The following is a 56730-nucleotide window of genomic DNA, read 5'->3' as shown; positions in this document are numbered from 1 at the left end:
CACAGCTGAGCCACATGGGTGGCTCAGCCGGCGAGCGAAGAGTGAGAGGTGCCCGACCACCTCCCGAAGGGGATGAGCCCCATGCTCGTTCAGCTGAACCGCCAGAGCGGACCCCGCGACTTCACCGCCACCGCGATCGACCTGCCGATCAACCCGGCCGGCCTCCCCGCGACCAGGGGCACGCTGCCGGTGGTGGCCGTGTTCGGGCCGGCCGGCCGCGTCGCCGGCCTCGCCGGCCACCTGCCGTCCGGCTGGTCCATCCGGCGCCCGGCCGACATCGACGACCTGGCCCCGGAGGAACTGGTGCTGTTCGCCGCGGCCACGGTCCGCGAGGTGGCCACGGCCCGCCGCGTCCTGCCGTCACGGACGACGATCGTCGCGCTGGTCGATCAGGACGCACCGGCCGAACTGGTCGCGGCGGTGCTGACGGCGGGCGCCGACGCCTGCGTACGGGGCGGGCAGCCGGCCATCCTGGCCAGCCACCTGGTGGCCTGCCGGCGCCGGCAGACGGCCGACCGCTGGGCCCGGCTGAACGTGCGGGAACGCCATTGAGCCGCTGGGCCGTCACCGCGTTCCGGCGGGCTGGGTCAGGCCGTGGGGGTGGCTGACGGTGTCGCGGCTGGGGCGAGCACCTTGCACGTCTCCATGGCCTTCTTGACCGTGGCGTTGCTCGGGTCGAGGGTTGCCGGGTCGGCGACGCCGTTGTCCTTCAGGCAGTTCTGGTAAGCGGCGTTCCGGCCGTTGCTTCCCTGGTCGTTGTTTCCCTGGCCGTTGTTTCCCTGGCCGCCGCCGGGGCGGCCGGTCGGGCGGACCGAGGCGCACGCCTCCTGCGCCTTCTGCCACGTCGCGTCGTCGACGCCGTCGGGCTTCTGATTGAAGCCGCCGCCGCGGAAACCGCCGGCGCCCGCGCTGCCGGAAGGCCGGGGGAAGCCACTGACATCCGGGCGGGGGAAGCCGGAAGCGCCCTCGCGCGGGCCGCCCGAGGGCATCGCGATGGTCACGCCGTTCTTCGACATGCATTCGATGTACGCGGTGAACGCCGTGTTCCCACCCCGCGCGTTCTGCCCGTTCGCCGACGCGTCGCCGGAGTCTCCGCCACCGCAGGCCGCGGTGAGGGCCACCGCCGCCGAAGCCACGACCAGCGCCGCCGCGCGGCGGGTCGCCTTCGAACCGAATGTCGGCACGATTCCTCTTTTCCTCGGCCATAAGGTCGCCAACACCCAAGCCGGTCCACCTCGCCGAAACGTCGATCCCAGCTCGGAGTTGCCTCGGAGGACCTGTCATTCACCTGTGCGCCGCCGGACGGTTCCGAGGCAACTCCGAGGTGGGACCGAGCGATCGGCGAGGACCGTTCGGAACACTTCCGGGCCATGGGTGAAGCACTGGCCGGTCGTCGGCGCTGGATCGGGGTCGCCGCGGCTGTCGTCGTGCTCGCGCTGACCGGGTACGGAGTCGTCCGGGCGCTGAGCGCCGACGCCGAACAGACGCCGAAGGCGGCCGCCACGGTGGCGGCCGATCGCGGCGCGGTGACCACCGAGGTCGCGACCACCGGGACGGTGCAGCCGGCACAGACACGAAGTCTCTCGTTCGCGGTGTCGGGCACTGTGGAAAGCGTGCCGGTGCGCGCCGGCACCACGGTCACCGCCGGGCAGGTTCTGGCGAAGGTCGACGACACCGACGCGGCCGAGGCCGTCTCCGACGCGAGGGACGCGCTCGACGACGCCGCGAACCAGCTGACGAAGGCCCGGGAGAGCGCGGCCGCGGCGACAAGCACGCGGGGCACGACGACTTGCGGCACGGACGTCGCCGCCGCGTACCGCACCGGAACCGCGACCCCGGCGCCCACCGCGACCACCCCCTCGCCGACGGCGACCGCGACCGGCTCGCCGAGCGCGACCCCGACCCGTACGGCCAGTCCCCAGCCGACCGCCTCCCGGACCACCGCGCCCACCACCGCGCCCACCAGGACGGCATCCCCCGGGCGAACCGGCGGCGCGCCGGCCGACGGCGGGAACGGCGGCGGCAACCCGGGCGGCGGGAAGGGCGGCGCCAACCCGGGCGGCGGGAACGGCGGGGGCAACCCGGGCGTCGGAAACGGGGGCGGCGCCACGAGCGGCACAAACTGCCGCAATTCGGGCGGCGGCGACACGGGTCAGCAGGGCGGGAGCCAGAGTGGAGCCCCGGTCGGCCAGCAGGGAGGTGGCTCCGACGCCATCCTCAGCGCCCAGCAACGCGTCACCCAGGCGACCACCACGCTCGAGAACGCCGAGGACGCCCTCGAAGGCGCGACCATCACCGCCCCCATCGCCGGCCGGATCATCAGCGTCGGCGGCAAGGTCGGCAGCCAGGTCAGCTCCGGCTCCACCTTCATCACCCTGGCCGACGTCTACGACATGCAGATCAGTGCCGGCTTCCCCGAGGCCGACGCCGACCGGCTCGCGGTCAAGCAGAAGGCCGTGATCACCCTGGCCGACCGGCCGGGCAAGGAGTTCAAGGCCACCGTCGTGCAGGTCGATCCGGTCGGCACCAGCGACGGCACGATGGTCCGGTACGGCGTCGTGCTCGCCTTCGACGACTCCCCGGAGGATCTGCTCGTCGGCCAGAGCGCCTCCGTCAAGGTCACCACCGGCGCCGAGGACGAGGTGCTGCGCGTTCCGAGCACCGCCGTTCACGACGTCGAGGGCACCCAGGGCACTGTGCTCAAGGGCGGCACCCGGGTCAAGGTGACCGTCGGCCTTCGCGGCGACCGGTACACCGAGGTCAGCGGCGGCCTGTCCGAGGGCGACGAGGTGGCGCGATCCTGGTGACGACGGGGAAAAGACAGCAGGCTCATAGGGAATTCAAAGACAGCGTTGATATCCCTTCCCAGTGCTGACTGAAACCCCGGCCCCGGCGCGTGTCGCCCGGGTGCTCGTCGTCGACGACGAGCCGAACATCTCCGCGCTGCTCAGCGCCACTCTGCGCCTGGTCGAGTTCGATGTGCGGGTGGCCGATTCGGGCCACAAGGCGCTGGTGGCGATCCAGGAGTTCGAGCCCGACCTGGTCGTGCTCGACGTGATGCTGCCCGACCTGGACGGCTTCGACGTGGCCCGGCGGCTGCGGGCCACCGGCTCACGGGTGCCGGTGCTCTTCCTGACCGCCCGGGACGCCGTCGAGGACCGCGTCCTGGGGCTGTCGGCCGGCGCCGACGACTACGTGACCAAGCCGTTCAGCCTGGAGGAGGTCGTGCTGCGCATCCGGGCCATCCTGCGCCGCAGCCAGCCCGGCCTCGAGGGCCCGGCCGAGCCCGGGGTGCTGCGCTACGCCGACCTGGAGATGAACGAGGACGCGCACGAGGTCCGCCGCGCGGGCCGGCTCATCGACCTCTCGCCGACCGAGTTCAACCTGCTCAAGTACCTGCTGATCAACGCCGGCCGGGTGGTCAGCAAGGCGCAGATCCTGGACCGGGTCTGGAAGTACGACTTCGGTGGGGACGGGCGGATCGTCGAGTCGTACGTGTACTACCTGCGCCGCAAGATCGACAAGACCGATCCGCCGCTGATCCACACGGTCCGCGGTGTGGGGTACGCGCTTCGTCTGCCCCGCGGCGAAGAATGAGATTGAGGCGCTGGGGGCACTGGACCCTGCGTTCGCGGCTGGTTCTGGTCGTCGGCGCGCTCGCCGCGGTCGCGCTGGTGCTCGCCAACGTCGCCGGGGTGCTGCTCATCCGGTCGTACCTGCACCAGCGGATCGACGATCAACTGCGCGGGATGACCCGGCCGTACGCGTCGGCGCCGCGCCCGGACGCCGGCTTCTTCCCCCGTAATCGCGTGCTGCGACTCGGCCCCGACCAGGTCGTCTACGTCTACGACGCCGACGGCACCCTCGACACGTCGCTCAGCTCGAGCGCCGACGCCAATCGGCCGGCCGTCGAGGCGTACGGCAAAGTCGTGGAAAGGCAGGCCGGTCGCCCCTTCACCGTCCCGGCCCGCGACGGCAGCGCCGACTGGCGGCTGATCGCGGTCGCCAACGCGGACACCGGCGGTGCGGCGGTGATGGGTCTGTCCCTGTCGGAGGTGCAGCAGACCACCGAGACGCTCGTGCTCATCGACGCCGGCGTCAGTCTGCTCGTGCTGGCCCTGCTCGGCCTCGGCGCGGCTTTCGTCGTCCGCCTCGGCCTGCGCCCGCTGACCGACATGGAACGCCTGGCCACCGACATCTCGGCCGGCAACCTGTCGGGCCGGGTCGCCGACACCGACCCGCACACCGAGCCCGGCCGGCTCGGTTCGGCGCTCAACTCGATGCTCAACCGGATCGAGGGCGAGGTCGACGCGCGTACGGCCTCCGAACGCAAGTTGCGGCAGTTCGTGGCCGACGCCTCGCACGAGCTGCGGACCCCGCTGACCTCGATCCGCGGGTTCGCCGAACTCTACCGGCGCGGCGGCGCCCTGCCCGGGCCGGCGCTGGACGAGACGATGAGCCGCATCGAGTCGGAGGCCGGCCGGATGGGCGTGCTGGTCGAGGACATGCTGATGCTGGCCCGGCTCGACCAGCGGCGTACGCCCAAGCGGAAGCCGGTCGACCTGCTGGAGATCGCCGCCGACACGATCCGCGACGCCCACGCCCGCGTGCCGGACCGCCCCGTGCGGCTGGCCGGTCTCGAGGACGACGACGACACGTTCGAGCCGGCCACCGTCCTCGGCGACGAGCACGGCCTGCGGCAGGTCGCCACCAACCTCGTGGCCAACGCGCTGCAGCACACACCGGGACAGGCCAGGGTCACGGTCCGGGTGGGGAGGGTGCCGGCTCGGCCGCCGGCTGACGGCAGTGTGCTTTCCGGGCCGATCGGGTACGAGGCCACGCCCCTCGCCGTGCTCGAAGTGACCGACGACGGGCCCGGCGTCCCGGCCGCGCACGCCGCCCGCGTCTTCGAGCGCCTCTACCGGGCGGACTCGAGCCGTACCCGGGGAAAGGGCGGGGGATCGGGCCTGGGCCTGTCCATCGTGGCCGCCATCGTCCACGGGCACGGAGGATGGGTCGAGTTGGAGGCCCCGAGCGAGGGCGGCGCGACCTTCCGGGTGTTGTTGCCCACCCGGCTTTAAGCTGGCTCCGAGGTTGCTCGCAAGCTCCTCCGAGGCCGCTTCGCCACAGTGTCCGGCATGCCAGCGCGCTTCAACCTGCGACGTCCCTCGGTGGCGGTAAACGCCGTCCTCGTCGTCGCCCTCGCCGCCGGAGGCTTCCGGGCGTACCAGACGCTCTCCGGACCGGACTCCACCCCGGCCGCCAACGCGTCGGCCCGCACGGTGGCGGTGCAGCAGGGCACGGTCACCAAGACCGTGACCGCGGACGGCACGCTCGAAAGCGGCAGCACCGCCAGCGCCAGCTTCGTCACCGGCGGCACCGTGACCGCGATCAACGTGAAGGTCGGTGACAAGGTGACCAAGGGCCAGATCCTGGCCAAGGTCGACCCGGCCGCCGCCCGGCGGACCCTGGCCGCGGCCAACGCCGACCTCGACGCCGCGCGGGACGCGCTCGACCGGGCCGAGGACGCCGGCTCCGACACCTCGTCGGCCGCCAACGAGGTCGAGCAGGCCCAGCTCGCCGTCGACGAGGCCGAGGCCGGTGTCACCGGCACGGTCCTCAAGGCGCCGATGGCGGGTACGGTCACCGCCGTCAACGGCACGCTCGGCAGCTCCTCCTCCGGCACCGGCTCGTCGTCGTCCCCGTCCTCCGGTACCGGCTCGTCGTCGTCCCCGTCCTCCGGCGGCGGCCCACAGGGCGGCGGCGCCTCGTCCTCGTCGTCGAGCTCGTCGTCCTCCGCCGGCTTCATCGACCTCGCCGACCTGACCAAGCTCCAGGTCACCGCGTCGTTCGCCGAGGCCGACGCGACCGAGCTCAAGGAGAAGCAGGCGGCCGAGGTCACCTGGAACGCGCTGAACAACACCACCGCCACGGCCAAGGTGGCCGCCATCGACCCGTCGGCCACGACCTCCAACAACGTGGTGACGTACGGCGTGACCCTGACCCTGGACAAGGTGCCGGCCGGCGCCAAGGCGGGCCAGACCGTCTCGGTCGCGGTCACCACCGGCAGCGTCGCCAACGCGGTCTACGTCAACTCGGCCGCCGTCACCACCGTCGGCAACCGGCACACGGTCACCGTGGTCAGCGACGGCGCCGCCGAGACCCGGCCGGTCGAGATCGGCCTGGAGGGCGACAGCGCCACCCAGATCACCTCCGGGCTCACCGCGGGCGAGCAGGTCCAGCTCAAGACCACTTCCACCACGGGCGGCACCGGCACCATCGGCGGCGGTGGCTTCCCGGGCGGTGGCGGGCAGGGCGGCTTCCCCGGCGGCGGTGGCGGCAACTTCGGTGGCGGCGGCAACTTCGGCGGAGGCGGACGATGAGCCGCCCCGTCCTGGACGTCCGCGACCTCAAGAAGATCTACGGGCAGGGCGAGGCCACCGTGCACGCGCTGCGCGGGGTGTCGGTGACCGTTGAGCGCGGCGACTACGTGGCCATCATGGGCTCGTCCGGCTCCGGCAAGTCGACCCTGATGAACATCCTCGGCGCCCTCGACGTCCCGACCTCCGGCACCTACCTGCTGGACGGCGTGGACGTCAGCCGGCTGGGCGACCGGCAGCTGGCCCTGGCCCGGAACCGGCTCATCGGCTTCATCTTCCAGGCGTTCAACCTGATCCCCCGCACGTCCGCCGTGGCGAATGTCGAGCTTCCCTTGGCGTACGCCGGGGTCAAGCCGAAGGAACGCCGAAAGCGGGCCATGGCGGCGCTGGACGTCGTGGGGCTGGCCGACCGGGCCCGGCACGAGCCGAATCAGCTCTCCGGTGGCCAGCAGCAGCGCGTGGCGGTGGCCCGGGCGCTGGTCACCGAGCCGGCCCTGCTGCTGGCCGACGAGCCGACCGGAAACCTGGACAGTCGCTCCACCGAGGACGTGCTCACCGTGTTCGACCAGCTCAGCTCGTCCGGGCGCACGATCGTCCTGATCACCCATGAGCCCGAGGTCGGCGACCGGGCGAAACGCCTGATCCGCCTGGTCGACGGCGACATCGTCACCGACGTACGGCAGTCGCCCATCAACCAGCCGCCGGTCGGCGTCCTTGCCGGGGGAAGGCACTCGTTGTGAGTTTTCACGAGGTCGTACGGTTCGCGCTGCGCGGGCTGTCGGCGAACAAGCTGCGCTCGGCGCTGACCATGCTCGGCATCCTGATCGGTGTGGCGGCGGTGATCCTGCTGGTCGCGGTCGGCAACGGCTCGGCCCAGGCGATCAGCGACCGGATCGAGGCGCTCGGCACCAACACCATCACCGTGATGAGCACCGGCCGGGGCGGGTCGAGCAGCACCGCGCTGACCAAGGACATGGCCGACGCCCTGGTCGACCCGGTGCTGGCGCCCGACGTGAAGTCGGTGTCGCCGGTGGTCAGCTCGTCGGCGACGGTCACCTACGAGGGCACCGATCACGACGTGAGCTCGTTCGTGGGCACCACCCCGGGCTGGTTCACCGCCTCGAACACGCCGGTCGGCCCGGGCGCCGCCTTCACGGCCGACGACGAGGCGCAGGGCCGCCGGGTCGTGGTGATCGGGCAGACCGTGGCCGAGGAACTGTTCCCCGGCACCGACCCGATCGACAAGCAGGTCACCGTCGGCGGCGCGCTGTTCACCGTGGTCGGCGTGCTGGCGGAGAAGAGCTCGACCGGCTTCCAGGACGCCAACGACACGGCGGTGGCGCCGCTGACCGCCGTACGGCAGGTCCTGACGGGTTATGGGTCCTTGAATTCGATCCTGGTCGAGGCGGCCGATCCGGGCAAGGTCGACGCCGTGCAGTCGGAGGTGTCGACGATCCTGAACCAGAAGCTGAACGTGACGTCGTCGACGACGCCCTATCGCATTCAGAACGCGTCCCAGCTGCTGGCGACCCAGACCGAGACGGCCGACACGTTCACCACGCTGCTCGGCGCCGTGGCCGCGATCAGCCTGCTCGTCGGCGGCATCGGCATCACCAACATCATGCTGGTCACGGTCACCGAGCGGACCCGCGAGATCGGCATCCGCAAGGCGCTGGGCGCCCCGCGCCGGGTCATCCTGACCCAGTTCCTGATCGAGGCGACGCTGCTGAGCGTCATCGGCGGCGCCCTGGGCGTGGCCGCGGCGCTGATCGGCAGCAGCTTCGAGATCGTCGGGGTCAAACCGGTGATCGTGCCCAGCTCCGTGGGGCTCGCCCTGGGCGTCTCCATCGCGATCGGACTGTTCTTCGGCGGCCTGCCGGCCGGCCGCGCCGCCCGGCTGCGTCCCATCGACGCGCTGCGCTACGAGTGAGGACCCGCTGTCATGACCATGAACGACGAGACCGCCGTGCTCTCCCTTCCGGAGAACCGCGACGACGATGACGGCTTCGCCACCGAACTGGCCAAGGCGGCGCCGAAGCGCTGGTGGAACAAAGGCACGATCGTGCTGGGCGCGGTGGTGCTGCTGGTCGGCGGCTTCGTGGGCGGCCTCCAGGCCCAGAAGCAGTGGGGCACCGCGGACACGCCAGGCGGCGGCAACCGGGCGGCGGCGTTCGGCGGCGGCCAGAACCGCGCCGGCTACGGCGCCGCGGGCGGCTTCCCCGGCGGCGGCCAGGGCTTCCCCGGCGCCCCGGGCAACGGCGCCCCGGGCAGCGGGAACTCCTCCTCCACCTCGGCCGCCTCTACCTCGGCCGCGACGACCGGCACGGTGAAACTGGTCAACGGCACCACGATCTACGTCGAGACGGCCGACGGGACGGTGGTGACCGTCAAGACCGACGGCAGGACGAAGGTCTCCACGGCCACGCCGGGCAAGGTCGCCGACGTCAAGGCCGGCCAGTCGGTTACCGTCCAGGGCGCGGCCGGCACCGACGGCGCGGTGACCGCCACCTCGGTCACGGCCTCGCCGAAGTGAACATGAAAAATATGTCCTGAGCAGTATGTATGTGACATTGTCAATACGTGCGAACCCATTGATGAGTCCCCTCCGTATTCCTAGGCTGAGTGCCAGCTGGGAGCGGAGGGGGTGGGCCTGTGCTGCCCGAGGGAACCGCCCTGCGAGGGCGCGATGAGCTCCTTGCCACGATCGAGAGCCGCCTCGCCGCGGGCGGCGGGGTCGCCCTGCACGGCCCGGCCGGCATCGGCAAGACGGCCCTGCTCGACGCGGTCGCGAACGCGGCGGCCGCCCGAGGCGAGCTCGTGGTCCGGTTGCGGCCCGTACGGACCGAGCATTCCCTGCCGTACGCCGGAATCTCCGACCTGGTCACCCAGCTCCCGGAGGAGGCGGCCGCCGGCCTGCCACCCGCCCAGCGCGCCGCCCTGGCCGCCCTGCGCCAGGGCCTGCCCCCGCGAGCGGGCGCCCCCGCCCTGGCCCGCCGCCTGGTCCTGCCGCTGCTGCTGGCCCGCGCCGCCCGCCGCCGGCCCGTCCTGCTCATCCTCGACGACTGCCAGTGGCTCGACGCCGAGTCGGCCGAGCTGATCGCGTTCGCCATGCGCCGCCGCCCCGGCCCCCGCGTGCGCGCGATAGCCGCCCAGCGCCGCCCAGACGCCCCATCACCCAGACCAGAACCCGCACACCCCGGCATCAGACCCGCCCCGCCGGCGCAAGAACGCCCGAACACATCGCCCGCACGGTTGAGCCGTACCCACCCCGACATTTCGCCGGCAGCCCTGACCCGTGAACGCCGAGACATTTTGTCAGGAGCCCTGGCCCGCGAACGCCCGGACATTTCGCCGGGAGCCCTGGCTTACGAAGAGCCGGACATTTTGGCGGCAGCCCCGGCCTATGAGCAGCCGGACATTTCGTCGCCAGCCCTGGCTCATGAGCAGCCGGACAGTTCGCCGGGAACCCTGGCTCATGAGCAGCCGGACAGTTCGCCGGGAACCCTGGCTCATGAGCAGCCGGACAGTTCGCCGGCAGCCCTGGCTCATGAGCAGCCGGACAGTTCGCCGGCAGCCCTGGCTCATGAACGGCCGGACAGTTCGCCGGGAGCCCCGGCCTGTGAACACCGGGACATTTCGTCGGCAGTCCTGACTCGCGAACATCCGGACATATCGACCGAATGTTCGGACCGTGAGCACTCGGGCAATTCGCCCGCAGGGTCGGTGCGAGAAGGTCCCGACATTTCCTCCCAACGACCGGGCCGTGGGCGCTCGGACATTTCGCCGGCAAGGTTGAGCCGAGAGCGCCCGGACATTTTGCCCTCCCAGGTGGGGCGTGACCACCTCGATCTTTCGCCTGGGGAGCTGGAGCGGGAGCGCGCGGGCACTTCGCCTTCGACGGCGGGGCGGAAACGCCCGGCTGTTTCGCCGGCGAGGCTGGGCCGGGAGAACCCCGGCAATCCGCCCGCGCTGGGCGGGCGCGAGCAGCAAGACGACTTGCCTGCGCGGCCCGAGCATGAGCGGCTGGCCGCTCGGGCCTCGGCGCGGGGAGTCGGCACTTCCGCCCTGCGCCCCGGGGAGGCTGGCACTTCGGCTCTACTGCGGTCGGAGGACGGGAGTTCGGCTCTCCTGCCTGGGGAGGCCGGCAATTCCGCCCTGCTGCCCGAGGAGGCTGGCACTTCGGCTCTGCTGCGTGGGAAGGCCGGCAATTCCGCCCTGCTGCCCGAGGAGGCTGAGAGTTCGGCTCTGCTGCCCGGGGAGGCCGATAGTTCCGCTCTGCTGCGTGGGGAAGCTGGCAGTTCCGCTCTGCCGCTCGGGGGTGGTGGTGCTTTGGTCGTGCCGGTGGGGGGAGCTGGAACTTCCGTGGTGCCGGGCGGGGGTGTGCGGCGGCTTGAAGGTGGTGGGCAGCGGCATCGGGCGGCGCGGCTCTGTCCGGCGCCCGTGCTGGAACTGGGGGTGCCGCCTCTGTCGGCTGACGATCTCACTGAGCTGCTTGAAGCTCGGGGGCTGCCCTGCCGGATCGCCAGCCGGATGCATGAGGCCAGTGCGGGGAATCCGTTTCTCGCGCTGACGCTCGGGGGTGCGGTGGCGCCGGGGCCGGCCTGGCGGCCGGCTCCTCTGCCCGAGGCGGCCCGGGAGATGCTGGGGGAGCGGCTGGCCGCGCTCGGGCCGGAAGTTCGGCGGACGCTTCTCACCGCCGCGCTGGCGGTCGAGTCTACTGTCACCGTGCTGCTTCGGGCGGGGCGGGACGACGCCGTACGGGATCTGCGGCATGCCGCCGGGGCCGGTGTGGTCCGGCTCGACGGGGAGGTTGTGCGGTTCACGCCGCCGCTGCTGGCCACCGTGCTCACCGAGGAGGCGGGTGCGGGGGAGCGGGTCGAGGTGCACACCGCTCTGGCCGCCGGGGCCGTGGATCCGGTCGAGGCGCTGCGGCACCGGGCGCTGCGCAGCGGACGGCCGGATGCCGCCGTCGCCCGCTCGCTGGCCGCCGCGGCCGACCGGTGTGCCGAACGTGGTGCCGGGCGCACCGCCGCCGAGCTCTACCTGCTGGCCGCCGACCGGTGCCCGCACACGCACTCCGCTCTGCGGCTGGACTGGCTGGTCGCCGCCGCTCGGACCGCCCTCACCTCGGGCGCCGCCGCGCTGGCCGGGCGGGCGGCCGAGGCGGTCCTCGCGGGCGGGGCGCCGGCCGGTCACCGGGTGCGGGCCCGGGTCGTGCTGCTCGACCTGGCCGGGCAGGGGCTGGCCGACATGGGGGAGACGTTCGCCGCCGCGCTGGCCGAGGCCGGTGACGATCCGGCCCTGCTGGCGCCGGTGCGGCTGCGGCTGACCTGGGCCGCCTTCCTCACCGGGGATCCGGACGCGGCCGAGGCCGAGGCGGGGCGGACCGTGGCCGCCGCCCGCGACGCCGGTGATCCGACCACCGAGGCGATGGCGTTGAGCATTCTCGCCCAGATCCAGCGGTTGCGCGGCGAGCCCGGCTGGCCGCGCACGCTGCGGCAGGCGCTCGCCCTGCCCGCCGCCCCGGCGCCGGACTGGCTGCACTACGGGCCGCGGTACATGGCGGCCCGGTTCGCGATGGTGGACGACCGGCTGGACGAGGCCCGCGACGAACTTCTGAAACTGCTCGTCGTGGCCGAGCAGGACCGCATCGGCGAGGCGCGGGTCGAGGTGCTGCGCAGCCTGTCCGAGGTGGCCACCCGGGCCGGGCGCTGCCGGGAGGCGCTGCGGTACGCGCACCGGGCGGTCCGCGCCGCGCAGCGGGCCGGGCTCAGCCCGGGGCCGACCTGGCACACGGCGGCGGTGGCCGAACTGGCCGGCGGCAGCCTGGCCGCGGCCACCGGCTTCGCCCGCCGGGGTGTGCGCGCGTCCGAACAGGAGGGTGACACCCTCTACCTGCGACGCAATCTGCACGCGCTCGGGCAGGCGGAGCTGCGCGCGGGGCAGACCCGGGCCGGTGTGGCCGCGCTGCTGCGGCTGCGCGAGCTGGAGGCCGAGTCGGGCGGGGCCGACCCGATGATCGTGCGGTGGCACGGCGACCTGGCCGGTGGGCTGGCCGCGCTCGGTGAGCACGCCGAGGCGGCCGCCATGCTGGCCGAGGCCCGCGCGGCCGCGCACCGGCTCGGCGACCATCCGGGGCTGAGCGGCTATCTGGACCGGGCCACCGCCGTCGTGCTGTCCGAGAGCGGGCAGGCCGAGTCGGCCGTACGGCTGTCGGCCGCGGCCGCCCAGCACTTCGCGCAGTTGCATCAGCCCATCGAGCAGGCGCACGCGCTGCTGGTGCAGGGCAGCGCGGAACGCCGGCGGCGCCGGTACGCCGCGGCCCGGGTCGCCATCGGCGCCGCGCTGGCGATCTTCCTGGCGGCCGACGCCAAGCCGTGGGCCGAGCAGACGGAGCGGGCTCTCGCCCGTACGGAAAGCAACTCCGCTCCTTTGGATCTTGGTTTGACCTCGACCGAGCTGCGGATCGCCGCCCTGGTGCGGGACGGGTCGAGCAACCGGGAGATCGCGAGCCGGCTGTTCTTGAGCGTCAAGACGGTCGAGGCGACGCTGACCCGCGTGTACCGCAAGCTGGGCGTGCGGTCCCGCACACAGCTGTCCTCACGACTGCCCTCAGTGGCGGAGTTCACGTCAAACGTCTGACCAGGACTTTCAGTACGGAGAGTGACCGCCGCTACAGGATTCCAGTGGCCGCGGTCACTTCCGTATCGAACGTTTTACCTGCGTGATTTGGGTATGAAGCCTGCCTCGCGGATCGTTGTACAGGAAGGCGACGAGGCCTATCGCCATCACGATCCGTTAAGGAGTCGGCCATGCCGTTCACGACCAAGCTTCGCGACGTTCGCACCGTTCTGGCGAACCGCCGGACGATGCGGGTCGCCCACCGCAAGCTCGCCGATGAGCTCGCGTCCTTCCGTACGACCGCCGAGCGCGCCGAGCTCGACGAGCTCATCAGCCGCCACACCGCCGCCGAGACCGCGGAGATCCGCGCGATCCTGTACCGCCAGGACCTGCACCGTCAGCAGGCCGGCGACCGTCAGACCGCCGGCCTCGGCGGTTACCTCGGCTAGTTAGCGTTTGCGGTCCTCGGGGACCGCTGACTTGGCCCGGATGCTGCCCGCGTGGGCTTTGGCATCCGGGTCTTTTCGTGTCTTCATCAGGCTGGCCACCGTCGTGACGACCAGGATGACCAGGATGACGATGAGGGACACCGGCGTCGAGATCTCGGGCGCCGACTTGGTGACGTCCTCGTGGAGCCAGTGCAGCACGAGTTTGGCCCCGATGAAGGCCAGGATGAGCGACAGGCCGGTGGAGAGGTAGACCAGGCGGTCGAGCAGGCCCTTGACCAGGAAGAAGAGCGCGCGCAGGCCGAGCAGGGCGAACGCGTTGGCCACGAAGACGATGAACGCCTCGTCGGTCACGCCGAACACGGCCGGGATCGAGTCGAGCGCGAACAGCAGGTCGGAGCTGCCGATCGCGATCAGCACGATGAACATCGGGGTGACCACGCGCCGGCCGTCGACCCGGGTGATCATCTTGCCGCCGATGTAGTCGTCGGTGACCGGCAGGAAACGCTTGCTGGCCTTGACCAGCGCGTTGTCCTCGATGTCGGGGTCCTCGTCGCGATGCCGGAAGAGCTGGACCGCGGTGAAGATCAGGATCAGGCCGAAGATCAGGAACATGAACGAGAACAGCGACAGCAGGGTCGCGCCGAGCGCGATGAAGATGACCCGCAGCACCAACGCGATGATGATGCCGAAGGTCAGGACCTCCTGCTGATATTTCTCGGGCACCGCGAAGGTGCTCATGATGATCACGAAGACGAAGAGGTTGTCGACCGACAGGCTCTTCTCGACGATGTATCCCGCGAAGTACTGAGCGCCGAAATCCCAGCCGGCGATCATGCCGAAAACCACACCGAAGGCGACCGCCACGGTGATGTAGAAGATCGACCACGCGGCGGCCTCGCGGAAGCCGACGGCGTGGGGGCGAAGGACGCCCAATGTCAGGTCGAGGGCGAGCAGGGCGACGATGACGCCGATCGTCAACGTCCAGCCGAGCGCGGTGACCTCAAGTGGCATGAGTGGGGAACCTCCGGGCGATAAGCGGGGCGGTTGCCGATCAATCGTCCCCGCTTACCCTGGGAGATTCCTGAATAACGCCAGATCCGGCCGCCTTTACGCGACCTGGAAAGATCGCTTGGCCAGGCCCATCCAGAAGCCGTCGATCGGCTGCTCGGGCGCCCGCTCCGGGTCGTCGGCCGCGCCGAGGGTCAGGAACATCGGCGCGAAGTGCTCGATGGTCGGGTGCGCCCACGGCATGCCGGGCGCGCGGTCGCGGAAATCGGCCAGCTCGTCGACGGCGCCCCGGGCCAGCGTCTCGGCGGCCCACGCGTCGAACTCGCGTGACCAGCCGGGCGCGGCCGCGTCCGGTCGCCAGTCGCGCAGGAACGGCAGGCCGTGGGTGGTGAAGCCGGAGCCGACGATCAGCACGCCCTCGTCACGCAGCGGAGCGAGCCGGCGGCCGATCTCGAGCAGCCGATCGGGTTCGAGGGTCGGCAGGGACATCTGCAGTACGGGGATGTCGGCGTCGGGATACATGACGGTCAGCGGCACGTACGCACCGTGATCGAGCCCGCGGTTGGTTCGGGCGACGGGCTCGGTGTCGGGCATCAGCTTCTCGACGCGCGCGGCCAGCTCCGGTGCGCCGGGCGCCGCGTACGTGACCTCGTAGTACTTCCGCTCGAAGCCGCCGAAGTCGTAGACCAGCGGCACCGGCTCGGTCGCGCCCAGCATGAGCGGCGCCGACTCCCAGTGGGCCGAGGCCATCAGGATCGCCTTCGGGCGGGGCAGGCCGGCGGTCAGCTCGTGGAGCTGGCTCACCCAGCGCGCGTCGTCGACCAGCGGCGGGGCGCCGTGGCTGAGGAACAGGGCGGGCATGCGGGCCATGATGACCTCCGTTGAAGGTTCAACTTTCCTGCCTCCACGATACGACGAATTACTTGTAGCGTCAACTAAAACGGATGACATTACCCTCAGTGTTCACGCGCCGTAGGGGCGACAATCCGTTATTGAGCAGGTGCAGAAAATAACCGGGGAGTTGATCTTGCCAACAGTCCACTTCGGCGTTCGTTAAATCCTCTTTACGGGCGTCGTCCCCCGGACGTGGAGTGCCTGGTAGATGACGACTTGAATTCCGCCTCCGCGAGGAAAGCACATCGGACTGAAAATTAGTCTCATGAGGACATTGCGCCGAGTTGAGGGTGCTGGCATGCTACCCGATGTCGTGCTGGGGGGCGCTCACCGTAACGTTCGCGTCGAGCCACCGAAACTACTCTCGGTAGTCACCGCGCGAAGTTCACAGCTAGTCACCGCGCGACTAGGCGCGCGCGTGGAGAGGAGGCCCGGCAGTGGCGACTTCGCCGCAGCTACCCCTCGCCGATGATCTGTTTCTCACCGCCCACGACTCCGTCAAGGGCAAGTGCCTGCTCTCCCCGGCCACCCTCGGCCTCGGCATGGCCGCCGCCCTGATCGGCGAGCTGGTGCTCTGGCGCCGGCTCGATCTGGTCGACGGCAAGATCCAGATCATCGACGACCGCCCCACCGGGGACCCGGCGGCCACCGCCGTCCTCGACCAGTTGCTGCGCGAGGGCCACCACCGGGCCATCCGCGACTGGATCTCGTTCCTGGCCACCGGCATCGCCGTCGACCTGGTCGAGCGCCGCCTGTCCCGGGCCGGCCTGGTGCAGCGCCAGGAGAAACGCGGCCTGTTCGGCGCCAAGGTGTCGTTCGTGCCGAGCGATTCCATGATCGCCGGCTGGCCCGCCACCCGCATCCGCACCTTCATCGGCCGCGGCGAGATGCTCGACGTCCCCGACCTTGTCCTGGCCGGGCTCATCCTCGCCACCGGACTCGACCAGCACGTCTTCGTCACCCTCGACACCCGCGGCCGCACCCAGCTGTTCGACCAGCTCAAGCGCCGTCTCCCCGCGATGCTGCACGAGCTGGTGAGCCAGACCGAGGCCGCCGTCGGCGACGCCGTCATGGCCCGCCGCGCCTGACCTCCCGCGACCACCTTCCCCTTCCCAACCCCCTCATGGAGATACGCGTGTCCACCACGTCCACACAACCCCCTGAACAGAGCCAGCTGTCGAACGCACTGGCCCGCGACCGGCTCGGCGTCGCCGCGGTCGTCTTCTTCGTGATGTCCGCGGCCGCGCCGCTCACCGTCGTCGCCGGCGTGGTGCCGACCGGTCTCGCCGTCACCGGCCTGACCGGCATCTCCATCGCCTTCGTGGCGGTCGCCCTGGTGCTGGCCATCTTCGCGGTCGGCTACGTCGCCATGGCCCGCCACATCGCCAACGCCGGCGCGTTCTACGCCTACATCTCCCAGGGTCTCGGCCGTCCGCTCGGCGTCGGCGCCTCCTGGGTGGCCCTGCTCGCGTACAACATGTTCCAGATCGCGTCGTACGGCGGCTTCGGCGCCATCGCGGCCCCGCTGTTCTCCGACTGGTTCGGCCTCGACGTCAAGTGGTGGGTCCTCGCGCTGATCTGCTGGGCGCTGACCGCCGTCCTCGGCGTGCTCGACGTCGCCGTCAACGGCAAGGTCCTGGCCACGCTCCTGGTCGCCGAGATCGTCGTGGTGATCGCGTTCAGCTTCGCCGACATCTTCTCGCCGAACTTCTCGGCCTCCTCGGCCCCGCTGGACCCCGGCACGCTGGTCGGCGCCGGCTCGGGCGCGCTGCTGGTCATGGCCGTCACCGGCTTCGTCGGCTTCGAGCAGTCGGTGGTGTTCTCCGAGGAGTCGCGCGACCCGCGCCGCACGGTCTCCCGGGCCACGTACCTCTCGGTCGCCATCATCGCCGTGCTGTACGGCTTCGCCGCCTGGGCCATGATCTCGGCCGCCGGTGACGACGTGGTCGGCCGCGCCGCCAACGAGGGCCCCGACCTGTTCTTCAACGTCGCCTCCGACCAGCTCGGCGGGGCCGCCCTGCACATCGGGCACGCGCTGTTCCTGACCTCATTGATCGCCGCGATGATCTCGTTCCACAACATCATCTCGCGCTACACGTTCTCGCTGGGCCGTGAGGGCGTGCTGCCCCGCGCGTTCGGCAAGACCGTGCCCGGCACCGGCGCGCCCAAGAACGGCTCGCTGGCCCAGTCGGCCCTCGGCCTGATCGCCATCGTCGTCTACGCCGTGAACGGCTGGGACCCGCTGGTCAACATGTTCTTCTGGGGCGGCACCGCCGGCGGCCTGGGCGTGCTGATCCTGGTCAGCATCACCTCGATCGCCGTCATCGGCTACTTCCTCAAGCACCCCGAGGGCGAGGACGTCTGGCACCGCATCGGCGCCCCGGTGATCAGCACCATCCTGCTGATCATCATGACCTACCTGGCGATCGACAACATCGCGACGCTGCTCGGCGTGGAGCCCGGCAGCGCGCCCGCCATCGTCGTACCGCTGTCGTTCGCCGTTCTGTTCGTCGCCGGCCTTCTCTGGGCGCTGATCCTGCGGTCCAGCAACCCCCAGGTCTACGCCGGCATCGGGCTCGGAGCCCGCAGCGCCACCGCAACGGGGGGCGGCGGGTTCTCCGCGGCCCTCGCCAGCACCGAGGAGAGCAAGTGAGCTACGGCACCATCCGTCCCGCCCGCGAGAACGAGATCGCCGACGTCGGTCTGCTGATCAGCCACTCGTTCTTCGAGCTGGACGCCAACCGGTACCTCGTGCCGTCGCTGGACGACCGGCTGCGGGTGATGGCCGACTTCTTCACGCTGCTGACCGAGTCCGCGGCCCGGGTCGACGTGATCGACAACCCGGACGGCGAGGGCCTGGTGGCTACGGCGGTGTGGTTCGACTACACCAAGGAGTCGGCCGGACCGGAGAACTACGAGGAGCGCCTGAAGACGCTGGCCGGTGACTACCACGACCGGTTCGTCGCGCTGGACGAGCTCTTCGAGAAGCACCACCCGCACGACCCGCACTGGCACCTGGCGTTCCTCGCGGTCCACCCCGACCACCAGCACCACGGTCTGGGCAGCCTGCTGATGAACCGCACGCACGACGAGCTCAAGGAGACCGGCGTGCCGGTCTACCTCGAGGCGACCAACCAGAACAACGTGCGGCTGTACCGCCGGACCGGCTACGTCGACATGGACCCGTTCGAGATGCTGCTGCCCGACGGCACGGCGTTCTACCGGATGTGGCACGCGGCCTGATCCGTCGCCGGCCTTCCGCTGTCTTCACCAGCGGAAGGCCGGCCCCCGGGTGACGCCGCCGGGAATCAGCGGGCGCTGGGTGTAGTGCCAGGACATGGCCACGACGACCTGGCGGTCGCCGTGCTCGGGCCGTAGGTCGGCCGGGCCGCAGGTGTGCCGCAGGGCGAAGTCCGTGAACATCAGACTTTTGCATCGGTACGGGCCGGCGACCACGTCATCGGTGTCCGCGTCCCGTACGGTCAGCTCGATGTCGGCCTGCACACCGGGCATCGCCTCCATCTGACCGGCCACCCGGACGGACCCGCCCAGGGCGTGGCACGGCTTGGCCAGCACCGGATGGCCCAGATCCCAGCTGTACTCGTCACCGCAGCGCCACGGCCCGAACTGTGCCTCGGCCCGGCCGGGCCCGACGGTCACCCCGACGCCGGTCGGCCCCACCGAGACCCGCGCGCCCGGTGGCCGCGCCGACGCCTCCGAGCTGGGGATCGCGTCGCTGCCTCCGCCGCCGCTCAGTTCGCCTTTCCCGGCGCTGCCCGACATGAGACTGCCGGAGATCGGCGGGAGGCCGGCCGCGACCGGCGGTGGCTGTGGGGCTTTCACCGCGGCCTTCGGGGCACCCGCGGCCGCGCTCGGCATCGCCGACGGCGACGTGACGGCCGGAGCCGCGGTCACCCCCGAGCCGGGGGAGTCGAGCAGCTGCCACGCGTTGAAGCCGCCCACGCCGGACACGGCGACGGCCAGGCCGATCAGCGCGACCATCATCCCGGGCCGGCGCCACTTCCAGGTGCGCGGCCCGTTGCGCGGGCGCTTCCGGCCGCTCGGGGCCGGCCGGGACGACGGATGCGACACGGCGCGCAGACCCAGGCTCGCGGTGGCCGCGCCGTCGTGCTCCTGGGTCTGCCCGGCCAGGGCGGGAACGCCGGTCATCTCGCGGGCCAGCTCCCGCAGGGCGGAGACCAGCTCGGCGGCCGTCGGGCGGCGGGCCGGGTCCTTGGCCAGGCACCACGCGATCAGCTCCCACACCGGGGGCAGGACGCCCGGCGGGCACACCGGCTGCTCGTCGAGGTGCCCGCGCAGCACGGCCAGCGGCTCACCGGCGTACGGCGTCGAACCGGTTATCAGCTCGTAGAGGACGACGCCGACCGCGTACACATCGGACGCGGGGGAGGCCTCGCCCTGGATCGCCTCGGGCGCCATGTAGTGCGGGGTGCCGACGATGGCGTGCGGCGTGGTGAGCCCCGCGGCGTCGAGCACCCGGGCGATGCCGAAATCGGTCAGGCGCACCTCGAAACGGCCGGCGGCCTCCTGCAGCAGGATGTTGTCCGGCTTGACGTCGCGGTGCACCACGCCGAGCTCGTGGGCCTGGGTGAGCGCGGCGGCGACCTGCGCGAGCAGCTCGGCCGCGTCGGCCGGCGGCAGGGTGCCCATCGCCCGCACGTACTGCCGGAGGCTCCCGCCGGAGACATAGTCCATGACCAGCGCGAGCGAGCCGCCCACGCTGAACAGGTCGCGGACGCCGACGATGTTCTCGTGCCGCATCATCATCAGGATCGTGCGCTCCTGCACGAACCGGATGACCAGCTTCGGCTGCCGCAGAAGGCCTTCGTGCAACAGCTTGACCGCGACGTCGGCGCCCGTGGACCGGTCGATGCCACGCCAGACGGTGCCGGTGGCGCCGTGCCCGACGGGACAGACCAAGACGTACGAGTTGCCTACGCATCGCCCGCTGAGGTCGGCGGTGGCGGCTTCGCCTCCGATGAGTCCACCGGTTAGGGAGGGGGATGACTGCACCTGTGGTCGGATCCTTCCATCGAGCGCGTCCAACGTGGCCGAACCGCGACGATCGTCCAGATCGATGCCGGTACGGGCAACCACCCGGCGCCCGTTCTGTCACAGAAGGTCAGTCCGCGCCGGTGGCCGTCACCCCGCCCCGGCGAGTCTCGTTCTCCTCCCGCCACAGCGACGCGTCCCGCTACCGTGGCGGGCGACGAGTGGCACGGCGAGGCGGGGGCGAGCGTGGGCGAGACGGATCCGATCTGGCCGGCGGTGGACGAGGCCCGCCGCTGGCTCGACCTGAACAACGGCACGATGCCGCTGGAGCTGACCTGCCGCATCCTCAAGGTGACCGAGGAGGCCGGCGAGGCCGCCGCGGCCTGGATAGGCATGCTCGGCCAGAACCCTCGCAAGGGCGTCACCCACACCCGCGACGACGTGGCGGCCGAACTGGCCGACGTGGCCTTCACCGCCCTGGTCGCCATCGCCAGCCTCGACCTCGACCCCCACCGCGCGCTGGCGGACTGCGCCGGCAAGCTGCGCTCCCGCCTGAGCCCGCCGGACCCGCTCTCCTGGCCACCCCACCCGGCCTGACCTCACCGCCCGAAGGCGCGCAGCCGCAGCGAACCTGTTTCGGCTCGCGCAAGCGGCGGGTGGGCTCGATCTTGGGCAGTAGGGTGAGTTCGTGCCTGTTCCTCCCTACGTCGTTCGCATGCGTGCGCACGTCGGCCATGAACTGCTGTTTCTGCCCAGCGCCAGTGGCGTTGTCGTCGACGGCGACGGGCGGGTGCTGCTGGCTCGGCGGGTCGACAACGGGCGGTGGTCGGTGCCGGCCGGGACCGTCGATCCGGGTGAGCAGCCGGCCGAGGCGGCGCTGCGGGAGGTCTTCGAGGAGACCGGGGTACGGGCGGAGATCGTCCGGCTCGCGGGGGTGGCCACCCATCCGGTGGTCTATCCGAACGGGGACCAGTGCGAGTTCCTGAACGTGTGGTTCCTGTGCCGGGCGCTGTCCACCGAGGCCACTGTGGCGGACGACGAGTCGCTGGAGGTGGGGTGGTTCGCGCCGGAGGCGCTGCCCCCGCTCGACGACTGGTCGAAGCTGCGTATCGAGGCCGCCCTGTCGGGGGACACCGCGGCCTGGTACGCCGCCCCGGGCGAGAAGCACGCGGCGCTGAACCAGCCGGACGCGCTCTGATCGTCGTCGCACGGGGTTGACGCGAGCTTCGGTAAGTCGTAGCTTACGGTTCGTGGCGACTTACCGACCTGATGGGTGGGAGATCCTCGGAGATCCGACCCGGCGTGCCATCGTCGCCTGTCTGGCGGAGCGGCCCCGGGCCGTGGGCGAGCTGGCCGAACAGCTGCCGATCAGCCGGCCGGCGGTGTCCCAGCACCTGAAGGTGCTCAAGGAGGCCGGGCTCGTCGACGACGAGGCGGCCGGCACGCGGCGGGTGTACCGGCTCAACCCGGCGGGCGTGGCCGCTCTGCGCGATCAACTCGATGCCTTCTGGAGCCGGGCGCTCCGGGGTTATCAAGAGACCGTCGAGGAGGAGACGACATGACGGAGACTTCGGCACCCACGGTGGTGCGGCAGATCGTGGTCAAGGCGCCCGTCGAGCGGGCGTTCGAGGTGTTCACCCAGCGGTTCGGGGACTTCAAGCCGCGTGAGCACAATCTGATGAGTTCACCCATCGTCGAAACGGTGTTCGAGCCGAAGGTGGGCGGCACCATCTACGACCGCGCCGAGGACGGCACCGAGTGCCGGTGGGCGCGGATCCTCGCCTACGAGCCGCCGGCCCGGGTGGTGTTCAGCTGGGACATCGGGGTCCAGTGGACGATCGAGGAGGATCTGGCGAACGCGAGCGAGGTCGAGGTCCGGTTCATCGCCGAGGGCCCCGACCAGACGCGCGTCGAGCTGGAACACCGCCACATCGACCGGCACGGTCCCGGCTGGGAGTCGCTGCGCGACGCCGTCGGCCACTCCGAGGGCTGGCCGCTGTACCTCGCGCGCTACGAGGCGCTGTTCCAGTGAAAAGGGCTACTGACGAGTGTTCTTCTGGGTGTACTGGCTGATCTGGCTCAGGTTGTAGCGGGCGCTGTCCTCGGCCCGCTCCTCCCAGGCGAAGACGCAGACCGTGGCGATGCCGTCGAAATCGACCTCGTGCAGGGTGCGGAAGAAGGTGTCCCAGTCGACCTCGCCCTGGCCGATGTCCAAGTGCTGGTGGACGCGGGCCGTCGAGCCGGGCGGGTTGACGATGTAGCGCAGGCCGGACGAGCCGCGGAAGTCGAACGAGTCGGCTATGTGGACCTGGGTGAGCAGCGGACCCGCGTACCTCATGATCGCCTCAAGGTCTCCGCCCTGATGGAAGGTGTGCGGGGCGCAATAGAGGAACGACACGCGGTCCGAGTTGATGCCGCGGATCAGGTTGACGGCCGCGATGCCGTCCTCGACGAAGTCGTCCGGGTGGGGTTCGAGGACGAGCCGGACGCCCTCCCGTTCGAAGATCGGCAGCAGCTCCTCCATCGAGCGCCAGAACTGGGCCTCGCACTCGTCCGGCCGTGACGGGCGGCCGTTGAACTCGGAGTTCATCACGTCGACGCCGAGGTCCACGGTGATCTCGATGGCGCGCTTCCAATACCGTACGGCCGCCTGGCGTTCGTCCTCGGACGGGCCCGACCAGCGGTAGAGCGGCAGAACGGACGCCACCTCCACCTCGGCCGCGGCCAGCGCCCGCTTGAAGGCCGCCACCCCCGCCCCGTCCACCCGAGGGTGGACGAAGAACGGCAGGAAGTCGTCGCGCGGGGACATCTCGATGTGGTGGTAGCCGAGGTCGGCCACCACCCGGGGCAGGTCCAGCAGCGGCACCTGGCGCAGCATGTACGGGTCGAGGGCGATCTTCACGCCGCCACCTCCACGCCGTACAGCTTCGGGCGTTCGGCCAACGCCACCGGCACCCGCGAGCCGGTTCGCAGGGCGGCCACGCCCGCGTCCGACACGGCCGCCGCCGCGTAGCCGTCCCAGGCGCTCGGGCCGACCGGCCCGCCGCCCGCCGCCAGGGAGTCGATCCATTCCTGAAACTCCACGTCGTACGCCCGCAGGAAGCGCTCCCGCCAGTCGGCCGGCACCGGATCCGCCGCGACACCGCCGTGCCGGATCGTGACCAGCGAGGCGTTGCCCAGCGCGGCCGTGCCGTTCTCGCCGACCACCTCCCCGCGGATGTCGTAGCCGTACCGGATGTTCACCGAGATCTCCACGTCGACCAGGACGCCGCCCGCCATCTCCATCACCACGAACAGCGGATCCTGCAGGTCCCCGCCGTTGCCGCTGCGCCGGGGAACCAGGACGCGGATGGCCGCCACCTCGTCCTCGAACAGCCAGCGCACCATGTCGATCTCGTGCACGGCGGTGTCGGTGATCGCCATCTCCTTCGCGTAGAACGACGGCACGCTGGCGTTGCGATGGGCGCAGTGCATCATCAGTGGCCGGCCGATCGCGGCGAGGGAGGCCTTCAGCGCCCGGTATTCCGCGTCATAGCGGCGCATGTACCCGACTTGCACCAAGCGGCGGCCCGAGGCCACTTCGGCGTCGACGATGCGGAGGCAGGCCTCCTGCGTGGTCGCGAGGGGCTTTTCACAGAACACCGGTTTGCCCGCCGCGATCGCGGCCAGAACGTATTCCTCGTGGGTGGGGCCCCACGAGCAGACCACCACCGCGTCCACATCAGCCGAGTTGATCACCGAGGATCCGGAAGCGTGGACCTGGGCGCCGATGCGCGCGCCGACCGACGCGGCCACCGCGGTGTCGACGTCCGTCACCGCGGTCACCTGGACGCCGGCCAGCACCGTCGTCATCCGGCGGATGTGGTCCTGGCCGATCATGCCAGTGCCGATGACTCCAACCTTCAGCATGAATGCCCCTCAGCGCTTCAGCTCGTGCGACAGCTCGGCCAGCTCGTCGCCGCCGGCCATCTGCTGGGTCAGCTCGTCGAGGCCGACCTGTTTGCGGGTCTTGTCCAGCGTCGTCGCGCCCAGCTTGAGGATCACGAAGTGGTCGCCGACCATGTACGCGTGATGCGGGTTGTGGGTGATGAACACGACGCCCAGTCCCGCGTCACGGGCCGCCGCCACGTACTTGAGGACCACGCCGGACTGCTTGACGCCCAGCGCCGCCGTCGGCTCGTCGAGGATCAGCACCCGCGCCCCGAAGTAGACCGCCCGGGCGATCGCCACGCACTGGCGCTGGCCGCCGGAGAGCGTGCCGATCGGCTGGTTGATGTCCTTGACGACGATGCCCATCTTGCGCAGCTCGGCGTCGGCGATCTCACGCATCTGCCTGACCTTCAGCCCGGCCAGCGGATAGCGGCCCGCGGTCAGCTCGGAGCCGAGGAAGAAGTTGCGCCACACCTCCATCAGCCCGACCACCGCCAGGTCCTGGTACACCGTGGCGATGCCGTGCGACAGGGCCTCGCGCGGTGAGCCGAAGTTGACCTCTTTGCCGTCGACGCGCAGGCTGCCCTCGTTGTGCGGGTGCAGGCCCGAGATGATTTTGATCAGGGTGGACTTGCCGGCGCCGTTGTCGCCGAGCACGCAGGTGACCTCGCCCGCGTTGACCCGCAGGTTGATGCCGCGCAGGGCCCGGATGGCGCCGTACGACTTGCCGACGCCCTCCATCTCGACGAGCGGCTCGCCGCGGTGCAGGCCTCTGTCGGCGTGGTCGGCCAGGGTATCGGTCATCGCTCAGCCGACCTTCCTTCTGGTGGACATCCGTTTCACGTACAGGTTGACCAGCACCGCCAGCAGCAGCATCACGCCGAGGAAGGCCTTGAACCAGTTCGGGTCCCAGCCCGCGTAGATGATGCCGAGGCTGGTCATACCGAAGATGAAGGCGCCGATGGCGACGCCTATCGCGTTGCCGTAGCCGCCGGTGAGCAGCGTGCCGCCGACGACCGCGGCGATGATGTAGAGGAACTCGTTGCCGACGCCGCCGCCGGCCTGGAGCGTGTTGAACCGGAAGAGCTGGTGCATCCCGACGAACCAGCCCAGGAACGACACCACCATGAAAAGCCCGATTTTGGTACGGACCACCGGCACGCCGACGGCCCGGGCGCTGTCCGCGTTCCCGCCCACCGCGAAGATCCAGTTGCCGACGCGGGTCCGCTGCAGCGTCCACGCGGCGAGCGCGACGAAGAAGATCCACCAGAGCACCGACGTCCAGATCGTCACCGACCCGATCTTGAAGCTGGACGCGAAGATCGTGCCGAGCGAGTCGAAGCCGTCGATGTTGCTGATGTCCGGGGTGGAGACCGTCTCGGTGACCAGTTTGGTCACGCCCAGGTTGGCTCCCTGGAGCACGAAGAAGGTGCCCAGGGTGATGAGGAAGCTGGGAATGCCGGTCTTCATCACGAGATAGCCGTTGATGAAGCCGATCAGCAGGCAGAACACCAGCGACAGGGCCGCGCCGAGCCACAGGTTGACCCCGTAGTACCAGCAGAACATCGAGCTGAACAGGCCGGCCGTGTAGACGATGACGCCGGAGGAGAGGTCGAACTCCCCGCCGATCATCAGCAGGCCGACGCCGACCGCGACGATGCCGATCACCGACGACTGGTACAGGACGGTGAAGAACGACTCGGCCGACCGGAACGACGGCGCCAGGATCAGGAAGAAGATGAAGATGATGATCGCCGCGACCAGGGCGCCGATCTCGGGCCGGGCCAGGAGCCGGCTGACCAGGGCCGGCCGGACCCGTTCGGCCGAATGGGAGGAGGGCGCCGGAGCGACTGTCTGAGTCATGACGGTACCTCCTCTACCGCGTGTTGTTCTTGGTGAACGGCAGGATCTTGTCGATGTTCGCCGAGTCCACGAAGGACGGGCCGGTCAGCACGGCCTTGCCGCCGCCGATGTCGTTGCCGTTCTTGAGGTTCAGGTAGAGCGAGGTGACGGCCATGTAGCCCTGCACGTACGGCTGCTGGTCGATCGAGAAGAGGATGTTGCCGCTCTTGATCTCGGTCGCGGCCTGCTCGTTGAGGTCGAAGGTGACCAGCTTGGCCTGGCTGCCGGACTGCTGGCGGGCCTTGATGGCGTCGAGCGCCTGCGGGGCGCCGAGCGTGACGATGGCGTCGATCGACTTGTCCTGGGCCAGCTTGGCCTGCAGGGTCGAGGTCACGGCTGCGTCGTCGGCCCCGTTGACCTGGATGTTCTCGGTGCCGGGGACGGAGCTCTTCACACCCGCGCAGCGCGCCTCGAGGGCGACCGAGCCGGTCTGCTGGATGACGCAGAGCGGGTGCTTGGTGCCCTGCTCGGCCAGCCTCTTGCCGGCCTCGGTGCCGGCCAGGGTCTCGTCCGAGCCGAAGTACATCAGGGCGCCGAGCCGCTGGTAGTCGTTGATGCCGGAGTTGAAGCCGACCACCGGGATCTTGGCGTCGGTGGCCGCCTTGACCGCGCCGGCCAGGGCGTCCGGCGTGACCAGGGTGGTGGCGATGCCGTTGACCTTGGAGTCGACCGCGTTCTGGATCAGGACGGCCTGCTTGGGCGCCTCGGGGTCGTTGGAGTATTTCAGCGTGATCCCGGTGTCCTTGGCCGCCTGGTTGGCGCCGTTCTTGACCTTGTCCCAGAACGTGTCGCCCGGCGTCTCGTGCGTGATGAAGGCGATCGTGTAACCGGAGCTCCCGGCGGCGTTGCCGCCGCTGGTATCCGTCTCGTCGGTCTTCTCGCGTCCGCCGCCGCTGCACGCGGTGGCGGCGAGGACCACGGCCGCGCCGAGGGCGGCGATCCGGAAGGTACGGGTCCGAGCGGTCATATCTTCTCTCCTGAGGGACGGGATGTGAGGCCACGGCTGTTCAGGTAGGCGCGGGTCCGCTGGGCGATCGGCAGCGGGACGTCGAAGTCGACCGGGTACATGTCCTGCTCGACGACCACGAAGATCTCGGCGTCGAGCTCGCCGAGCGCGTCGAGCACGGAGGGGACGTCCGGCTCGCCGGCCGGGGGTTCGACGCTCGCGCCCATGGCGACGGCCTGGCCGAAGGCGAGGTCTTCGGCCACGGCCCGCCGGGCGATGGCGGGGTCCATCTGTTTGATGTGGACGTAGCCCACCCGTTCGGGATATTTCCGGATCAGGCCGGGGACGTCGGCCCGGCGGTACGCGAGATGCCCGGTGTCCAGGCACAGCGAGACGAAGCGGGGATCGGTCTCGTCGAGGAAACGTTCGGTCTGCTGCTGCGTCTCCACCTGGTAGTCCGCATGCGGGTGGAAGCGCATGTGCACCCCGTACTCCTCGAGCAGCACGCGCCCGAGGGTGTTGGTGTTCCTGATCAGAGCGGCCCAGGCGTCCTCGCCGAGGGTCGCGGGCTCGAGATAGGCGCCCGTTTTGTCGTCCCGGTAGCCAGGCACTGGGACGAAAACGACATTTTGCGCACCGACGGCCGAGGCCAACGAGGCCACCTTGCGGGTCTCCTCGAGAACGGAGTCGAAGTCCTTGTGCGGCCCACCGGCGCCCGCGACCGTTCCGCCGGCACACGACAATCCGCGCGACTCGAGCTCGTCGCGCAACTGCGACGGATCGGTGGGCAAGTATCCGTACGGGCCGAGCTCCAGCCACCGATATCCCGCCGCGACCATCTCGTCGAGGAACCGGTCCCACGGCGTCTGCTGAGGATCGTCGGCGAACCACACGCCCCACGAGTCGGGGCAGCTGCCGAGTTGCAGGTGTCGGATTTCCATGGATATCAGCTCGCAGTCGGGAAGTGGAGGGACGCGTCGGAGGTGGCGGACACGTGCGGCCAGCGGGAGGTGACGACCTTGCCGCGGGTGTAGAACGAGACGCCCTCGGGACCGTGGATGTGCTTGTCGCCGAACAGGGACGCCTTCCACCCGCCGAAGGAGTAATAGGCCATCGGCACCGGGATGGGCACGTTGATGCCGATCATCCCGACCCGGACCCCGCGCTGGAACCGCCGCGCCGCCTCGCCGCTGCTGGTGAAGATCGCGGTGCCGTTGCCGTACGGATTGCTGTTGATCAGGTCGATGGCCGCGTCGACGGTGTCCGCGCGGACCACCGACAGCACCGGCCCGAAGACCTCCTCGGTGTAGACGTCCATCGACGGCACCACCTGGTCGAGCACAGTCGGCCCGACGAAGAACCCGTCCTCGTACCCGGGAACCCGAAGCCCGCGCCCGTCCACCGTGACCTTCGCGCCCTGGCGTTCGCCGCTGTCGATCAGCCCTTCGATCCGCTGCTTCGCCGCCGCCGTCACCACCGGGCCCATCTCCGACTTCGGATCGCGCCCGGAACCGACCACCACGTCGCCCGCCTTGCGGGTCACCAGGTCGACCAGCGCGTCGCCGGCCGCGCCGACGGCCACCGCGGCCGAGATCGCCATGCACCGCTCGCCGGCCGAGCCGAACGCCGCCGCCGTCAGGTGACCGGCCGCGAAGTCGAGGTCGGCGTCGGGCAGGATGATCGCGTGGTTCTTGGCCCCGCCGAGCGCCTGCACCCGCTTGCCGTGCGAGTTGGCCTGCTCGTGGATGTAGCGGGCGATCGGGGTGGACCCGACGAACGACACCGCCGCCACGTCCGCGTGGTGCAGCAGCGCGTCGACCGCCACCTTGTCGCCGTGCACGACGTTGAAGACGCCGTCCGGCAGCCCGGCCTGCTTGAGCAGCCCCGCGATGTAGTTGGAGGCCGACGGGTCGCGCTCGCTCGGTTTGAGCACGAACGTGTTGCCGCAGGCGATCGCCACCGGGTACATCCACATCGGCACCATGGCCGGGAAGTTGAACGGCGTGATCCCGGCGCAGACGCCGAGCGGCTCCCGGAAGCTGAACACGTCGACGCCGGTCGAGGCCTGGTCGGAGTACGAGCCCTTGAGCAGTTCGGGGATGCCGCAGGCGAACTCGATCACCTCGAGCCCGCGCTGCACCTCGCCGGCCGCGTCCGAGAGCACCTTGCCGTGCTCGTCCGAGACGATCTCCGCGATCTGCTTGACGTTCGCGTTGACCAGCTCACGGAAGTTGAACATGATCTTCGTGCGTTTGCTCAGCGAGGCCTGGCTCCAGGTCTGGAACGCGATGCGGGCGGCCGTGACCGCGGCGTCCACGTCGGCCTCGGAGGCCAGCACCACCTCGTGCTGCTGACGGCCGGTGGCCGGGTTGTAGACGCGGCCGCGCCGGTCGCCGGACCCGGCGGTGAACTCGCCGTCGATCCAGTGCTCGATGGTTGCCATGGCGTTCTCCTAGAGGTATTGCCGTTGGTCACGTTTCGCGGCGTCGTAGGTCTCCCGCGCCGCCCGGGTGCTCCGCAGGGACGAGACCTCCGGCACGGGCACGTCCCACCACGACTCGGAGGACGGCACCGGGGACAGCGGATCGGTCTCGATGTGCACGACGGTCAGCCGGTCGGAATCGCGGGCCCGCTTGAGCCCGTCGCGCAGGTCGGCGATGGTGCGGCAGCGGATCACGGCGGCGCCCAGGCTCTCCGCGTTCACCGCGAGATCGACCGGCAGGCGGCCGCCGTCGTAGTCCTGACCGGCGCCGCGGAACTGGTAGCTCGTGCCGAACCGCTGCGAGCCGAGCGACTCCGAGAGGGCGCCGATCGAGGCGAAGCCGTGGTTCTGCACCAGGACCAGGATCAGCTTGATGCCCTCGGCCACGGCGGTGACGATCTCCTGCGCCATCATCAGGTACGAGCCGTCACCGACCAGCGCGTAGACCTCGCGCGACGGGTCGGCCAGCTTGATGCCGAGCGCCCCGGCGATCTCGAAGCCCATGCACGAGTAGCCGTACTCGACGTGGTACTGCTTCGGGTCGCCGGCCCGCCACAGCAGTTGCAGGTCACCGGGCATGCTTCCGGCCGCCTGCACCACGACGTCGCGTGTTCCGCACGCCTCGTTCACGGCCCCGATGACCTCGCTCTGGGCGGGCAGGGGTCCATGTCCGAGGTGGTACGCCCTGCCGACCGTCTCCTGCCACAGCGCGACATCGGCGCGGAAGTCGTCCGGGAACCGCCGCCCGTCCAGGGCTGCCAGCAGTTCCGACAGGCCGGCCCGGGCGTCGGCCACCACCGGGTACGCCGATTCCTTGTGCGCGTCGAACGACGCCACGTTGATGTTCACGAACTTCACGGACGGATGCTGAAAGGCCGTACGGGAAGCGGTCGTGAAGTCGCTGTATCGCGTGCCGACACCGATGATCACGTCGGCCTCGCGGGCCAGCCGGTTCGCCACCGGGGTGCCGGTCGAGCCGACGCCGCCCACCGACTGGGGATGGTCCCAGCTCAGCGCGCCCTTGCCGGCCTGCGTGTCGGCCACCGGGATGCCGGTCTCGCGGGCGAACTGGTCGAGCTCGGCCGACGCCTCGGAGTAGACGGCGCCGCCACCGGCGATGATCAGCGGACGCCTGGCCTCGCGGATCACCTCGGCCGCCCGTGCCACGAACGCCGGCTCGGCCAGCGGCCGGGCCACGTGCCAGACCCGCTTGGCGAACAACGCGTCGGGGAAGTCGTACGCCTCGGCCTGGACGTCCTGGGGAAGGCAGAGGGTGACCGCGCCGGTCTCCGCCGGGTCGGTCAGAACCCGCATCGCGGCCAGCAGGGCCGACGGCAGCTGCTCGGGCCGCCAGATCCGGTCGAAGAAACGGGACAGCGGCCGGAAGGCGTCGTTCACCGACACGTCGTAGCCGCGCGGATCCTCCAGTTCCTGCAGCACCGGTGACGCGGCCCGGGTGGCGAAGACATCGGAGGGCAGCAGCAGGACCGGCAGCCGGTTGACGGTGGCCAGGGCGGCCCCGGTCAGCATGTTCGTCGAGCCGGGCCCGATGGACGCCGTACAGGCCAACGTGGACAGCCGGTTCTTCATCCGGGCGTAGCCGGCCGCGGTGTGCACCATCGCCTGCTCGTTACGAGCGAGCCGGTACGGAAGATCGGCCTCACCGGTGCGCTGCGCCTGAAGAAGGGCCTGGCCGATCCCGGCCACGTTGCCGTGCCCGAAGATGCCCAGGCAGCCGGCGATCGTGCGCTGCTCGGCGCCGTCGCGCTCGGTCCACTGGTTGGCCAGGAACCGCACCACGGCCTGCCCTACGGTGAGTCTCACAGACGCGTCCTTTCGGTGTGGGTGGTCATGGGCAACCGCGGGTCGACGGGGACACCGGTCCACGAGGAGCGCACCCAGCCGTGCGCCGGGTCGTCGCGCACCAGCCACTCGCGGGCGCCGGGACCGGCCATCACGTTGAGGTAGTAGAGGTCGTAGCCGGGGGCGGCCATCGACGGGCCGTGCCAGCCGTACGGGATGAGCACGACGTCGCCCGAGCGCACCTCGGCGCACACGTCGATCGGGCGGTCGGGATGCCCGTACACCCGCTGGAAGCCGCACCCCGACGTGCCCGCCGGCGACGCCGCGACCTCGAAGTAGTAGATCTCCTCGAGGCTCGACTCGCCCTCGCCGGCCTCGTCGTGCTTGTGCGGCGGGTACGACGACCAGTTGCCGCCCGGGGTGAGCACTTCGCAGGCGATCAAGCGGTCGGCCTCGAAGTTCTCCGGGGTGCAGAAGTTGTTGACCTGCCGGCTGGCCTGCCCGGCCCCGCGCATCTCGACTTTCACGTCCTGGGCCGCGCCGTAGCGGAACGGCAGCCGCCTGCTCGCCCGCGCCGCCGGCAGCGCGAACCGGCCGCCGTTGGGGGCGCGAACGGTCACCGTGGAGTCGCGCGGCACGTACGCGAAGTCGGTGACCCGGGAGAAGACCGAGCGCCGCCCGGTCAGCGTCATCCGCTCGTCGTCACATGTCACGTCGCAGCCGCCGGACAGCGGCAGGACCAGCATCTCGTCCGGCCCGGTGACGAACTTGGCCCGCGAGCCCACCGGCAGGTCGAGCACCCGCAACCCGCTGTACCGCCAGCCCGCGTTCTCCGGCGTCACGACCAGGTCGAACGGCTTGTCGGCGGTGCTGCCCCGCCGCATCAGCGGATTGACGCGCGCGCTCATAACAGTCCCACCGCTCGGTCGACCGCGTCGGCCACGGACCCGCTCGCCGGGTAGAGCAGCGACCGCCCGATCACCAGCCCCTGCACGGTCGGCAGTTCAAGAGCTTTCCGCCAGGCCGTGTACGCGGCCTCGCCCTCACCGCCGAGGATGAGCGCGGGCAGCGTCGTCGCGGCCATCACCCGCTCCATGTCGTCGACGACCGGCACCTTGAGCCACGTGTAGGCCGAGGTGGTCCCGAGCCCGGCCGCGACGGTCACCGCCCGGATCATGGCCTCGGCGGTCAGCTCGTTGCGGACGCGGCCGTCGACGCGGTGCGAGATGAACGGCTCGACCATCGCCATCTTGCGCCGGGCGGCCAGCGCGCCGATCGCGGTGCCGCACGCTTGCAGAGTGGCCACCGTGCCGGGATCGGTGGGGTCGATGCGCAGCAGCATCTTGCCGCCCTCGTAGCCGGCGGCCGCGATGGCGCCCGCGTCGTAGGCGGTGAACCGGTCGTCGATCTCGAAGCTGGTGCCGGCGAGGCCGCCGCGGTTCATCGAGCCGATGACGACCTTGTCGTCGAGCGCGCCGAGCAGCAGAAGGTCCTCGAGGATGTCGGGGGTGCCGAGGACACCGTTGACGCCGGGCCGGCTCAGCGCGGTGCCAAGCCGGTCGAGCAGGTCGGCCCGGTTGGCCATGGCCAGGGGGTCGTCGCCGGCCCGCAGCGCCCCTCGCGCCGGATGGTCGGCCGCGATGATCATCAGCTTGCCGTGCGGCCCGAACAACCCGGCCGGCCGGCGGCGCGAGGACGCGGCGGCGGCGATGGCGGCCGGGCGCCGGGTCCGGATGTCGAGGAGGCCGTCCAGGTCAGGCATGCCGTGCTCCTTCGATCAGGGCCCGCACCTCGTGTTCGGTGGGCATGGCGTCGGCGCAGGACAGTCGCGAGGCGACGATGGCTCCGGCGGCGTTGGCGAAGCGCATCGTCGCCTCGAGCTCCCACCCGGCGAGGAGTCCGTGGCAGAGGGCGCCCCCGAAGGCGTCACCGGCGCCGAGCCCGTTGACCACCTCGACCGGCACGGGCGGCACCTCCACTTGCTCGTCGCCGCGTGACGCCACCACCCCGGCCGGCCCCTGCTTGATCACGGCGAGGTCGACGCCCGCCTCGTGCAGCGCGGCGGCCGCCTCGGCCGGTTTCCGCACGCCGACCGCGGTCTCCGCCTCGTCGAGGTTGCCCACGGCGACCGTCACGTAGGGCAGCGCCTCCGCGTACCACCGCCGGGCCTGCTCGCGTGTGGACCAGAACATGGGCCGGTAATCGAGGTCGAACACCGTGATGCCCGACTTCTCGCGATGTTTGAGGGCGGTCAGTGTGGCGGTGCGGCTGGGCTCCTGCGACAGGCCGGTTCCGGTGATCCAGAAGATCCTGGCGTTCCTGATCGCCTCGAGATCCAGTTCGGACGGATGGATCTCCAGGTCGGGCGCCTTCGGGAAGCGGTAGAAGTAGAGCGGGAAGTCGTCGGGCGGGAAGATCTCGCAGAACGTCACCGGCGTCGGCAGCGCCGCCACCGGGGTGACGAACCGGTCGTCGACCCCGAAGCCGCGCAGCGCGTCGTGCAGGAACTCGCCGAAGGGATCGTCGCCGGTGCGCGTGATGACCGCGGCCCGGCGGCCGTAGCGGGCGGCGGCGACGGCCACGTTGGACGCGCTGCCGCCGAGGAACTTGGCGAAGGTGCGCACTTCACGCAGCGAGACGCCGGCCTGTTCGGGATACAGGTCGACGCCGATACGTCCCATCGTCAGTACCTCGTCCGCGGGCATGCGCGAGCCTCCGGGTGCGATCTCCGGCGAATGATCAGATTTCGGGCACGATGAGGCGTGCCGTGTGCCGTGCTTGAATCCGGCGCGTTGATCGAGATGATCGCCTTCGGTAACCGCTCGGCGACGCTAGGTTTGCTGCCTTCGATGTAATAGCTTGGAGCGGTCTACGTCAATACTTTGTCATGACAAACTGATGATCCGAGGGGGAGCAGTGACATCGGACCTGTCGCCGCCGTTTCGACCGGTCGAGGTGGACCGCACGAGCCCGGTGCCGCTGTATTTCCAGGTGGCGACCCGTTTGCAGGAGCTGATCGAGAAGGGCGACATCGGCGTCGGCGCCCGCATCGAGAACGAGGTGGACCTGGCCGAACGCCTCGGCGTCTCCCGCCCGACGACGCGGCGCGCCATCCAGTACCTGGTCGAGCGCGGCATGCTGGTGCGCAAGCGCGGCGTCGGCACGCAGGTCGTCCACCCCAAGGTCCGCCGCCCGGTCGAGCTCTCCAGCCTGTACGACGACCTGGTCGCCGGCGACCGTTCCCCCCGCACCGAGGTGCTCGAGCTGCGCACCATGCCGGCCCCCGACCCGATCGCCGCCGCGCTGGAGGTGGCGCCCGGCAGCGAGGTCACCTGGATCGAGCGCCTGCGCTACGCCGGCGGCGAACCGCTGGCCCTGATGCACAACGCCATCCCGGTCGACGTCCTCCGCCTGACCCGCGAAGCCCTGGCCACCCACGGCCTGTACGAACTGCTGCGCCGAGCCGGCCTCACCCCCCGGATAGCCACCCAGGTGATCGGCGCCCGGTCCGCCACGGCGGCCGAGGCCCGGGTCCTCTCGGAGAAGCGAGGAGCTTCCCTGCTGACCATGACCCGCACGGCATGGGACGCGGGCGGCCGCGCCCTCGAATACGGCAGCCACGTCTACCGGGCCAGCCGCTACAGCTTCGAACTCAACCTCTCCGCCGGCTGATCGCGGTCAGACGCCGGCTTTGCGGGCGGCGGACAGGAGGCTCTCGGCGGCTTGGCGTAGGCCCTCGATCTGGTCCAGTTCGGTGTCCTCGTGTTCGATGTTGACGGCCATGTCGGGGTCCACGGCGTGCAGGGCTTGGAGGAACGGCACCCAGAAGTCGTCGCCGTGGCCGCGGCCCACGGCGACGAACTGCCAGGACGGGCTTTGCGGCCACTGGTTCAAGGTGTTGGCGCCGCCCAGGTTGAGCGGGTTGTTCTCGGCCGGCGTACGGGTGAACCGGTCGTCGAGGACGCCGTACAGCTTCACGTTGTCGCCGTTGATGCGCGTGTCCTTGGCGGCGGCGTGGAAGACCAGATCACCGAGATGGCGGACGGCGGCGACCGGGTCGATGCCCTGCCAGAACAGGTGGCTCGGGTCCATCTCGGCGCCGACGTGGGTCGCGCCGGTCTGCTCGACCAGGCGGATCAGGGTGGGCGGGTTGAAGACCAGGTTGTGCGGGTGCATCTCGATGCAGACCTTCACGTCGGCGTCGGCCGCCCGGGCCTGGATGTCGCGCCAGAACGGGATCGCCACCTCCCGCCACTGACGGTCGAGGACGTCGAGATATTGGCTGTCCCACGGGTTGACCACCCAGTTGGCCACCGTGGCGCCGGGCTCGCCGCCGGGCAGGCCCGACATGGTCACCACCCGTTTGACGCCCAGTTCGGCGGCGAGTTCGATGGTGCGGTGCAGGTCGGCCGCGTGCTTCGGGCCGACCGCCGGGTCGGGGTTGAGCGGGTTGCCGTTGACGTTCAGGCCGGTCAGCGTGATGCCCGCCTGCCGGTAGCGGCCCAGGTAGTCCTCCCGGGCGCCGGCGCTGGCCAGCAGATCGCCGATGGGGATGTGGGGCGCGGCGATGAACCCGCCGGTGTTGATCTCGGCGCTGGTCAGGCCCAGCTCGCCGAGGATCTTCAGGGTCTCGTCGAGGGAACGGTCGTGCAGGCAGGCGGTGTAGGCGCCGAGTCGCATGGGGGACTCCTCAGAGCTGGACGGGTTTGTCGGCGGCCGAGACGACCGCCTCGAGGACGCGCAGGTTGTGCAGGCCGTGGGCCAGGTCGGGGCAGGGCGGCAGGCCCTCGGCGCCGGTGATCTGGTCGAGGAAGGCGCGGGCCTGGTAGACGAAGAAGTCGTTCTGCCCGTGACCGACGGTGGGGAAGTCCATGGGCAGGCCCCGGGCCGCGTACGGATGCCAGGGGCCGACGAAGACCGTACGGGCGCCGTTGATCGGGGTTTCGGCACTGCCGTCGACGATGGTGAACTCGGCCGGCCTGGTCATCTCGAACGAGGCGGAGCCGTTCTGGCAGAACAGGTCGACCCGCAGCGAGTTGGCGTGACCGTACGCCACCCGCGACAGCGAGAAGGTGCCGACCGCGCCGCTCGCGTAGGACGTGGTGAAGGTGCAGACGTCCTCGTTCTCCACGTCGACGAGCTCGTCGCTCACCTCGACGCCGCCGGCGTGGCCGACCGCGACGCCGAGCGGCCGGGGCCGCTGGGTGACCAGGGTGGCCATCGTCGTGCCCCGCACCCCGGCGGTCGGGCCGCAGAAGAACTCGGCCAGGTCGGTCAGGTGGCTGCCGATGTCGGCCAGCACGCCGGAGCCGGGGCCGCCCTGGTAGCGCCAGCTCATCGGCCGGGCCGGGTCGAAGCCGTAGTCGCACCAGTAGTTGCCGACGAAGTGGCGTACGGGCCCGAGCCGGCCCTCGACCTCTCTCTTGATGGCGTTGAGCGCGGGGGAGCGGCGGAACGTGAAGCCGACCGCGCCGACCCGGCCCGGCGCCGCCGCGGCGGCCGCGACCATCGCCTCGCCGTCGCGGACGGTGGGGGCCAGCGGTTTCTCACAGAGGACGTGCTTGCCGGCGGCCAGGGCCGCCTCGACGACCTCGCGATGCAGGCTGTTGGCCACGGCGACGCTGACCGCGTCGACGTCGGGGGCCTCGACGACGGCGCGCCAGTCGGTCTCGGCCCGCTCGTAGCCGTAGCGCCGGGCGGCGTCGGCCGCGAACGGCTCGTGCAGGTCGGCGATGGCGACCAGCCGGGGCGCGGGCAGGCCGGTGCCGAAGACGGTGGCGGCGTTGCGATAGGCGTTGGCGTGCGCGCGGCCGACCATTCCGGCCCCGATCACCGCCACGCCGAGGGGCGGGTGTGTCATCAGGAAGACCTCGCTTTAAAGCGCTTTAAGAATTCCTGTACCATCCATGTTGATCTCGATCGATGTCAAGGGGGCCGGGAAGTGGATCAGCGACCGCGTCTGGCGGACGTGGCGGCCCGGGTCGGGGTCTCGCCCGCTTCGGTGTCTCTTGTGCTGCGTGGCGCGCCCGGCCCGAGCGCCGAGACGCGCGAGCGGGTGCTCGCCGCCGCGGCCGAGCTGGGCTACCGCGCCGACCGCACGGCCAGCCTCCTGGCCCGCCGCCGGCGCCACCTGCTCGGCGTCATGCTCGACGTGCGCAACCCGTTCCACGCCGAGCTGGTCGAGGAACTGCACGTCGAGGCCGACAGCGCCGGCTACGAGATGGTGCTGTCCACGCTGACGCGCACCCGCGACGAGGACAGCGCGATCGAGACCCTGCTGGACTTCCGCTGCGAGGCGTTGATCCTGCTCGGCACCGACCTGTCCACCGACTCCCTGGACCGGCTGGCCGCCCAGGTGCCGTGCGTCGTCGTCGGCCGCATGGCCCCCGACGCCCCGGTCGACGTGGTCCGCCCGGCCGACGACGCCGGCGCCGACGCGGCCCTCAACCATCTGATCGGTCTCGGACATTCGCGCATCGCGTTCGTCGACGGCGGGTCCGGTGTCGTCGCCGAGGCCCGGCGCCGCGGCTATCGCCGGGCCATGCGCCGGGCCAAGCTTCCGGCGCGGGTGCTGCCGGGAGACCACACCGAAGAAGGTGGCGTACGGGCGGGGAAGGCACTCGTCGCCTCGGCCGACCGGCCGACCGCCGTCTTCGCCTCCAACGACCGCCTGGCCGTGGGCGTCATGGACGCCCTGCTCCGCGCGGGGGTCGACGTGCCGAGCGAGATCTCCGTGGTCGGCTACGACGACAGTTCGCTGGCCCGGCTCGCCCACATCGATCTGACCTCGGTCAACCAGGACGCGCCGGCCCAGGCTCGCGGCGCCGTGCGGGCCGCCGTCTCCCGGCTCGACGGCGGCCGTACGCGATGCTCCGAGCTCGTCCTGGCCCCGCGCCTGGTCGTGCGGGGAACCACGGCGCCGCCGGTCAGCCGCACGTGAGCAGGCCGGCCCGCTCCTTGGTCCGCAGCACGTGGCGGGCCGCGTCGTCCACCCGTACCCGGAAATCCTGGTCTTTTTCGGCCCGGTCGATGAGGGCGGCCGACATCGGCTTGGCGTCCGACGGGACGATCGTCAGCACCATGTCGCCGCCGGCGGCCACGAAGCGTACGGCTCGCTGTCCCGGCGGAAGCGTGCTGGCCGCCACCGCCGCGCCGAGGTCATCGGAGATGACGAGGCCCTGGAAGCCGAGCTTCTCGCGGAGCAGGCCGGTGACGATCGGCTTGGAGTAGGCCGCGATGGAGTCCTTGTCGAGCTTGGGATAGGACGCCGACGAGATCATCACGGCGGCCGACCCCGCGCCGATGCCGGCGGCGAAGGGCTGGAGGTACGGATCGTTCACCGTGGCGGTGGCGTCGACGGCCTGAGTCGACGTGTCGGTGTTGGCCCGCACCCGGCCGAGGCCGGGGAAGTGCTTGAGGGTGGTGAAGACGCCGGCGTCCTGCGACGCGGGCACCACGGTCGTGACGGCCGCGGCGACCTTGGCCGGATCCGAGCCGTACTGCCGCCGGAAGGCGCCGATGGGCGGATTCGCCTTGCCGACGTCGGCGGGCACGGCGTCGGCGACCGGGGCCAGGTTGAGGTTGACGCCGATCGCCGCGAGCCGGCGGGCGCTGTCCTGCGTCGTGGCGCGCAGCGTGGCGACCGGGCCGGCGCCGAGGCGTTCGGCGGAGGGCAGGATGGGGAAGTCCGGGCCCTTGAGCGTCTGTACGCTGCCGCCCTCCTGATCGAGGGCGACCAGCAGCGGCAGCGTCGCCTTCGATTGGACGTTCGCGATGTCGCCGCGCAACTCGGCGGCGGCGTGCGTGCTGCGCCCGCGCAGGAAGATCCCGCCGAGACGATATTGCCGTACGGCGCCGGCGTAGCCGGTCGGCGTGTCGACCGGCAGGCCGACCATGAGCAGCTGGCCCGCGCGCCCGGCCAGATCGAGACTGTCCAGCGTCCTTGTGACGCAGTCCTTGGGCTGCTCCGTGGGCGTCGTTGTCGGCGTCGGCGTCGTCGTCGTCGTCGTCGGCGGCGCTGCGCTCGTGCTCGCCGGGGCTGCTGCCGGTTTCTCCGTTCCGCAGGCGGTCAGGATCAAGAGCGCCGCGGCCGTGGTGGCGGCCCGGCTGTGCCAGCTGTGTTTCATCGGCGCTCACGCTATCGCGCGGGCGCGTCATTCCGTACGCAGCCCTTCCCCGGTACGCAGTCCCTCGAAGGCGATGGTGGTCAGTGCGCCGGCGATCGCCTCGGCGCCACCGGAGCGCGGCCGGTACCACTCGGTCAGCGAGTTGACCATGCCCAGGATCAGGCGGGCGACGGTCGCCGGGTCGATGTCCGGCCGTACCCCGCCCTCGGCCTGAGCCTGTTTGACCAGGTCGGTGACGATCGTGTCGAAGTCGCGCCGGCGGGCCAGCGCGTGCTGCTCGGCCTCGGTGTTGCCGCGCACCCGCAGCAGCACCGTCACGTATTCGAAGCGCTCGGCCAGCACCAGCACGCTGCGCCGGACCAGGCGCTCCAGCCGCTCGGGCGCGGGCAGGTCGAGCGCACGCACCTCGTCGGCCGCCTCGAACAACCCGTCCAGCGCCCGGTCCATCGCCATCTGGAGCAGCTGCTCCTTGCCGCTGATGTGGTGGTAGACGCTGGATTTCGTGATGCCCAGCGACTCGGCGATGTCGAACATGCTGGTGGCGTCGTAGCCGCGCTCGTTGAACAGCCGCACCGCCGCGGCGAGCACGGCATCCTGGTCATGACCGGGACGTCCGCGCCGTCGCGGGGCCGCGGGCCGGGTCATCTCAGTGCCATCCTGTCTCCCGGGGGTTGATTACCGGCCGTTCGGTCGGTAAATATGAGCACAGCCGAACGCAATGGAGCGACGATGACAACCCCCACCGAGTTGTACGAGACGCATTCCGACCTGCTGGATCAAGCGATCCGCGCCGCCTCCGCGCGCGACTACTGGTCCGCATTCCCCGAGTCTCCCAGCAAATCCGTGTACGGCGAGCAGGCCGCTCCCGACGGCGAGCGCGCGTTCCGCGCCCTGCTCGGCAAGCCGTTCCCGATCGAGGTGCCCGGCGCCGACGGCACTGTCTCCACCGAGCGCTCACCCTACGGCGTCCAGCTCGGCGTCAGCTATCCCAAGGCCGACCCGCTCGCGGTGATCGCCGCCGCCCGCGCCGCCACCCCGGCCTGGCGCGCCGTCGGCCCCCAGGGCCGCGCCGGCGTCGCCGTCGAGATCATCAAGCGGATCAACGCGCGCAGCTTCGAGATGGCCCACGCGGTGCAGCACACCACCGGCCAGGCCTTCGTCATGGCGTTCCAGGCCGGCGGCCCGCACGCGCAGGACCGCGCCCTCGAGGCGGTGGCCGTCGCGCTCGCCGCGAGCACCCGCATCCCGGTCACCTCCGAGTGGGCCAAGCCCCAGCGCGGCGGCGACCCGCTGCGGCTCGTCAAGACCAGCACGCCCGTCGGCCGCGGTGTCGGCCTGGTCATCGGCTGCACCACGTTCCCCACCTGGAACAGCTATCCCGGCCTGTTCGCCAGCCTGGTCACCGGCAACCCGGTGATCGTGAAACCGCACCCGGGCGCCGTCCTCCCGCTCGCCATCACCGTGCAGATCTGCCGCGAGGTGCTGTCCGAGGCCGGGCTGAGCCCCGACCTGGTCACCCTCGCCGTCGAGGAGCCCGGCGACGGCATCGCGGCCACCCTGGCCACCCACCCCGACGTGCGGATCGTCGACTTCACCGGTTCCAGCGAGTTCGGCAACTGGCTCGAGGCGAACGCGCGCCAGGCGGTCGTCTACACCGAGAAATCGGGCCTCAACACGGTCATCGTCGACTCCACCGACGACTACAAGGGCCTGCTGCGCAACCTCGCCTTCTCGCTCTCGCTCTACAGCGGCCAGATGTGCACCACCCCGCAGAACATCCTGGTCCCGCAGGGCGGCGTGATGACCGACGCCGGCCGGCGCAGCGTCGAGGAGTTCGGCGCCGACCTGTCGGCCGCGCTCGACAAGCTCCTGGGCGATCCGGCCCGGGCGGCCGGCACGCTCGGCGCGATCGTGAACGACGGTGTGCTGGCCCGGCTCACCGAGGCCGGCGGCGCCGCCACCGTGGTCCACCCGTCGGCCGAGGTGGCCGACGAGCACCACCCCGGCGCCACCATCCGGACCCCGGTGGTCGTGCGGCTCGACGCGGCCGACGACAAGACGTACACGCGCGAGTGGTTCGGCCCGGTCTCGTTCGTGATCGCCACCGAGTCCACGGCGCACAGCCTGCAGATCTTCACCGAGACCGTGCGCGCGCACGGCGCACTCACGGCGATGGTCCACTCGACCTCGCCCGACGTGCTCGCCGCGGCCCGTGAGGCGGCGCTCGACGCGGGCGTGCACCTGGCCGAAAACCTCACCGGCGGCGTCTTCGTCAACCAGACGGCCGCGTTCAGCGATCTGCACGGCAGCGGCGCCAACCCGGCCGCCACCGCCTCGCTGTCCGACGACTACTTCGTCAGCGGCCGCTTCTTCACCGTCCAGTCCCGCCACCACCTGCCGGCAGCGGAAAAGGCCACGGCGGGCACCGATGCCTGAGGCCTATCTCGTCGGCGGTGTGCGCACCCCGCAGGGCAAGTACGGTGGGGCGCTCGCCGGTGTCCGCCCCGACGACCTCGCCGGTCTGGTCGTCCGCGAGGCGGCCGGCCGGGCCGGGGTGCCCGCCGAGGCGGTCGACGAGGTGGTGCTCGGCGCGGCCAACCAGGCCGGTGAGGACAACCGCAACGTCGCTCGCATGGCGGCGCTGCTGGCCGGTCTGCCCGACACCGTGCCGGGCTACACGGTCAACCGGCTCTGCGCGAGCGGCCTGACCGCCGTCGTCTCGGCGGCGAACACGATCCGGGCCGGCGAGGCCGACCTGATCGTCGCCGGCGGCGTCGAGTCGATGACCCGCGCGCCCTGGGTGATGGAGAAACCGGGTACCCCGTGGGCGCGTCCCGGCCAGGTCTTCGACACCTCCCTGGGCTGGCGTTTCACCAACCCGGTGTTCGCCGAGCGGGACCGCGTGACCCTCAGCATGGGTGAGACGGCCGAGGAGGTCGCCGCCCTCGACGGGATCACCCGCGCCGAGAGCGACGCCTTCGCGCTGCGCAGCCACGAGCGGGCGATCGCCGCGATCGACGCGGGCCGGTTCGACGGCGAGATCGTCCCGGTCGGCGACGTGCGGGCCGACGAGATCCCGCGCCGCGGCTCCACAAAGGAAAAGCTCGGCAAGCTCCGGCCCGTCTTCCGCGGCGACGGTGTCGTCACCGCCGCGTCGTCGTCCCCGCTCAGCGACGGCGCCGCGGCCCTCGTCGTGGCCAGCGGCGAAGCCGTCGAGCGGTACGGTCTGACGCCCCGCGCCCGGATCGTCACCTCGGCCAGCGCCGGCGTCGCGCCCCACCTGATGGGCCTCGGCCCCGTGCCGGCCACGGAGAAGGCGCTGGCCCGGGCCGGCTGGGGCGTCGGCGACCTCGACGCCGTCGAGCTGAACGAGGCGTTCGCCGTCCAGGCCCTCGCGGTCATCCGGCGGCTCAAGCTCGACGACGAGCGGGTGAACGCCGACGGCGGCGCCATCGCGCTGGGCCACCCGCTCGGCTGCTCGGGCGCCCGCCTCACCGTGACCCTGCTGGGCCGGATGGAGCGGGAGAACGCCCGCCGCGGTCTGGCGACCCTCTGCGTCGGCGTCGGCCAGGGTGTCGCGATGCTCCTGGAGCGCCCGTGAGCACCCTCGTCGTGGAAGAGCTGGACGACCGGGTCGTCGTGACGCTGCGCCGGCCCGAGGCCCGCAACGCCATCAACGCCGCCATGATCGGCGAGTTGCACGAGGTCTGCGCGTCGCTCGAGGAGCGGCCGCGGCTGCTGCTGCTGACCGGCGGCGGCGGAACGTTCGCGGCCGGGGCCGACATCGGCGAGCTGCGGCGGCGCGGCCGGGAGCAGGCGCTGCAGGGCATCAACAGCCGGCTCTTCGACCGGATCGCCCGGCTGCCGCTGCCGACCGTCGCCGCCGTCGACGGGTACGCCCTGGGCGGCGGCGCCGAGCTGGCGTACGCGTGCGACATCCGGCTGGCCTCGCCGTCCGCGGTGTTCGGCAACCCGGAGCCGGGGCTCGGCATCCTGGCCGCGGCCGGCGCCTGCTGGCGGCTGCGCGAGCTGGCCGGCGCCTCCGTGGCCAAGCAGGTCCTGCTCGCCGGGCGCCGGCTCGACGCCGACGACGCCCTGCGGTTCGGCCTGGTGGCCGAGGTGGTGCCGGCCGGTGACCTGCTCAAGCGGGCGCACGCGGTGCTCGACCGGATGGCCCGGTCCGGGCAGCTCGCGCTGCGGCTGACCAAGCTCGTGGCCGACGGCGGCGGGCATCCACTCACCGACGACCTGGCCCAGGCGATCCTCTTCGAGTCGGACGAGAAGGCCCAGCGCATGGACGCGTTTCTGGCGGGAGGCCGCTCATGACCGGCTCCGTCCCGAAAATCGTCGGCGTCGTCGGTGGCGGCCGCATGGGGGCCGGCATAGCCCAGGTCTTCGCCGTCGCCGGGGCGGCGGTCGGCCTGGTCGAGCGCGACCCGGTGGCGGCCGCGGCCGCCCGGGACCGGGTCGCCGTGAGCCTGCTCCGGGCATCGGAGAAAGGCCTGCTGACCGAGTCGGTCGACGCCGTTCTGAGCCGGGTGGTGCTGCTCGACGACGTGGCCGGCCTCCACGCCGACGCCGAGCTCGTCGTCGAGGCCGTCCCCGAGGACGCCGCCCTGAAGGTGCGCGTGCTGGCCGCGGTCGAGGACGCCGTCGGCGAACACGCCGTGCTGGCCAGCAACACCAGCTCGCTGTCGATCGCCGGGCTGGCCGAGGGGCTGGACCGCCCCGAGCGGTTCCTCGGCATGCATTTCTTCAACCCCGTGCCGGCCAGCAAGCTGGTCGAGGTCGTGGTGGGCCCGGCGACCAGCGACGCCGCGCGCGACGCGACCCGGTCCTGGGTGGCCGGGCTCGGCAAGGCCGAGGTCGTGGTCCGCGACTCGCCCGGCTTCGCCACCAGCCGGCTCGGCGTGCTGCTCGGGCTCGAGGCGATCCGGATGCTCGAGGAGGGCGTCGCCGACGCGGCGTCCATCGACCGCGCCATGGAGCTGGGCTACCGCCACCCGATGGGCCCGCTGCGCTCCACCGACCTGGTCGGCCTCGACGTGCGCCTGGCCATCGCCGAACACCTGCACCGGGAACTGGGCGAGCGGTTCGCGCCGCCGCGGCTGCTGCGCGACAAGGTCGCCGCCGGCGAGCTCGGCCGCAAGAGCGGGCAGGGCTTCTTCACCTGGGAGGTGTCATGACCGAGGAACAGGATTTCACCGAGATCATCGACAGGGATCAGCGGGTCGAGCCCCGCGACTGGATGCCCGAGGGCTACCGCAAGACGATGATCCGGCAGATCGCTCAGCACGCCCACTCCGAGATCATCGGCATGCAGCCCGAGGGCGCCTGGATCACCCGCGCGCCGTCGCTGCGCCGCAAGGCGATCCTGCTGGCCAAGGTGCAGGACGAGGCCGGGCACGGCCTGTACCTCTACTCCGCGGCCGAGACCCTCGGCGCCGACCGCGGCGACCTCACCCGGCGGCTGATCGAGGGCCGGCAGAAGTACTCGTCGATCTTCAACTATCCGACGCTCACGTTCGCCGACGTCGGCGTGATCGGCTGGCTCGTCGACGGCGCGGCCATCTGCAACCAGGTGCCGCTGTGCCGTAGCTCGTACGGGCCGTACGCGCGGGCGATGATCCGGATCTGCAAGGAGGAGTCCTTCCACCAGCGGCAGGGCTACGAGTTGCTGATGACGATGATGCGCGGCACCGAGACCCAGCGGGAGATGGTGCGCGACGCCGTCGACAGGTGGTGGTGGCCGTCGCTGATGATGTTCGGCCCACCCGACGCCGACTCGCCGAACACCGCGCAGTCGATGGCCTGGAAGATCAAGCGGCACACGAACGACGAGCTGCGGCAGCGGTTCGTCGACATGACCGTGCCGCAGGCCGAGGCGCTGGGCGTCACGCTGCCCGACCCCGACCTGCGCTGGAATGCCGAGCGGGAGCACTACGACTTCGGCGAGATCGACTGGTCGGAGCTCAAGCGGGTGATCTCCGGTGACGGGCCGATGAACGCCGAGCGGATCGCGCGCCGGCGGCAGGCCGACGAGGACGGCGCCTGGGTGCGGGAAGCGGCCGCGGCACACGCGGCCAAGCGGACGGAGGTGCGGGTATGAGCGAGATCCGGCACGAGTGGCCGCTGTTCGAGGTGTTCGTCCGGGCCAAGCGGGGCCTCAATCATGTGCACGTCGGTTCCCTGCGGGCGGCCGACCACACGATGGCGCTGCACCACGCGCGTGACCTCTACACGCGGCGCAACGAGGGCGTCAGCATCTGGGTGGTGCGCTCCGAGGACGTGGTGGCGTCCGGCCCCGACGACAAGGACGCGTTCTTCGCGCCCAGCGGCGACAAGGCGTACCGCCACCCGACGTACTACTCCATCCCCGACTCCGTGCCGCACATCTGAGGCTGCCATGTCCTTCGACGACGCCTACCAGGCCCTCACCGATCACGACGACGACGCCCGATGGGCGTACGGGACGGGCTTCGCCGACCCGCTCGCCGGCGTGCCCTCCGACTTTCCCGACGGGGTCGACCGCGGCGATCTGGCCGCCTACTGCCTGATGCTCGGCGACGACGCGCTCGTCCTGTCCCACCGGCTGCAACAGTGGATCACCCGGGCCCCCGAGATCGAGGACGAGCTGGCCGTCGCCAACATCGGACTCGACCTGCTGGGCCAGGCCCGGCTGCTGCTCACCCGTGCCGGCCAGGCCGAGGGCGCCGGGCGGGACGAGGACCGGCTGGCCTACCTGCGTGACCCGGCCGACTTCCGCAACGTGCGGCTGGCCGAGCGGGCCGACGCCGACTTCGCGGAGCTGGTGGCCCGGCTCCTGGTGTTCTCGACGTGGCGGCTGGCGCTGTTCGACCGATTGGCCGGCACCGGCGATCCGGTGCTGGCCGCGATCGCCGCCAAGGGCGTGAAGGAGATCAGCTACCACCGCGAGTACGCGGCGGGCTGGGTGGTCCGCCTCGGCGACGGCACCGAGCTGTCCCACGCCCGCATGCAGGCCGCGATCGACGTGGTGCTGCCGCTGTGCGGCGAGCTGTTCGTGGCCCACCCGGTCGAGCTGCGCCTGGCCGAACTGGACGTGGCGGCCGACCCGGCCGGCCTGCGGGCCGAGTTCGACGCGGTCGTCGCCGAGGTTTTGCGCGTGGCGACCCTCGCGCCGGCGGCGATCCCGGCCGCGGGCTCCCCCGAGGGCCGCGCCGGCGTGCACGGTGACGAGCTGACCGAGATCCTCGGCGAACTGCAGGGGCTGGCGCGGGCCACGCCGGGCGGTGTCTGGTGAGCGCCGCCGACATCGCCGCCACCGTCACCGACCCCGAGCTGCCCATGCTGACCCTGGCCGAACTGGGCATCATCCGCGACGTCGAGGAGAGCGCGGACGGGGTGGTCGTCACGATCACCCCCACGTACTCGGGGTGCCCGGCGATGGAGGCGATCCGGGCCGACCTGATCGCGGCGCTGCGCGGCGGCGGCTTCGAGCGGGCCGAGGTCCGCACGGTGCTGGCGCCGGCCTGGACCACTGACTGGATCTCCGAGTCCGGGCGGGCGAAGCTCGCCGAGGCCGGCATCGTCCCGCCCGGCCCGGCGCCCCGGCGGCGGCCCGGTCCCGTGCCGTTGACGCTCGGCGTCCGCGACGACGGGGTCGCCTGCCCCCGGTGCGGGGAACCGCGCACCGAGCTGATCACGGCGTTCAGCGCCACCGCGTGCCGCGAGCTGCGGCGGTGCCCGGCCTGCCGCGAACCGTTCGAGCACGTCAAAGCGATCTGAGCGGGGGAGACTGATGGTGGTTCGGGAGTTCTACCCGCTGCGGGTCGCGCAGGTCGAGCGGCTCTGCGACGACGCCGTCGCGGTGACCTTCGACGTGCCGGCGAAGCTGGCGGGGACCTACCGGTTCCGGCCCGGGCAGTCGCTGACCGTGCGGCGGCCGGGTGACGAGCGCGACGAGCGCCGGTCCTACTCGATCTGCGCCCCGGCCGGGGACAAGCCCCGGATCGGCGTGCGCGAGGTGCCCGGCGGCCTGGTCTCCGGGTGGCTGGTGCGGCAGGTGCGGGTGGGCGACGCGGTCGAGGTGGCGCCGCCGTCCGGCACCTTCACGCCCGACGTGGAGGCCGGCGGCCGGCACGTCATGATCGCGGCCGGCTCGGGGATCACGCCGGTGCTGTCGATCGCCACGTCGCTGCTGCGCCATCCGGAAGCCCAGGTCGCCGTGCTGTACGGCAACCGGCGGGCCGACACCGTGATGTTCGCCGAAGAGCTCGCCGACCTGAAGGACCGCCATCCGTCGCGGCTCGAGCTCGTCCATCTGCTGTCCCGGGAGGCCCGCGAGGCCGACCTGCTCAGCGGGCGCCTCGACGCGGACAAGCTGCGCCAGCTGCTGCCGATGCTGCTCGACGTGCCGGCGGTCGACCACTGGTGGCTGTGCGGCCCGTTCGGCATGGTGACCGACGCGATCCAGGTTCTCGGCGAGGCCGGAGTGCCGCCGGAGCGGATCCATCGCGAACTGTTCTGGGTGGACGAGGCGCCCCCGGAGCCGGTGCGCGAGGACGCCGCGACCGCCGCAGCCGGCAGCTGCGACGTGACGGTGCTGCTCGACGGCCGGTCGACCACCGTGACCGTGGCGGCGGGCGACACCGTCCTCGAGGGCGCGCAGCGGTCACGGCCCGACCTGCCGTTCGCCTGCAAGGGCGGCGTCTGCGGCACGTGCCGGGCCCGGGTCGTCGAGGGCGACGTCAAGATGCGCCGCAACTTCGCCCTGGAACCGGCCGAGCTCGACGCCGGCTTCGTCCTCACCTGCCAGTCCGTCCCCACCTCGCCCAAGGTCACCGTCACCTTCGACGACTGATCCTCAGAGAAAGGAGTGGGTGATCCGCTCGGATTCCCGGCGAGCCGGCAGCGCGGCGGGATCGAGGTTGGCGCAGAGAACGATGGACGCCCCGGCGACCATCGGAGTCAGGAGCCAGATCAAAGGCTGCTCCTGGGTGGCCGCGTTGATCAGGACCCGGTCACCCGGGCCGATGCCACGCTGCGCGGCCAGGTCGGCGGCCACCGCCGCGTAGGCGCCGTAGGTGGTTCCGTCGGTGGTGGCGGGCGCGTCCTCCGCCGGGGTGATCGTGGGCGGGGCGGCGCCCAGATGCGGGTGGACGGCGGTGGGGTAGTCGCGGTAGCCCCTCGGCGCCTCGGGGGAGGGGGTACCGGACGGGGTCAGCGAAAGGACGAACTGGTCGGTTCCGATCGGAACGTCGTCGAGCCAGCTGTCCACACGGCGGCGGTGCACAAAGGTGACGTCCAGCGGGGCGCCGGCGGGGGAGAGGCCGGCGGTGGCCCAGTCACGGTAGGAGACCGCTATCCCGGCCGACCAGGCGCCGAGCAGCACCGCGGCGGTCTGCCAGTGCGGCGGCAGCAGCACGGCGGCGGTGCTGCGGGGGCCATGCCCGCACTCGTCGGTGAGCAGCGCCGCGGTCGCGGCGGCCCAGGTGCCGAGCTCGGTCGCGGTGAGCGCGGTGCGTTCGCCGGTGGCGTCGTCGTAGTACGTGATCAGCTGATCGTGCCCGGTCATGCACCGAGCCTAGGCGGCCAGGTCCAAACGCAGCTCGCGCGCCTCAGCGGCGTACCTCGCCAGAAGGTGCACCGTTCGTGGACCGGCTACCCCATCCGGGTCAAGGCCGGTGCGGGCCTGAAAGACACGCACCGCCTCGACGAGTTCGGCATCGCCGACGTCGGCCCGGGTCAGACCAATTTCGGTCAACAGGTCACGCAGGCAGGCGGGCTCCAGCGGCGGCGGGGTCGCGGTCCAGCCCACCAGACCACCGACGGCGGTACCGACCAGGCTGAGCATTCCTCGTGCGGACATCTCGTTACCTCCTGCTGAAGTGGGGATGACTCCAGCATCGGGCGGACACCTGTGTCCGACATCGGACCCGCGTCGATCAAACCTGAACCCGACTGCGACTTTCGGCCGATACGCGTCTGCCACCGCGAGATGCCCCTACGGGCACGCGGTGTTGCTGGCCAGCGCGAACAGCAGCTTCGCCTGCGCCCCCGGCACCCCCTGCCGCTGGAACTCCCGAACAACAGCCGGCGCCCGCTTCCCGGCGGCGAGCCCCCGGCAGGCCTGCTCCCCGAACGCGGCCACCTCCTCGTCACGCCGATCAAGCGCGACCTCGGGGAGCTCACGCTGCACGGCGGCCACAAACGCCCGCAGATCCCCGCGAGGGGCCGGGCTGCTCTTGCGAGTCTCGCTGGGCGCGGCCCGCGTGGGCCGCAGGCTGGGTGCCGCGGCCTGCGGTTCGGCGGTTTCCGTTCCCGGTACGCCGGTGCCAACCGCCGCCGAAGGAATGTCAGTGACGGGCGTCGCCTGAGGAGAGGTCCCCGCCGAGGAACACCCAGCAAGCGCAGCGACGAGAGCCGCAGCAGCCACGCCGCTCCGGCTCCGCCGCCCGGCGGCCGAGGTCCCGCCCGCCGGGCCGCCGTCCACCCGAGCGCCGCTCCGGAGAACGCTGCTCCTTGGGCGGGCCGGGTTGCTGTCGCTCGGCGCGTGGAGGTGGCGGCTCATCGGGGCTTGGGGTGGGCGATGGCGGGACTCATCGGCGGCCAGACCGGCATTTCGGGGCCCGAAGTGATCGTCGGGCCGAAGGGCTTGCGTTCGGCTTTTGTCGGGCCGAACGGGGACGAGGCCGTAAGCCGGCGCGAGGCTTCCACGGCTCCCTCTTCGGGGGACGAGACGGGCGCAACTGGAACAAAAAGCACCCGACGACCGTAGGCGGCCCGGACTCGTACACCGGCCGCCGCGCCCACCGACGGGCGGTAACCGGACCCGGACGGGTGACCCCCGCGCGTACAGCGAACCCACAGACGGCTCACCGGTGGCCGACAACTAGCGGAGTCACGGTAGGTGCATCAGCCAACGAAGCGAGGCGCCGCCATGACCGATCTGATGAACCGGCCCACCGACTACTACAGCCGGGACGACGACGTGACACCCCCGCCGCCGCCGTTCGTGCCGCCGGTGGCGCCGCCGCCCGGCGGTGGGAGCCGCTGGCCGCGCCGGATCGCCGGTGGGGCCGCGCTGATCGCGCTCGTCGCCGGGGCCGGCACGGCCGGTGGGGTGGTCGCCGAGCGCTACCTCATCGACCGCGACTCGACGGCCGCCGCCACCGCCACGACCGCCAGCAGCACCACGGTCACCGAAGACCAGGACCTCGCGGCGATCGTCAAGCAGGTGCAGCCCAGCATCGTCACCGTCATGGTCGACGGCACCCGGGAGTCGTCGCTCGGCTCGGGAGTCGTACTCAGCTCGACCGGTCTGGTCCTGACCAACAACCACGTGATCTCGTCCGAGGGCACGGTGAGCGTCCGGCTGTCCAACGGCACCACAGTGCCGGCCCGCGTCGTGGCCACCGACACCGCGCACGACCTGGCTCTGGTGCAGGCGACCGGGCTCACCGGGCTCACCCCGGCCACGTTCGGCACCGACGACAGCGTCGCCGTGGGTGACACCGTCCTGGCCTTCGGGGCGCCGCTCGGCCTGGAGAACACCGTGACCTCCGGCATCGTCTCCGCGACCGACCGCAGCATCAACACCGGCACCGAGCAGCTGACCGGGCTTCTCCAGACCGACGCCGCGATCAACGAGGGCAACTCGGGCGGCGCGCTCGTCGACTTGTCCGGCCACGTCGTCGGCATCAACGTCGCCATCGCCACCGCCGGCGACTCGTCCACCGGCAGCATCGGCGTCGGGTTCGCCATCCCGGCCGGCACCGTCACCAGCGTCGTCAAGCAGCTCGAAAGCCAGATCAGCTGACCACATCCCGCCGCCGTTCAGCAGCAGTTGCCGAGGCCATGGCGGCCGTGGGGTAGCCCTTGCAGCAGCCGCCACTGCCCAGGTTGAGAACCTGAGGCGCGCGTCTCCGTGTCGCATCGGAAAGCACGCCGTTCGGCTCCTGGAACTCCATCAGGGTGATGGCCGTCGTGTACCCCTGGTGGCACCTCGTTGCGGGCCACCGCCGCCGGCAGGTGCGGCCCGGGGACGAGGCTGCGCAGGGCCTCGCGCTGTGCCAGCAGATCGCCGGGCTGGTGCGCGACGCCTCGTGGAGCACGGCCGCGGAAACCGGGCACGGTGTCGGCGTCGCCCGAGGAGTCGCGAGGCGTGCGTTCCCACGAGCGGCTCGGAGGGTTTCCGAGGCCGCGGCGGCGAGATCCTGTGAGCGGTGGCCGTGGCCCTGGTCGAGGCGGTCGGTTCGGCGATGACGGTGCGGCCGGATTGGCGGTGACGGTGGCGGCCGGCTTGGCGGTGACGGTGGCGGCCGGCTTGGCGGTGACGGTAGCGGCCGGCTTGGCGGTCGTGGCCGCCGCGGCGGGCGACTAGGTGGGCGCGGTGGAAGTGGTGGCAGGGCGCGGATGACCGGATCAGCGCGGCGGCTCAGGCAGGCCGGCCGCGAGCTGACGCAGGGCGCCGATGAGCATCGCTTTCATGTCGGGCAGCCGCCCGCCGACGGCCACGAAGTGTTTGAAGGTCACGGTGTTGACGGCCATGACGGCGGCGGCGACCAGCTTCGGGTACAGGTCGGCCTCAGGATCGGTCCCGGTCCGCGCGGCGACCGCGGCGGCCAGCGCGGTCTCGGCGACGGCCGAGGCCCGCAAAGTCTCGGCTTGGATGGCCGGCACGGCGGTCATCAGACGCAGCCCGGCCGCCCAGGCCTCAGCGTCCCGCGGTGGCCGGTCCGCCATCTCCGCCGTCTGTTTGAACTGCTCGAGGGTCTGCTTGAACTGCGCCATCACCGCCTGGTTGATCCCCTCCCACAGCGGCTCACCGGCGGGCCGCTCCCGCAGAGCCTCGACCACCTGAAGGCACCGGTCGAGATGACGGGAGGCCACAGCCTCGGCCTTGCTGGAGAAGTAGTTGTTGAACGTCCGCGGCGACACCCCCGCCTCGGTGGCGATGTCCTCCACGAGCACACCGTCATACCCGCGCTCCACAATCAGGCGAATAGCGGCCCAGCTCAGCGCGGTCCGCGTAGCCAGTTTCTTGCGTTCCCGCAGACCCACACCCCAACGATAGCCACGCTTGCGCGCCCGGCAAACATGCGCGCCCCGCAACCTTCACCCCCGAGCGGCTCGGTCCAGGCGGTCCGGTCACGCTTCCTTCAGAGGTACGAGTCGTCTCCAGCCCCGAACCCCACGCCAGCGACCCGCCTGCAACACCGGGCCGTAACGCCGGTCTCGCGCGTGATGGGTGGTTGCGCTGACCCCAAACCCAACCGCGCAGCGCCCGACCGCGCAGCGTCCGACCGGGCAGCGTCCGACCAGGCAGCTCCGACCGGGCAGCGTCCGACTGGGCAGCGTCCGACCGGGCAGCGCCCGGCCGCGCGGCCGAACCGCGCAGCGCCCAACCGAGCAGCCCCGGCCGCACAGCCCCGGCCGCGCAGCCCAACCGCACAGCCCCGGCCGCGCAGCCCAACCGCACAGCCCCGGCCGCGCAGCCCAACCGCACAGCCCCGGCCGCGCGGCCCGGCCACCTGGTACCCGGCCGCGTGGTGCCCGGCCGCGGCCGGCTGTCGCGAAAGAAGGGCTGCCGGGAGCAGCCGCTCGGCGCGCGTTGAGGACGGTTCAGGGAACCGCCCGTCGGCCAGGCGGAGGGGCGGAGCGAGAAGCGGCCTACATCGGGCCGCTGCGGTGGAGAGGGCGTCGGGCGGCTCGCCGCGCTGGAGACGTTGTGGGCACGGCTCGGCGCGTTGGAGGCGCTGTGAAGGCGCCTCGCCGCGCGTGGTGGAGAGGTTATGGGGGCGGCTCGCCGCACGCGGGTGAGCTGCAGTCATTGGGTGCCGCTGTGGTGGGGCGGTCTGAGGAGCGACTTGCCGCACGTGGTGAAGGGGAAGTGAGGTCGTCGTGCGCCGCTGTGGTGGAAGGGTGGGCCGCCGCACGTGGGGGAGTGGAGAACGGCCACTGTGGTGGAAGGGCGGGCCGCCGCACGTGGGGGAAGTGGCGAGCGGCCGCTGTGGTGGAAGGGTAAGCCGCCGCGCGTGTGGGGAGGGGGAGCGGCCGCGGTGGTGGAAGGGTGCGCCGCCGCACGTGGGGGAGTGGGGAGCAGCCGCTGTGGTGGAAGGGTGGGCCGCTGCACGTGGGGGAGTGGGGAGCAGCCGCTGTGGTGGAAGGGTGGGCCGCTGCGCATGGTGGCAGTGGGGAGCGGCCGGTCTGGGGGAGGGGTGGTCGGAAGGCGGTCCGCTCCGCGGGCCGCCCCGGGTGGGGCGGCCTGTGAAGGGGGATGGTCAGCCGGCGAGGTGGCCCCAGCGGTCCTCCAGCTCCTGCCATGTGCCCTGGTCTTCGACCTTGCCGGCGATCAGGACGACCACGTGGTCGGCCTGGTTCAGGGCTGCTCGTTTGGAGGTTGAGCCGACCACTGTGACGCCGTGGCTGCGCAAGGCGCGCCATAGTTCCAGCTCTGTTGTCACGTCCAGGGCTGAGGAGACGTCGTCGGCGATCAGCAGCTCCGTGCGGGGGGCCAGGGCTCGGGCCAGGGCCAGGCGTTGCAGCTGGCCGCCGGAGAGGCGGGTGCCCTTGTGGCCGATCAGCAGCTGGAGGCCGCCGCCGGCCGCGGCCAGGTCGTGTTCCAGCTGGGCGGTGGAGACCGCGTCGGCCGCGTCGACCTCGTGGCCCAGCTGGATGTTGTCGGCCACGGTGCCGGACAGGACGCGGGGCAACTGGGCCACGTACCCGACCTGGTTGGGGCGCAGGAAAACCTCCGGCTCGTCGACCGGCTCGCCGTTCCAGACCAGTTCGCCGGTGTGGTGCACGATGCCGGCCAGGGCCCGCAGCAGCGACGACTTGCCCGCGCCGACCGGGCCGACGACCAGGACCAGCTGGCCGCGGTCGACGGCCAGGTCGACGTCCTGCGCGCCGACCGTGCCGTTCTCGTGTACCGCGCTGAAGTTGCGCAGCTCAAGGCGGCGCAGCGGGTTGCGCGGGGCCGTCGGCGGGGCCGGCGCCGTGCCGGCCGACAGGTCTACGCCGGGCACGTCCTTGGAGTATTCGGACTCGCCGGTCATCGCCACCGTCCGCTTGGTCCACACTCGTGCCGACGGGAACTGCGAGACCAGCGACGCCGTCGTCCAGGCGAACCAGCGGGCCGAGCCGAGGGTGGCCACTGCGATCAGGGTCGCCGCCGACGAGAGCGAACCGGCCAGGTAGAGCGCCCAGGCCGCGATCGGCAGCAGGCCGCTGGCGATCGATGGGGTGGACCGGGCCCACACCTGGATGGCGATCTCGCGCCGCTGGAGCTCGCTGCGGGCGAAGTCGAGGCGGGCCAGGTGGTTCAGCACCGGCTCGGTGGCGCCGGCCAGCTTCACCGTGCGCGCGGCCGACAGCGAGGACACCAGTGAGGTGGCGAACGCGGCGCGCGCGGCGACCGTGCGCCGGGCCGCCTTTTCCAGGCGCGGGCCGAACAGGGTGGCGGCCAGGCCGGACAGGACCATCGTGCCGACGAAGAACAGGGCCGGCACGAACGACTGCGACGCCACCGTCATCGCGACGATCATGACGAGGCTGGTGGCGTTGTCGATCAGGTTGTCGGCCAGCATGACCACCCGCTCGGTGTCGCCGCCCTGGGCGACCACCTCGGCTGGGGTGTGTTTGCTGACCCGGCGCGGGCCGATCTGGCCGTGCACCAGCCGCATGCTGATCCGCAGCATCTGCCGGACCCACCACTCCGGGAACCAGGCACCCGTGTAGTACAGCGTCGGGATGGCCAGCAGCAGGGCGGCCGCGATGCCGACCGCCGGGTAGAGCGGGTTGCCGATCCCGTCGACCACGTTCGACCAGAGCAGCGGCAGGATCGCGCCGTCAAGGCCGAGCAGCACGAGGATGGCGAACAGGGCGACCGCGCCCAGCCCGTACCTCTTGTCGTTCAACGTCAGCCGGGCGATCTCGCGGAACGTGTGAGCCTTGGGCTCCTCGGGCAGCGGCGGCGGCTCGACCGGTGGCAGCTTGTTGGCCAGCGCCTCGGCCCCGAGCTCGAGCTGGGCCGCCTTGTCCCAGTCGCGGTCCTCGACCAGCACCCCGCCGCCGCCGTTCACCGTCGCCGGCACGGCCAGGTTGCTGCTGGCCAGCAGCTCGGCGAAGCGCCGCGACTCGCGCAGCGGCCCCGACTCGAGCACCGCGCCGTCGGCCAGCACGACCACCTCGTCGCAGCGCTGCACCGACGACAGCCGGTGGGCCACGATGACGCCGATGCGGCCGGTGAGCAGGCGGTCGGTGGCCCGCTGGACCCACGACTCGGTGACCGGGTCCATCCGGGCCGTGGCCTCGTCGAGGATCACCACGTGCGGGTCGCGGACGAGGATCCGGGCGAAGGCCACCAGCTGTTCCTGGCCGGCCGAGAGCTTGTAGCCGTTCTCGCCGAGCCGGGTGTCGATGCCGTCCGGCAGGCTGGCCACCCAGGCGCTCAGGCCCAGCTCGTCGAGCGCGCCGGCCGACTTGGGCAGCAGTTCGGGGTCGAACAGCGCGATGTTCTCGGCCAGCGTGCCGGCCAGGATCTCGGTGCGTTGCGGGACGATGGCGGTCCAGCGGCGCAGGCCCTCGACGTTCATGTCGTTGAGGTCGACGCCGCCCAGGAACACCGTGCCCCGGGGCACGTCGACGGCCCGGGTCAGCACCTTGGCCAGTGTCGACTTGCCGGAGCCGGTGCGGCCGATCAGCGCGTACGACCGGCCGCGGGCGAAGGTGAGGTCGACGTCGCGCAGGGCCGGCGGGCGCCCGTTGTCGGACTCGCTGTAGCGGAAGGTCAGACCTCGTACCACCAAATCGCCGTCGACCGGGGGAACCCCCTCGGTCGGCTCCTGGGGCACGTCCTGCAGCAGCTGGACGCGGCTCCAGGCGCCGAGCGCGTTCTGCAGCTCGGGGACCATCCGGGTGACGTGCTCGAGGGTGCCGCCGAAGCCGAGCGCGAGCAGCCAGACGCCGGTCAGCCGGGCGCCGTCGATGTGGCCGGTGATCAGCGCCCACGCGCCGACGACGACGAGCACCGCGATCAGCGACCGGGTGATCGCGCCGGCGCCCATGGTGATGCGCGCCGAGGACCGCCAGACCAGCCGCCCGCGCCGCAGCACCTCGGCCGCGCGCCGGGCGTAGAGACGGCGGACGTACGGGGCGGCGAGGCTCGTCCGCACGTCGTCCTGGCCGTGGA

At 71.5% G+C, this 56730-nt stretch carries 53 protein-coding genes (1 of these 53 cut by a window edge); 29 read left to right on the top strand and 24 right to left on the bottom strand.

Annotated features, from left to right (window positions below):
* The first annotated feature begins 81 nt into the window (after positions 1–81).
* Complete coding sequence (locus tag AB0C26_RS28000; RefSeq protein WP_360253500.1) at positions 82–552, top strand: hypothetical protein; 471 nt, start codon at positions 82–84, stop codon at positions 550–552.
* 35 nt (positions 553–587) lie between these two features.
* On the opposite strand, the gene AB0C26_RS27995 is transcribed toward AB0C26_RS28000, so the two are convergent.
* Positions 588–1184 (bottom strand): hypothetical protein, encoded by a 597-nt coding sequence (locus tag AB0C26_RS27995; RefSeq protein ID WP_360253498.1) that lies wholly within the window; start codon positions 1182–1184, stop codon positions 588–590.
* A 186-nt stretch (positions 1185–1370) separates the two neighbouring features.
* Between AB0C26_RS27995 and AB0C26_RS27990 the strand changes: the two genes are divergently transcribed.
* The 9 genes from AB0C26_RS27990 to AB0C26_RS27950 all read left to right on the top strand — a co-directional run bounded on the left by AB0C26_RS27990 (position 1371) and on the right by AB0C26_RS27950 (position 13450).
* Positions 1371–2807 carry an efflux RND transporter periplasmic adaptor subunit gene (locus AB0C26_RS27990; RefSeq protein ID WP_360253496.1) on the top strand — a complete coding sequence of 479 codons (1437 nt, stop codon included), beginning with the start codon at positions 1371–1373 and terminating at the stop codon, positions 2805–2807.
* A 64-nt stretch (positions 2808–2871) separates the two neighbouring features.
* The gene (locus tag AB0C26_RS27985; RefSeq protein ID WP_360254024.1) at positions 2872–3597 is read left to right on the top strand and encodes a response regulator transcription factor; all 726 of its coding nucleotides are present in this window, start codon (positions 2872–2874) and stop codon (positions 3595–3597) included.
* Positions 3594–5081, top strand: coding sequence for a HAMP domain-containing sensor histidine kinase (locus AB0C26_RS27980; RefSeq protein WP_360253494.1), 1488 nt, complete (start codon positions 3594–3596; stop codon positions 5079–5081). Before AB0C26_RS27985 ends, AB0C26_RS27980 begins: the two co-directional genes overlap by 4 nt.
* A gap of 57 nt (positions 5082–5138) precedes the next feature.
* Positions 5139–6383 carry an HlyD family efflux transporter periplasmic adaptor subunit gene (locus AB0C26_RS27975; RefSeq protein WP_360253492.1) on the top strand — a complete coding sequence of 415 codons (1245 nt, stop codon included), beginning with the start codon at positions 5139–5141 and terminating at the stop codon, positions 6381–6383.
* Positions 6380–7120 (top strand): ABC transporter ATP-binding protein, encoded by a 741-nt coding sequence (locus AB0C26_RS27970; protein WP_360253490.1) that lies wholly within the window; start codon positions 6380–6382, stop codon positions 7118–7120. The genes AB0C26_RS27975 and AB0C26_RS27970 overlap by 4 nt, the downstream gene beginning before the upstream one ends.
* Positions 7117–8310, top strand: a complete 1194-nt coding sequence (locus tag AB0C26_RS27965) for an ABC transporter permease (protein WP_360253488.1) — start codon at positions 7117–7119, stop codon at positions 8308–8310. The genes AB0C26_RS27970 and AB0C26_RS27965 overlap by 4 nt, the downstream gene beginning before the upstream one ends.
* 12 nt (positions 8311–8322) lie before the next feature.
* Positions 8323–8913 (top strand): hypothetical protein, encoded by a 591-nt coding sequence (locus tag AB0C26_RS27960; RefSeq protein WP_360253486.1) that lies wholly within the window; start codon positions 8323–8325, stop codon positions 8911–8913.
* Positions 8914–9035: 122 nt separating this feature from the next.
* The gene (locus AB0C26_RS27955) at positions 9036–13022 is read left to right on the top strand and encodes an AAA family ATPase (protein ID WP_360254022.1); all 3987 of its coding nucleotides are present in this window, start codon (positions 9036–9038) and stop codon (positions 13020–13022) included.
* Between the two features lie 170 nt (positions 13023–13192).
* Positions 13193–13450, top strand: coding sequence for a hypothetical protein (locus tag AB0C26_RS27950; protein WP_360253484.1), 258 nt, complete (start codon positions 13193–13195; stop codon positions 13448–13450).
* Here the strand turns inward: AB0C26_RS27950 and AB0C26_RS27945 are convergent, their stop codons facing one another.
* Entirely contained in the window at positions 13451–14461 is a 1011-nt protein-coding gene (locus AB0C26_RS27945; protein WP_360253482.1) for a TerC family protein, read from the bottom strand.
* 96 nt (positions 14462–14557) lie between these two features.
* Complete coding sequence (locus AB0C26_RS27940; RefSeq protein ID WP_360253480.1) at positions 14558–15328, bottom strand: class III extradiol ring-cleavage dioxygenase; 771 nt, start codon at positions 15326–15328, stop codon at positions 14558–14560.
* 461 nt (positions 15329–15789) lie between these two features.
* Here AB0C26_RS27940 and AB0C26_RS27935 point away from each other — a divergent pair, with 461 nt between their 5' ends.
* The 3 genes from AB0C26_RS27935 to AB0C26_RS27925 are packed head-to-tail and all read left to right on the top strand — an operon-like array spanning position 15790 to position 18595.
* Complete coding sequence (locus AB0C26_RS27935; RefSeq protein ID WP_360253478.1) at positions 15790–16440, top strand: GPP34 family phosphoprotein; 651 nt, start codon at positions 15790–15792, stop codon at positions 16438–16440.
* 47 nt (positions 16441–16487) lie between these two features.
* Positions 16488–18005 carry an APC family permease gene (locus AB0C26_RS27930; RefSeq protein ID WP_360253476.1) on the top strand — a complete coding sequence of 506 codons (1518 nt, stop codon included), beginning with the start codon at positions 16488–16490 and terminating at the stop codon, positions 18003–18005.
* Positions 18002–18595, top strand: a complete 594-nt coding sequence (locus AB0C26_RS27925) for a GNAT family N-acetyltransferase (RefSeq protein ID WP_360253474.1) — start codon at positions 18002–18004, stop codon at positions 18593–18595. Before AB0C26_RS27930 ends, AB0C26_RS27925 begins: the two co-directional genes overlap by 4 nt.
* A 24-nt stretch (positions 18596–18619) precedes the next feature.
* On the opposite strand, the gene AB0C26_RS27920 is transcribed toward AB0C26_RS27925, so the two are convergent.
* On the bottom strand, positions 18620–20293 hold the full coding sequence (locus tag AB0C26_RS27920; RefSeq protein WP_360253472.1) for a serine/threonine-protein kinase: 1674 nt from the start codon (positions 20291–20293) through the stop codon (positions 18620–18622).
* A gap of 390 nt (positions 20294–20683) precedes the next feature.
* On the opposite strand from AB0C26_RS27920, the gene AB0C26_RS27915 reads away from it, so the two are divergent.
* The 4 genes from AB0C26_RS27915 (at position 20684) to AB0C26_RS27900 (ending at position 22397) form a co-directional block, all read left to right on the top strand.
* On the top strand, positions 20684–20962 hold the full coding sequence (locus AB0C26_RS27915; protein WP_360254020.1) for a hypothetical protein: 279 nt from the start codon (positions 20684–20686) through the stop codon (positions 20960–20962).
* A gap of 91 nt (positions 20963–21053) precedes the next feature.
* Positions 21054–21563: an NUDIX domain-containing protein gene (locus AB0C26_RS27910; RefSeq protein WP_360253470.1), complete on the top strand. Its 510-nt coding sequence runs from the start codon at positions 21054–21056 to the stop codon at positions 21561–21563.
* A gap of 52 nt (positions 21564–21615) precedes the next feature.
* A complete protein-coding gene (locus AB0C26_RS27905) occupies positions 21616–21927 on the top strand; it encodes a metalloregulator ArsR/SmtB family transcription factor (protein WP_360253468.1) in 312 nt (103 codons plus the stop codon).
* Positions 21924–22397, top strand: coding sequence for an SRPBCC family protein (locus AB0C26_RS27900; RefSeq protein WP_360253466.1), 474 nt, complete (start codon positions 21924–21926; stop codon positions 22395–22397). The genes AB0C26_RS27905 and AB0C26_RS27900 overlap by 4 nt, the downstream gene beginning before the upstream one ends.
* A gap of 6 nt (positions 22398–22403) precedes the next feature.
* Here the strand turns inward: AB0C26_RS27900 and AB0C26_RS27895 are convergent, their stop codons facing one another.
* From AB0C26_RS27895 to iolC, 11 genes are read right to left on the bottom strand one after another with little or no spacing between them, the layout of a single operon-like run.
* A complete protein-coding gene (locus AB0C26_RS27895; RefSeq protein WP_360253464.1) occupies positions 22404–23267 on the bottom strand; it encodes a sugar phosphate isomerase/epimerase in 864 nt (287 codons plus the stop codon).
* Complete coding sequence (locus AB0C26_RS27890) at positions 23264–24274, bottom strand: Gfo/Idh/MocA family oxidoreductase (protein WP_360253462.1); 1011 nt, start codon at positions 24272–24274, stop codon at positions 23264–23266. Before AB0C26_RS27890 ends, AB0C26_RS27895 begins: the two co-directional genes overlap by 4 nt.
* 9 nt (positions 24275–24283) lie before the next feature.
* Positions 24284–25099, bottom strand: coding sequence for an ATP-binding cassette domain-containing protein (locus AB0C26_RS27885; protein ID WP_360253460.1), 816 nt, complete (start codon positions 25097–25099; stop codon positions 24284–24286).
* A 3-nt stretch (positions 25100–25102) separates the two neighbouring features.
* Entirely contained in the window at positions 25103–26158 is a 1056-nt protein-coding gene (locus tag AB0C26_RS27880; RefSeq protein ID WP_360253458.1) for an ABC transporter permease, read from the bottom strand.
* A gap of 13 nt (positions 26159–26171) precedes the next feature.
* Entirely contained in the window at positions 26172–27164 is a 993-nt protein-coding gene (locus AB0C26_RS27875) for a sugar ABC transporter substrate-binding protein (RefSeq protein ID WP_360253456.1), read from the bottom strand.
* On the bottom strand, positions 27161–28084 hold the full coding sequence (locus AB0C26_RS27870) for a TIM barrel protein (RefSeq protein ID WP_360253454.1): 924 nt from the start codon (positions 28082–28084) through the stop codon (positions 27161–27163). Before AB0C26_RS27870 ends, AB0C26_RS27875 begins: the two co-directional genes overlap by 4 nt.
* A 5-nt stretch (positions 28085–28089) precedes the next feature.
* A complete protein-coding gene (locus tag AB0C26_RS27865) occupies positions 28090–29586 on the bottom strand; it encodes a CoA-acylating methylmalonate-semialdehyde dehydrogenase (protein WP_360253452.1) in 1497 nt (498 codons plus the stop codon).
* Between the two features lie 9 nt (positions 29587–29595).
* Positions 29596–31449, bottom strand: a complete 1854-nt coding sequence (gene iolD, locus AB0C26_RS27860) for a 3D-(3,5/4)-trihydroxycyclohexane-1,2-dione acylhydrolase (decyclizing) (RefSeq protein ID WP_360253450.1) — start codon at positions 31447–31449, stop codon at positions 29596–29598.
* A complete protein-coding gene (gene iolB / locus AB0C26_RS27855) occupies positions 31446–32336 on the bottom strand; it encodes a 5-deoxy-glucuronate isomerase (RefSeq protein WP_360253448.1) in 891 nt (296 codons plus the stop codon). The genes iolD and iolB overlap by 4 nt, the downstream gene beginning before the upstream one ends.
* Positions 32333–33190, bottom strand: coding sequence for an aldolase (locus AB0C26_RS27850; protein ID WP_360253446.1), 858 nt, complete (start codon positions 33188–33190; stop codon positions 32333–32335). Before AB0C26_RS27850 ends, iolB begins: the two co-directional genes overlap by 4 nt.
* A complete protein-coding gene (gene iolC / locus AB0C26_RS27845; protein ID WP_360253444.1) occupies positions 33183–34109 on the bottom strand; it encodes a 5-dehydro-2-deoxygluconokinase in 927 nt (308 codons plus the stop codon). The genes AB0C26_RS27850 and iolC overlap by 8 nt, the downstream gene beginning before the upstream one ends.
* Positions 34110–34344: 235 nt before the next feature.
* Here iolC and AB0C26_RS27840 point away from each other — a divergent pair, with 235 nt between their 5' ends.
* Entirely contained in the window at positions 34345–35100 is a 756-nt protein-coding gene (locus AB0C26_RS27840) for a GntR family transcriptional regulator (protein ID WP_360253442.1), read from the top strand.
* 6 nt (positions 35101–35106) lie between these two features.
* On the opposite strand, the gene AB0C26_RS27835 is transcribed toward AB0C26_RS27840, so the two are convergent.
* Both AB0C26_RS27835 and AB0C26_RS27830 read right to left on the bottom strand, forming a co-directional pair.
* Entirely contained in the window at positions 35107–36108 is a 1002-nt protein-coding gene (locus AB0C26_RS27835; RefSeq protein ID WP_360253440.1) for a sugar phosphate isomerase/epimerase, read from the bottom strand.
* Positions 36109–36118: 10 nt separating this feature from the next.
* Complete coding sequence (locus AB0C26_RS27830; RefSeq protein WP_360253438.1) at positions 36119–37288, bottom strand: Gfo/Idh/MocA family oxidoreductase; 1170 nt, start codon at positions 37286–37288, stop codon at positions 36119–36121.
* Positions 37289–37369: 81 nt separating this feature from the next.
* On the opposite strand from AB0C26_RS27830, the gene AB0C26_RS27825 reads away from it, so the two are divergent.
* On the top strand, positions 37370–38368 hold the full coding sequence (locus tag AB0C26_RS27825) for a LacI family DNA-binding transcriptional regulator (protein ID WP_360253436.1): 999 nt from the start codon (positions 37370–37372) through the stop codon (positions 38366–38368).
* Here AB0C26_RS27825 and AB0C26_RS27820 read toward each other — a convergent pair.
* A complete protein-coding gene (locus tag AB0C26_RS27820) occupies positions 38355–39554 on the bottom strand; it encodes a glycoside hydrolase family 3 N-terminal domain-containing protein (protein ID WP_360253434.1) in 1200 nt (399 codons plus the stop codon). The two genes, AB0C26_RS27825 and AB0C26_RS27820, sit on opposite strands and share 14 nt — an antisense overlap.
* Positions 39555–39581: 27 nt before the next feature.
* Complete coding sequence (locus tag AB0C26_RS27815; RefSeq protein ID WP_360253432.1) at positions 39582–40199, bottom strand: TetR/AcrR family transcriptional regulator; 618 nt, start codon at positions 40197–40199, stop codon at positions 39582–39584.
* A gap of 84 nt (positions 40200–40283) precedes the next feature.
* On the opposite strand from AB0C26_RS27815, the gene paaN reads away from it, so the two are divergent.
* Genes paaN through paaE form a run of 9 tightly spaced genes read left to right on the top strand, consistent with a single transcriptional unit; the run spans position 40284 to position 48396 of the window.
* Complete coding sequence (gene paaN / locus AB0C26_RS27810; RefSeq protein ID WP_360253430.1) at positions 40284–41990, top strand: phenylacetic acid degradation protein PaaN; 1707 nt, start codon at positions 40284–40286, stop codon at positions 41988–41990.
* The gene (locus AB0C26_RS27805) at positions 41983–43155 is read left to right on the top strand and encodes a thiolase family protein (RefSeq protein ID WP_360253428.1); all 1173 of its coding nucleotides are present in this window, start codon (positions 41983–41985) and stop codon (positions 43153–43155) included. The genes paaN and AB0C26_RS27805 overlap by 8 nt, the downstream gene beginning before the upstream one ends.
* Positions 43152–43880 (top strand): enoyl-CoA hydratase/isomerase family protein, encoded by a 729-nt coding sequence (locus AB0C26_RS27800; RefSeq protein WP_360253426.1) that lies wholly within the window; start codon positions 43152–43154, stop codon positions 43878–43880. Before AB0C26_RS27805 ends, AB0C26_RS27800 begins: the two co-directional genes overlap by 4 nt.
* Positions 43877–44740, top strand: coding sequence for a 3-hydroxyacyl-CoA dehydrogenase family protein (locus AB0C26_RS27795; protein WP_360253424.1), 864 nt, complete (start codon positions 43877–43879; stop codon positions 44738–44740). The genes AB0C26_RS27800 and AB0C26_RS27795 overlap by 4 nt, the downstream gene beginning before the upstream one ends.
* On the top strand, positions 44737–45663 hold the full coding sequence (paaA, locus tag AB0C26_RS27790) for a 1,2-phenylacetyl-CoA epoxidase subunit PaaA (protein WP_360253422.1): 927 nt from the start codon (positions 44737–44739) through the stop codon (positions 45661–45663). Before AB0C26_RS27795 ends, paaA begins: the two co-directional genes overlap by 4 nt.
* A complete protein-coding gene (gene paaB / locus AB0C26_RS27785) occupies positions 45660–45953 on the top strand; it encodes a 1,2-phenylacetyl-CoA epoxidase subunit PaaB (protein WP_360253420.1) in 294 nt (97 codons plus the stop codon). The genes paaA and paaB overlap by 4 nt, the downstream gene beginning before the upstream one ends.
* A gap of 7 nt (positions 45954–45960) precedes the next feature.
* On the top strand, positions 45961–46836 hold the full coding sequence (paaC, locus tag AB0C26_RS27780) for a 1,2-phenylacetyl-CoA epoxidase subunit PaaC (protein ID WP_360253418.1): 876 nt from the start codon (positions 45961–45963) through the stop codon (positions 46834–46836).
* A complete protein-coding gene (paaD, locus tag AB0C26_RS27775; RefSeq protein WP_360253416.1) occupies positions 46833–47321 on the top strand; it encodes a 1,2-phenylacetyl-CoA epoxidase subunit PaaD in 489 nt (162 codons plus the stop codon). Before paaC ends, paaD begins: the two co-directional genes overlap by 4 nt.
* A gap of 13 nt (positions 47322–47334) precedes the next feature.
* A complete protein-coding gene (paaE, locus tag AB0C26_RS27770) occupies positions 47335–48396 on the top strand; it encodes a 1,2-phenylacetyl-CoA epoxidase subunit PaaE (protein WP_360253414.1) in 1062 nt (353 codons plus the stop codon).
* 3 nt (positions 48397–48399) lie between these two features.
* Here paaE and AB0C26_RS27765 read toward each other — a convergent pair whose 3' ends face one another.
* From AB0C26_RS27765 to AB0C26_RS27755, 3 genes are all read right to left on the bottom strand, one after another.
* The gene (locus AB0C26_RS27765; RefSeq protein WP_360253412.1) at positions 48400–49110 is read right to left on the bottom strand and encodes a TIGR03089 family protein; all 711 of its coding nucleotides are present in this window, start codon (positions 49108–49110) and stop codon (positions 48400–48402) included.
* A gap of 9 nt (positions 49111–49119) precedes the next feature.
* On the bottom strand, positions 49120–49404 hold the full coding sequence (locus tag AB0C26_RS27760; protein WP_360253410.1) for a peptidoglycan-binding protein: 285 nt from the start codon (positions 49402–49404) through the stop codon (positions 49120–49122).
* A 135-nt stretch (positions 49405–49539) separates the two neighbouring features.
* Positions 49540–49734, bottom strand: a complete 195-nt coding sequence (locus AB0C26_RS27755; RefSeq protein WP_360253408.1) for a DUF732 domain-containing protein — start codon at positions 49732–49734, stop codon at positions 49540–49542.
* A 741-nt stretch (positions 49735–50475) separates the two neighbouring features.
* On the opposite strand from AB0C26_RS27755, the gene AB0C26_RS27750 reads away from it, so the two are divergent.
* Complete coding sequence (locus AB0C26_RS27750; protein WP_360253406.1) at positions 50476–51354, top strand: trypsin-like peptidase domain-containing protein; 879 nt, start codon at positions 50476–50478, stop codon at positions 51352–51354.
* Positions 51355–51959: 605 nt separating this feature from the next.
* Here AB0C26_RS27750 and AB0C26_RS27745 read toward each other — a convergent pair.
* Both AB0C26_RS27745 and AB0C26_RS27740 read right to left on the bottom strand, forming a co-directional pair.
* Positions 51960–52598, bottom strand: a complete 639-nt coding sequence (locus AB0C26_RS27745) for a TetR family transcriptional regulator (RefSeq protein WP_360253404.1) — start codon at positions 52596–52598, stop codon at positions 51960–51962.
* Between the two features lie 1220 nt (positions 52599–53818).
* Positions 53819–56730, bottom strand: partial view of an ABC transporter ATP-binding protein gene (locus tag AB0C26_RS27740; RefSeq protein WP_360253402.1) — the 3' portion only. It continues 571 nt past the right edge of the window; 2912 of the gene's 3483 nt are visible here — the last part of the coding sequence; the start codon falls outside the window, past its right edge — the gene reads right to left on this strand; it ends in the stop codon at positions 53819–53821.

The sequence above is a fragment of the Actinoplanes sp. NPDC048796 genome (assembly GCF_040650035.1).
In the GTDB taxonomy this organism is placed as follows: Bacteria; Actinomycetota; Actinomycetes; order Mycobacteriales; family Micromonosporaceae; genus Actinoplanes.
Note: the sequence above shows the minus strand (reverse complement) of the source record. Positions and strands in the feature narration are given on the sequence as shown.

Bases quoted from the DNA above. Each gene is read 5' to 3' on its own strand.
- AB0C26_RS27765 (WP_360253412.1), bottom strand. From the start codon at position 49,110: ATGACCGGGCACGATCAGCTGATCACGTACTACGACGACGCCACCGGC.
- AB0C26_RS27880 (WP_360253458.1), bottom strand. From the start codon at position 26,158: ATGACTCAGACAGTCGCTCCGGCGCCCTCCTCCCATTCGGCCGAACGG.
- AB0C26_RS27760 (WP_360253410.1), bottom strand. From the start codon at position 49,404: ATGTCCGCACGAGGAATGCTCAGCCTGGTCGGTACCGCCGTCGGTGGT.
- AB0C26_RS27830 (WP_360253438.1), bottom strand. From the start codon at position 37,288: ATGACACACCCGCCCCTCGGCGTGGCGGTGATCGGGGCCGGAATGGTC.
- AB0C26_RS27950 (WP_360253484.1), top strand. From the start codon at position 13,193: ATGCCGTTCACGACCAAGCTTCGCGACGTTCGCACCGTTCTGGCGAAC.
- AB0C26_RS27805 (WP_360253428.1), top strand. From the start codon at position 41,983: ATGCCTGAGGCCTATCTCGTCGGCGGTGTGCGCACCCCGCAGGGCAAG.
- paaN (WP_360253430.1), top strand. From the start codon at position 40,284: ATGACAACCCCCACCGAGTTGTACGAGACGCATTCCGACCTGCTGGAT.
- AB0C26_RS27970 (WP_360253490.1), top strand. From the start codon at position 6,380: ATGAGCCGCCCCGTCCTGGACGTCCGCGACCTCAAGAAGATCTACGGG.
- AB0C26_RS27885 (WP_360253460.1), bottom strand. From the start codon at position 25,099: ATGACCGATACCCTGGCCGACCACGCCGACAGAGGCCTGCACCGCGGC.
- AB0C26_RS27850 (WP_360253446.1), bottom strand. From the start codon at position 33,190: ATGCCTGACCTGGACGGCCTCCTCGACATCCGGACCCGGCGCCCGGCC.
- AB0C26_RS28000 (WP_360253500.1), top strand. From the start codon at position 82: ATGCTCGTTCAGCTGAACCGCCAGAGCGGACCCCGCGACTTCACCGCC.
- AB0C26_RS27990 (WP_360253496.1), top strand. From the start codon at position 1,371: ATGGGTGAAGCACTGGCCGGTCGTCGGCGCTGGATCGGGGTCGCCGCG.
- paaB (WP_360253420.1), top strand. From the start codon at position 45,660: ATGAGCGAGATCCGGCACGAGTGGCCGCTGTTCGAGGTGTTCGTCCGG.
- AB0C26_RS27870 (WP_360253454.1), bottom strand. From the start codon at position 28,084: ATGGAAATCCGACACCTGCAACTCGGCAGCTGCCCCGACTCGTGGGGC.
- paaA (WP_360253422.1), top strand. From the start codon at position 44,737: ATGACCGAGGAACAGGATTTCACCGAGATCATCGACAGGGATCAGCGG.
- paaE (WP_360253414.1), top strand. From the start codon at position 47,335: ATGGTGGTTCGGGAGTTCTACCCGCTGCGGGTCGCGCAGGTCGAGCGG.
- paaC (WP_360253418.1), top strand. From the start codon at position 45,961: ATGTCCTTCGACGACGCCTACCAGGCCCTCACCGATCACGACGACGAC.
- AB0C26_RS27795 (WP_360253424.1), top strand. From the start codon at position 43,877: ATGACCGGCTCCGTCCCGAAAATCGTCGGCGTCGTCGGTGGCGGCCGC.
- AB0C26_RS27960 (WP_360253486.1), top strand. From the start codon at position 8,323: ATGACCATGAACGACGAGACCGCCGTGCTCTCCCTTCCGGAGAACCGC.
- AB0C26_RS27835 (WP_360253440.1), bottom strand. From the start codon at position 36,108: ATGCGACTCGGCGCCTACACCGCCTGCCTGCACGACCGTTCCCTCGAC.
- iolB (WP_360253448.1), bottom strand. From the start codon at position 32,336: ATGAGCGCGCGCGTCAATCCGCTGATGCGGCGGGGCAGCACCGCCGAC.
- iolC (WP_360253444.1), bottom strand. From the start codon at position 34,109: ATGGGACGTATCGGCGTCGACCTGTATCCCGAACAGGCCGGCGTCTCG.
- AB0C26_RS27865 (WP_360253452.1), bottom strand. From the start codon at position 29,586: ATGGCAACCATCGAGCACTGGATCGACGGCGAGTTCACCGCCGGGTCC.
- AB0C26_RS27820 (WP_360253434.1), bottom strand. From the start codon at position 39,554: ATGAAACACAGCTGGCACAGCCGGGCCGCCACCACGGCCGCGGCGCTC.
- AB0C26_RS27945 (WP_360253482.1), bottom strand. From the start codon at position 14,461: ATGCCACTTGAGGTCACCGCGCTCGGCTGGACGTTGACGATCGGCGTC.
- AB0C26_RS27915 (WP_360254020.1), top strand. From the start codon at position 20,684: ATGCCGCTGGAGCTGACCTGCCGCATCCTCAAGGTGACCGAGGAGGCC.
- AB0C26_RS27940 (WP_360253480.1), bottom strand. From the start codon at position 15,328: ATGGCCCGCATGCCCGCCCTGTTCCTCAGCCACGGCGCCCCGCCGCTG.
- AB0C26_RS27815 (WP_360253432.1), bottom strand. From the start codon at position 40,199: ATGACCCGGCCCGCGGCCCCGCGACGGCGCGGACGTCCCGGTCATGAC.
- AB0C26_RS27980 (WP_360253494.1), top strand. From the start codon at position 3,594: ATGAGATTGAGGCGCTGGGGGCACTGGACCCTGCGTTCGCGGCTGGTT.
- AB0C26_RS27900 (WP_360253466.1), top strand. From the start codon at position 21,924: ATGACGGAGACTTCGGCACCCACGGTGGTGCGGCAGATCGTGGTCAAG.
- AB0C26_RS27875 (WP_360253456.1), bottom strand. From the start codon at position 27,164: ATGACCGCTCGGACCCGTACCTTCCGGATCGCCGCCCTCGGCGCGGCC.
- AB0C26_RS27750 (WP_360253406.1), top strand. From the start codon at position 50,476: ATGACCGATCTGATGAACCGGCCCACCGACTACTACAGCCGGGACGAC.
- AB0C26_RS27890 (WP_360253462.1), bottom strand. From the start codon at position 24,274: ATGCTGAAGGTTGGAGTCATCGGCACTGGCATGATCGGCCAGGACCAC.
- AB0C26_RS27975 (WP_360253492.1), top strand. From the start codon at position 5,139: ATGCCAGCGCGCTTCAACCTGCGACGTCCCTCGGTGGCGGTAAACGCC.